Origin of the sequence: Streptomyces chlorus, from assembly GCF_042655885.1 — a bacterium.
GTDB classification, from domain to species: Bacteria; Actinomycetota; Actinomycetes; order Streptomycetales; family Streptomycetaceae; genus Streptomyces; species Streptomyces chlorus.
In genome coordinates this window covers 2,838-58,705 of sequence record NZ_JBHSOA010000039.1, presented here as the reverse complement: position 1 = coordinate 58,705, position 55,868 = coordinate 2,838, and the positions used below count along the sequence as shown (strand labels likewise).

48 protein-coding genes and 6 pseudogenes are annotated in these 55,868 nt (G+C 71.7%); 31 read left to right on the top strand and 23 right to left on the bottom strand.

The features are described 5' to 3' along the window. Positions 1 to 25: 25 nt before the first annotated feature. Positions 26 to 424, top strand: a complete 399-nt coding sequence (locus ACFPZI_RS18845; protein ID WP_381364423.1) for a hypothetical protein — start codon at positions 26 to 28, stop codon at positions 422 to 424. On the opposite strand, the pseudogene ACFPZI_RS18840 reads toward ACFPZI_RS18845, so the two are convergent. Continuing rightward, positions 403 to 1,518: pseudogene (locus ACFPZI_RS18840) on the bottom strand (integrase core domain-containing protein); the annotation flags it as partial. The gene ACFPZI_RS18845 and the pseudogene ACFPZI_RS18840 sit on opposite strands and share 22 nt — an antisense overlap. A gap of 300 nt (positions 1,519 to 1,818) precedes the next feature. Between ACFPZI_RS18840 and ACFPZI_RS18835 the strand changes: the two are divergent. The 5 genes from ACFPZI_RS18835 (at position 1,819) to ACFPZI_RS18815 (ending at position 6,170) form a co-directional block, all read left to right on the top strand. Further along, positions 1,819 to 2,283 (top strand): prevent-host-death protein, encoded by a 465-nt coding sequence (locus tag ACFPZI_RS18835; protein WP_215207970.1) that lies wholly within the window; start codon positions 1,819 to 1,821, stop codon positions 2,281 to 2,283. A gap of 2 nt (positions 2,284 to 2,285) precedes the next feature. Beyond that, the gene (locus ACFPZI_RS18830; protein ID WP_076094230.1) at positions 2,286 to 2,636 is read left to right on the top strand and encodes a hypothetical protein; all 351 of its coding nucleotides are present in this window, start codon (positions 2,286 to 2,288) and stop codon (positions 2,634 to 2,636) included. A 959-nt stretch (positions 2,637 to 3,595) separates the two neighbouring features. Then, complete coding sequence (locus ACFPZI_RS18825; RefSeq protein WP_381364411.1) at positions 3,596 to 4,198, top strand: SLATT domain-containing protein; 603 nt, start codon at positions 3,596 to 3,598, stop codon at positions 4,196 to 4,198. Next, a complete protein-coding gene (locus ACFPZI_RS18820) occupies positions 4,195 to 5,508 on the top strand; it encodes a nucleotide-binding domain-containing protein (protein WP_381364409.1) in 1,314 nt (437 codons plus the stop codon). The genes ACFPZI_RS18825 and ACFPZI_RS18820 overlap by 4 nt, the downstream gene beginning before the upstream one ends. A gap of 326 nt (positions 5,509 to 5,834) precedes the next feature. Continuing rightward, complete coding sequence (locus tag ACFPZI_RS18815) at positions 5,835 to 6,170, top strand: hypothetical protein (RefSeq protein WP_381364407.1); 336 nt, start codon at positions 5,835 to 5,837, stop codon at positions 6,168 to 6,170. Positions 6,171 to 6,827: 657 nt separating this feature from the next. Here ACFPZI_RS18815 and ACFPZI_RS18810 read toward each other — a convergent pair. The 3 genes from ACFPZI_RS18810 to ACFPZI_RS18800 form a co-directional block, all read right to left on the bottom strand. Further along, on the bottom strand, positions 6,828 to 7,160 hold the full coding sequence (locus ACFPZI_RS18810; RefSeq protein WP_381364406.1) for a hypothetical protein: 333 nt from the start codon (positions 7,158 to 7,160) through the stop codon (positions 6,828 to 6,830). A 432-nt stretch (positions 7,161 to 7,592) separates the two neighbouring features. After that, positions 7,593 to 8,468 carry an undecaprenyl-diphosphate phosphatase gene (locus ACFPZI_RS18805; protein WP_381364404.1) on the bottom strand — a complete coding sequence of 292 codons (876 nt, stop codon included), beginning with the start codon at positions 8,466 to 8,468 and terminating at the stop codon, positions 7,593 to 7,595. A gap of 171 nt (positions 8,469 to 8,639) precedes the next feature. Next, positions 8,640 to 9,425, bottom strand: a complete 786-nt coding sequence (locus ACFPZI_RS18800) for a TVP38/TMEM64 family protein (RefSeq protein WP_381364402.1) — start codon at positions 9,423 to 9,425, stop codon at positions 8,640 to 8,642. A 433-nt stretch (positions 9,426 to 9,858) separates the two neighbouring features. Between ACFPZI_RS18800 and tuf the strand changes: the two genes are divergently transcribed. Both tuf and ACFPZI_RS18790 read left to right on the top strand, forming a co-directional pair. Next, positions 9,859 to 11,028, top strand: a complete 1,170-nt coding sequence (gene tuf, locus ACFPZI_RS18795; protein ID WP_381364400.1) for an elongation factor Tu — start codon at positions 9,859 to 9,861, stop codon at positions 11,026 to 11,028. Positions 11,029 to 11,323: 295 nt separating this feature from the next. Beyond that, positions 11,324 to 12,169, top strand: coding sequence for a spermidine synthase (locus ACFPZI_RS18790; protein WP_381364398.1), 846 nt, complete (start codon positions 11,324 to 11,326; stop codon positions 12,167 to 12,169). On the opposite strand, the gene ACFPZI_RS18785 is transcribed toward ACFPZI_RS18790, so the two are convergent. Beyond that, a complete protein-coding gene (locus ACFPZI_RS18785) occupies positions 12,131 to 13,435 on the bottom strand; it encodes an MFS transporter (RefSeq protein ID WP_381364397.1) in 1,305 nt (434 codons plus the stop codon). The two genes, ACFPZI_RS18790 and ACFPZI_RS18785, sit on opposite strands and share 39 nt — an antisense overlap. A gap of 72 nt (positions 13,436 to 13,507) precedes the next feature. Continuing rightward, the gene (locus ACFPZI_RS18780) at positions 13,508 to 14,533 is read right to left on the bottom strand and encodes a DUF8017 domain-containing protein (RefSeq protein ID WP_381364395.1); all 1,026 of its coding nucleotides are present in this window, start codon (positions 14,531 to 14,533) and stop codon (positions 13,508 to 13,510) included. Between the two features lie 272 nt (positions 14,534 to 14,805). Between ACFPZI_RS18780 and ACFPZI_RS18775 the strand changes: the two genes are divergently transcribed. Beyond that, positions 14,806 to 15,243, top strand: coding sequence for a DUF4442 domain-containing protein (locus tag ACFPZI_RS18775; protein WP_381364421.1), 438 nt, complete (start codon positions 14,806 to 14,808; stop codon positions 15,241 to 15,243). A 52-nt stretch (positions 15,244 to 15,295) separates the two neighbouring features. Here ACFPZI_RS18775 and ACFPZI_RS18770 read toward each other — a convergent pair whose 3' ends face one another. Continuing rightward, positions 15,296 to 15,760, bottom strand: a complete 465-nt coding sequence (locus ACFPZI_RS18770; RefSeq protein ID WP_381364393.1) for a Crp/Fnr family transcriptional regulator — start codon at positions 15,758 to 15,760, stop codon at positions 15,296 to 15,298. A 359-nt stretch (positions 15,761 to 16,119) separates the two neighbouring features. Here ACFPZI_RS18770 and ACFPZI_RS18765 point away from each other — a divergent pair, with 359 nt between their 5' ends. Beyond that, on the top strand, positions 16,120 to 17,064 hold the full coding sequence (locus tag ACFPZI_RS18765; protein WP_381364391.1) for a universal stress protein: 945 nt from the start codon (positions 16,120 to 16,122) through the stop codon (positions 17,062 to 17,064). Between the two features lie 277 nt (positions 17,065 to 17,341). After that, positions 17,342 to 19,720 (top strand): phosphoketolase family protein, encoded by a 2,379-nt coding sequence (locus ACFPZI_RS18760; RefSeq protein WP_381364389.1) that lies wholly within the window; start codon positions 17,342 to 17,344, stop codon positions 19,718 to 19,720. Positions 19,721 to 19,760: 40 nt separating this feature from the next. Here the strand turns inward: ACFPZI_RS18760 and ACFPZI_RS18755 are convergent. The 3 genes and pseudogenes from ACFPZI_RS18755 to ACFPZI_RS18745 form a co-directional block, all read right to left on the bottom strand. After that, a pseudogene (locus ACFPZI_RS18755) lies at positions 19,761 to 20,619 on the bottom strand (IS5 family transposase); the annotation flags it as partial. A gap of 529 nt (positions 20,620 to 21,148) precedes the next feature. Next, a complete protein-coding gene (locus ACFPZI_RS18750; protein WP_381364387.1) occupies positions 21,149 to 21,493 on the bottom strand; it encodes a DUF6256 family protein in 345 nt (114 codons plus the stop codon). Positions 21,494 to 21,566: 73 nt separating this feature from the next. Further along, positions 21,567 to 21,803, bottom strand: a complete 237-nt coding sequence (locus tag ACFPZI_RS18745) for a DUF6186 family protein (protein ID WP_141666074.1) — start codon at positions 21,801 to 21,803, stop codon at positions 21,567 to 21,569. 394 nt (positions 21,804 to 22,197) lie between these two features. Here ACFPZI_RS18745 and ACFPZI_RS18740 point away from each other — a divergent pair. Together ACFPZI_RS18740 and ACFPZI_RS18735 are read left to right on the top strand one after the other, a co-directional pair. After that, positions 22,198 to 23,202: pseudogene (locus ACFPZI_RS18740) on the top strand (N,N-dimethylformamidase beta subunit family domain-containing protein); the annotation flags it as partial. Positions 23,203 to 23,248: 46 nt separating this feature from the next. Further along, positions 23,249 to 23,761: a N,N-dimethylformamidase beta subunit family domain-containing protein gene (locus tag ACFPZI_RS18735; RefSeq protein WP_381364385.1), complete on the top strand. Its 513-nt coding sequence runs from the start codon at positions 23,249 to 23,251 to the stop codon at positions 23,759 to 23,761. Positions 23,762 to 23,838: 77 nt separating this feature from the next. Here ACFPZI_RS18735 and ACFPZI_RS18730 read toward each other — a convergent pair whose 3' ends face one another. Further along, positions 23,839 to 24,372: a gamma carbonic anhydrase family protein gene (locus ACFPZI_RS18730; protein WP_381364383.1), complete on the bottom strand. Its 534-nt coding sequence runs from the start codon at positions 24,370 to 24,372 to the stop codon at positions 23,839 to 23,841. A gap of 75 nt (positions 24,373 to 24,447) precedes the next feature. Between ACFPZI_RS18730 and ACFPZI_RS18725 the strand changes: the two genes are divergently transcribed. The 3 genes and pseudogenes from ACFPZI_RS18725 to ACFPZI_RS18715 all read left to right on the top strand — a co-directional run bounded on the left by ACFPZI_RS18725 (position 24,448) and on the right by ACFPZI_RS18715 (position 25,988). Further along, positions 24,448 to 25,302, top strand: a complete 855-nt coding sequence (locus ACFPZI_RS18725; protein WP_381364381.1) for an acyltransferase — start codon at positions 24,448 to 24,450, stop codon at positions 25,300 to 25,302. Then, positions 25,289 to 25,387 (top strand): annotated as a pseudogene (locus ACFPZI_RS18720) (transcriptional regulator); the annotation flags it as partial. The gene ACFPZI_RS18725 and the pseudogene ACFPZI_RS18720, both read left to right, overlap by 14 nt. Positions 25,388 to 25,430: 43 nt before the next feature. Further along, entirely contained in the window at positions 25,431 to 25,988 is a 558-nt protein-coding gene (locus ACFPZI_RS18715; protein ID WP_381364379.1) for a YbaK/EbsC family protein, read from the top strand. Between the two features lie 57 nt (positions 25,989 to 26,045). Here ACFPZI_RS18715 and ACFPZI_RS18710 read toward each other — a convergent pair whose 3' ends face one another. Beyond that, positions 26,046 to 27,155 (bottom strand): cation diffusion facilitator family transporter, encoded by a 1,110-nt coding sequence (locus ACFPZI_RS18710; protein WP_381364378.1) that lies wholly within the window; start codon positions 27,153 to 27,155, stop codon positions 26,046 to 26,048. A gap of 60 nt (positions 27,156 to 27,215) precedes the next feature. Here ACFPZI_RS18710 and ACFPZI_RS18705 point away from each other — a divergent pair, with 60 nt between their 5' ends. The 3 genes from ACFPZI_RS18705 (at position 27,216) to pspAB (ACFPZI_RS18695) (ending at position 29,462) form a co-directional block, all read left to right on the top strand. After that, positions 27,216 to 27,575, top strand: a complete 360-nt coding sequence (locus tag ACFPZI_RS18705; protein ID WP_381364376.1) for an ArsR/SmtB family transcription factor — start codon at positions 27,216 to 27,218, stop codon at positions 27,573 to 27,575. 359 nt (positions 27,576 to 27,934) lie between these two features. Next, entirely contained in the window at positions 27,935 to 28,849 is a 915-nt protein-coding gene (gene htpX, locus ACFPZI_RS18700) for a zinc metalloprotease HtpX (protein WP_381364374.1), read from the top strand. Between the two features lie 22 nt (positions 28,850 to 28,871). Then, positions 28,872 to 29,462 carry a PspA-associated protein PspAB gene (gene pspAB, locus ACFPZI_RS18695; RefSeq protein WP_381364372.1) on the top strand — a complete coding sequence of 197 codons (591 nt, stop codon included), beginning with the start codon at positions 28,872 to 28,874 and terminating at the stop codon, positions 29,460 to 29,462. 34 nt (positions 29,463 to 29,496) lie between these two features. Here the strand turns inward: pspAB (ACFPZI_RS18695) and ACFPZI_RS18690 are convergent, their stop codons facing one another. Continuing rightward, positions 29,497 to 31,110 (bottom strand): IS200/IS605 family accessory protein TnpB-related protein, encoded by a 1,614-nt coding sequence (locus ACFPZI_RS18690; protein ID WP_381364371.1) that lies wholly within the window; start codon positions 31,108 to 31,110, stop codon positions 29,497 to 29,499. 229 nt (positions 31,111 to 31,339) lie between these two features. On the opposite strand from ACFPZI_RS18690, the pseudogene pspAB (ACFPZI_RS18685) reads away from it, so the two are divergent. Further along, positions 31,340 to 31,495: pseudogene (gene pspAB, locus ACFPZI_RS18685) on the top strand (PspA-associated protein PspAB); the annotation flags it as partial. Positions 31,496 to 31,528: 33 nt separating this feature from the next. Here pspAB (ACFPZI_RS18685) and ACFPZI_RS18680 read toward each other — a convergent pair. Next, complete coding sequence (locus tag ACFPZI_RS18680; RefSeq protein WP_381364369.1) at positions 31,529 to 31,936, bottom strand: CoA-binding protein; 408 nt, start codon at positions 31,934 to 31,936, stop codon at positions 31,529 to 31,531. A gap of 125 nt (positions 31,937 to 32,061) precedes the next feature. On the opposite strand from ACFPZI_RS18680, the gene ACFPZI_RS18675 reads away from it, so the two are divergent. From ACFPZI_RS18675 to ACFPZI_RS18650, 6 genes and pseudogenes are all read left to right on the top strand, one after another. Beyond that, positions 32,062 to 32,883, top strand: a complete 822-nt coding sequence (locus ACFPZI_RS18675) for a cysteine--tRNA ligase (protein WP_381364367.1) — start codon at positions 32,062 to 32,064, stop codon at positions 32,881 to 32,883. Beyond that, the gene (locus ACFPZI_RS18670; RefSeq protein ID WP_381364365.1) at positions 32,880 to 33,467 is read left to right on the top strand and encodes a SixA phosphatase family protein; all 588 of its coding nucleotides are present in this window, start codon (positions 32,880 to 32,882) and stop codon (positions 33,465 to 33,467) included. The genes ACFPZI_RS18675 and ACFPZI_RS18670 overlap by 4 nt, the downstream gene beginning before the upstream one ends. A 62-nt stretch (positions 33,468 to 33,529) precedes the next feature. Next, positions 33,530 to 34,156: a YigZ family protein gene (locus ACFPZI_RS18665; RefSeq protein ID WP_381364363.1), complete on the top strand. Its 627-nt coding sequence runs from the start codon at positions 33,530 to 33,532 to the stop codon at positions 34,154 to 34,156. 141 nt (positions 34,157 to 34,297) lie between these two features. Next, on the top strand, positions 34,298 to 35,461 hold the full coding sequence (locus tag ACFPZI_RS18660; protein ID WP_381364361.1) for an exonuclease SbcCD subunit D: 1,164 nt from the start codon (positions 34,298 to 34,300) through the stop codon (positions 35,459 to 35,461). Next, a complete protein-coding gene (locus ACFPZI_RS18655) occupies positions 35,458 to 38,451 on the top strand; it encodes an AAA family ATPase (protein ID WP_381364360.1) in 2,994 nt (997 codons plus the stop codon). Before ACFPZI_RS18660 ends, ACFPZI_RS18655 begins: the two co-directional genes overlap by 4 nt. A gap of 165 nt (positions 38,452 to 38,616) precedes the next feature. After that, positions 38,617 to 38,898: pseudogene (locus ACFPZI_RS18650) on the top strand (SDR family oxidoreductase); the annotation flags it as partial. Between the two features lie 54 nt (positions 38,899 to 38,952). Here the strand turns inward: ACFPZI_RS18650 and ACFPZI_RS18645 are convergent. Further along, positions 38,953 to 40,641, bottom strand: a complete 1,689-nt coding sequence (locus ACFPZI_RS18645) for a DUF885 domain-containing protein (RefSeq protein ID WP_381364358.1) — start codon at positions 40,639 to 40,641, stop codon at positions 38,953 to 38,955. 32 nt (positions 40,642 to 40,673) lie between these two features. Next, positions 40,674 to 41,165, bottom strand: a complete 492-nt coding sequence (locus ACFPZI_RS18640; RefSeq protein WP_381364356.1) for an Lrp/AsnC family transcriptional regulator — start codon at positions 41,163 to 41,165, stop codon at positions 40,674 to 40,676. Positions 41,166 to 41,225: 60 nt separating this feature from the next. On the opposite strand from ACFPZI_RS18640, the gene ACFPZI_RS18635 reads away from it, so the two are divergent. Further along, positions 41,226 to 42,368, top strand: a complete 1,143-nt coding sequence (locus ACFPZI_RS18635; RefSeq protein ID WP_381364354.1) for a trans-sulfuration enzyme family protein — start codon at positions 41,226 to 41,228, stop codon at positions 42,366 to 42,368. A 163-nt stretch (positions 42,369 to 42,531) separates the two neighbouring features. On the opposite strand, the gene ACFPZI_RS18630 is transcribed toward ACFPZI_RS18635, so the two are convergent. The 3 genes from ACFPZI_RS18630 to ACFPZI_RS18620 all read right to left on the bottom strand — a co-directional run bounded on the left by ACFPZI_RS18630 (position 42,532) and on the right by ACFPZI_RS18620 (position 46,703). Continuing rightward, a complete protein-coding gene (locus ACFPZI_RS18630; RefSeq protein ID WP_381364352.1) occupies positions 42,532 to 43,878 on the bottom strand; it encodes a GNAT family N-acetyltransferase in 1,347 nt (448 codons plus the stop codon). A gap of 136 nt (positions 43,879 to 44,014) precedes the next feature. After that, positions 44,015 to 45,601, bottom strand: a complete 1,587-nt coding sequence (locus tag ACFPZI_RS18625; RefSeq protein WP_381364351.1) for an alkaline phosphatase D family protein — start codon at positions 45,599 to 45,601, stop codon at positions 44,015 to 44,017. A 271-nt stretch (positions 45,602 to 45,872) separates the two neighbouring features. Beyond that, on the bottom strand, positions 45,873 to 46,703 hold the full coding sequence (locus tag ACFPZI_RS18620) for an alpha/beta fold hydrolase (protein ID WP_381364349.1): 831 nt from the start codon (positions 46,701 to 46,703) through the stop codon (positions 45,873 to 45,875). A gap of 229 nt (positions 46,704 to 46,932) precedes the next feature. Here ACFPZI_RS18620 and ACFPZI_RS18615 point away from each other — a divergent pair, with 229 nt between their 5' ends. Beyond that, positions 46,933 to 47,820 carry an RNA polymerase sigma-70 factor gene (locus ACFPZI_RS18615; protein ID WP_381364347.1) on the top strand — a complete coding sequence of 296 codons (888 nt, stop codon included), beginning with the start codon at positions 46,933 to 46,935 and terminating at the stop codon, positions 47,818 to 47,820. Between the two features lie 174 nt (positions 47,821 to 47,994). Beyond that, on the top strand, positions 47,995 to 48,756 hold the full coding sequence (locus tag ACFPZI_RS18610; RefSeq protein WP_381364345.1) for a GntR family transcriptional regulator: 762 nt from the start codon (positions 47,995 to 47,997) through the stop codon (positions 48,754 to 48,756). Positions 48,757 to 49,022: 266 nt separating this feature from the next. Here ACFPZI_RS18610 and ACFPZI_RS18605 read toward each other — a convergent pair whose 3' ends face one another. The 3 genes from ACFPZI_RS18605 to ACFPZI_RS18595 all read right to left on the bottom strand — a co-directional run bounded on the left by ACFPZI_RS18605 (position 49,023) and on the right by ACFPZI_RS18595 (position 52,283). Further along, positions 49,023 to 50,180: an ROK family transcriptional regulator gene (locus ACFPZI_RS18605; protein WP_381364344.1), complete on the bottom strand. Its 1,158-nt coding sequence runs from the start codon at positions 50,178 to 50,180 to the stop codon at positions 49,023 to 49,025. A gap of 177 nt (positions 50,181 to 50,357) precedes the next feature. Beyond that, complete coding sequence (locus ACFPZI_RS18600) at positions 50,358 to 51,020, bottom strand: response regulator transcription factor (protein ID WP_381364342.1); 663 nt, start codon at positions 51,018 to 51,020, stop codon at positions 50,358 to 50,360. A gap of 36 nt (positions 51,021 to 51,056) precedes the next feature. Then, positions 51,057 to 52,283, bottom strand: coding sequence for a sensor histidine kinase (locus ACFPZI_RS18595; protein WP_381364341.1), 1,227 nt, complete (start codon positions 52,281 to 52,283; stop codon positions 51,057 to 51,059). A gap of 109 nt (positions 52,284 to 52,392) precedes the next feature. Here ACFPZI_RS18595 and ACFPZI_RS18590 point away from each other — a divergent pair, with 109 nt between their 5' ends. Both ACFPZI_RS18590 and ACFPZI_RS18585 read left to right on the top strand, forming a co-directional pair. Next, positions 52,393 to 53,313: an ABC transporter ATP-binding protein gene (locus ACFPZI_RS18590; protein ID WP_381364339.1), complete on the top strand. Its 921-nt coding sequence runs from the start codon at positions 52,393 to 52,395 to the stop codon at positions 53,311 to 53,313. Between the two features lie 2 nt (positions 53,314 to 53,315). Continuing rightward, positions 53,316 to 54,041, top strand: coding sequence for an ABC transporter permease (locus ACFPZI_RS18585; RefSeq protein WP_381364337.1), 726 nt, complete (start codon positions 53,316 to 53,318; stop codon positions 54,039 to 54,041). Positions 54,042 to 54,297: 256 nt separating this feature from the next. On the opposite strand, the gene purB is transcribed toward ACFPZI_RS18585, so the two are convergent. Continuing rightward, complete coding sequence (gene purB, locus ACFPZI_RS18580; RefSeq protein ID WP_381364336.1) at positions 54,298 to 55,740, bottom strand: adenylosuccinate lyase; 1,443 nt, start codon at positions 55,738 to 55,740, stop codon at positions 54,298 to 54,300. Positions 55,741 to 55,868: the final 128 nt, after the last annotated feature.

Here is a 55,868-nt window from a genome sequence, read left to right as displayed (position 1 = left end):
CAGCGGGCATGCTCGGGTGGTTCCGATGACCGATGCAGATGTCGAGGCCACCGCAGCGATCACACGCATGATCGAAGCGTTCCAAGAACAGCTGGTCACCATCGATGAACTGCGGGCCCGGATGCCCGACCCGCGGGCCCGGGAGAGCAACCTGCGCGGCCAACTCGACGCGCTGGAAGCCCAGCTCGCCGACCGCGACGCCTACCTCAAGCTCGCTGACGACCTCGAAGGCTTCCTCGCCCAGCTCCGCGAGAACGCTGGGACAGCCGAGGTCCCCGAGCGCCAGCGCGTCCTGCGGCTCCTCGTCAAGGACGTCCTCGTGGGCCCGAGAAGATCACCATCCGGCACCGCATACCCGTGCGTGAGCGCTGCCCTTGCCGGAAACCTCATCCGGCCTGGTTGCGCAGCATGCTGGTACTCGTGAAGGAGGCCGCCGAGTCGGTCGGTTCGATGTATGTCGAGGCGGGCGATTTCGTCCGGATCGGTGATCGGTGATCGGTGATCGGTGATCGGTTCGGGGAGCGGGTGCAGCGGGCAGGCGTTCGCGATGCCCTGGTGCGGCCGGTGCGCGTTGTAGAACTGCTCGAACTCCCGCAGTGCGTGGAGGAGATGTCGCTGGTTCCAGATCAGGGTGCGGTCCAGCAGTTCACGGCGGCAGGTCTGCACCCACCTCTCCATGATGGAGTTCATGCGGGGGATCCGGATGCCACTGAGCGCGACCTCGATCCCCGCGTCGGCGAGGATCGTGTCGAACAGTTCGGGGAACTTCCCGTCCCGGTCCCTGATCACGTAGCGGGCCTGGCAGCCGGCGTCCTGGAGATCCATGACGAGGTTCCTGGCGGCCTGCGCCACCCAGGAGGCGGTCGGGTGCGCCGTCGCGCCCAGGACGCGGATGCGCCGGCCGGCGTGCCCGATCACCGCGAACACGTACAGCCGCGTCCCGGACAGAGTGATGGTCTCGAAGAAGTCACACGCCAGCAGGGCATCGGCCTGGGAGCGCAGGAAGTCCGCCCAGGTACTGGACGTCCGCTCGGTGCCGGCGGGATCCCGGCATCCTTCAGGATCTCCCACACGGTGGAGGCGGCCACCTGCACACCCAGGACGAGCAACTCACCGTGGATGCGCCGATATCCCCACCCGGGATTCTCCCTCGCCAGGCGCAGGATGAGAGCGCGGATCGAGCGCACCGTGCGCGGCCGTCCCGAACGTTTCGGACGGGAACGGGCCGCATGGCGGCGCGCGAGAAGATCACGGTGCCGGCGCATCACCGTGTCCGGCCGCACCAGCAGCCGCACCCCGCGCAGCACCTCCGTCGGCAACCGGCGCAGCAATGCTGCCAGGAACGCGCGATCGCCCGGGGCGAACCGCACTCTCCGGCCGTCGGGTTGGCGCTCCAGTACCCCGATTCTGATGGCGAAGAGCGAGGATCTCGGCGTCCTTGCCATGATCGCTCATCGGCAGTAGGCGCAGCAGGGCGAACACGTTCGCCACACCCAGATAGGCCAGTCGCAGCAGCACGACCGGCCATCATGCCGGGGCGACCACCAGGTGCCCAGAGCACCCGCCCAAACGCCCGCGCTCGACACCACCCGTACACCAGCCCCCACCAGGACGGATGAGTTTTTCGGCAGGCGCAAGGTAAGCAGCTCTGTAAGTGCGCGCCCCATCTCGACGATCGACCGGCTGTGAGTTCGGGTCTGACTCAAGCGTCAAGGAAGGCTGAGATCTGGCATCGGACCGCATCCGGAGGTCGAGTCTGGCGCACGCACTCTGCGGCCTCCACTAGACTTCCGAATACGTTCCGAATACTATGGATCCATGACCATAGCAGCAGACCTCCCCGTGGCGACTCGGCGCTCCTCGGACCTGAGCAAGCACTCCGCCGAGGTCTTCGCCGAGGCCGAGGACCACCCCGTGACGGTGACCCGGCGCGACGGCGAGGCTCTGGTCCTGATGTCGCAGCGCGAGGCCGAGGGTCGTGCCCGCTTGCTGAACTTTGCCGCGCAGCTCATCACCGTCACCCTCGACGACCGCGGCTCGCTCGCCGAGCGGATGTCCAAGGCCTTCCCTTGGATGCTCGCGCTGTCGCCGGCCGACCGGGAGTCCTGCGCGCAGGACCTCGTCGATGCGGCGCGCGCGTCGTTCGCCACCGACCAGCCGCACCTCGCGATCGCAGAGCTGACCTCCTGGAAGGAGACGGCCACGGCCGTCGCGGCCGGGCTCAGCAGCGGCAGCGCCGGTCTGGAGTGGTTCGACGACGATGAGACCGTGGAGCGTCCGTAGCCGTGGCGGCCGCCAGGAAGGGCGAGCTGGTTCCTCGCCCTCCGAAGAAGATCGAGTACGAGATCCGCTTCGCCACAGCCGACGCGCAGAAGGGATGGCGCGACCTCGTCGCGACGATCCGCAACCCCATGACGGAGACCTGGGACTTCCTCACGCGGACGCCACTGTCCACGACGCCGACGAACTATCGGCTCAAGGGTGAGCTCGGCGTCATCGAGCGTGGCGGCGCGACCCATGAGCGGTGGCAGCACAAACCGACTGCGAAGGGCACCGCGCGCATCTGGTTCTACGTCCACGAGCGCACGGTCTTCCTGGAGCAGGTGCACACGAGCCACCCGAACGAGACGAAGTAGGCGCGCTTCGCAGCCTCGCACATCGTCGGTGAGCGCGCATCCGATGGGGATGATCGCTGTGTGGCTGCCGCGACCGGGGACTTTGAGCGCGAACGCGAGAGGAGCGTGACCGCACCCCGTGCCGCCGGTGCAGAGTACCGCTCCCACGGCCCCCAGCCGTCCGGTGTGGCGCTCCGCGTCCACGAGGTGCACTGGCCTGAGAGCCTGCCCGGCGCAGGATGGCGACGAGCCGGTCGACTTGCGACTGTGACAGAGGAGGCGCGCCGTCGGCCTTGGCGGCTCCCGCCTTCCGGAGGTCCTCGAGTACGACCGGAGAGGCCGGGTGGAGCGGCCATCGTGTTCGCGAGGCGCTCTGGTTGTCGGCGGGCTCTACGCTCACGGTCGTGCGTGCCGAGTGTCGAACTGACCGTGGTATATCGCTGCTGTTCTCGGATGTGTCGCCTGCTGCAGCTGATGAACCCAACAGTGGCCTCCTTCCTCAAGTACGAGCCGCTCTCGACTCGTCAGCCGAACGCGTCGGTTTCGCTCAGGACGACTGGTCTTCGCCTGCCCGCAGCAGCGCTGCCATGCCCACCCATGACTGACGAAGCCGGTGCCAAGCGCGGAAGCTCGGCCTGCGCGGCGAGGAGGAGGAGCTGAAGGCCGAGGCCTTCGAGCCGGGAGGACGCCATCGCCACAACCTCCTGCGCGAATGGGCAACGAGCCTCGCTCTCGCCCGGGCCTGGAGCCTCGCGGGGCCGCCGCGGAGAGGGAAGGCGAGCGGCTCCGCGGCATCGTGTCCACCGCTCTCCGCTACTCGCGCGAAGCAGGAAAGGACCGCAGGGCGGGCCGGATCGAGCGCGGCCTGAACGGGAGGGAGCTCGAGTCGGTCGGAGTGTCAGTGGTCGCCGCCATACTCAGAAGATGTGCAACTGACTTTCAGGCGCATGTCCTGGAGTCCTCGACCGAGTAGGAACGAATTGACACCCGAGAGCGACGCGGTGCCTGACCGCGACCCGTACCTTCTGGCGCAGATGCGAGAGGCCTTCGGGCGCGTGGTCTACAGCCACAAGACCCATGAGAAGCAGGCGGACATCTGCTTCACCAAGCACCGGTGGCAGCAGGGCGTCCTCATTGCTCTCACCGCGATCGGCTCGGGCACCTTCCTCGCCGCGGTGGTCGGCCTGCTCGGCAACGCAGTGCTGACGAGCCTCGTGACCTCTTCTATCGCGCTCCTGGTCAGCTGGATGAGCCTTGGGACGAAGACCTTCAAGTTCGAGGAGGAGTCCGAGGCCCACCGCGGCATCGCCTCTCGGCTGTGGGACGTCCGGGAGTCCTACATCTCCCTCATCGCCGACCTGATGTCCGGCACCGTCTCCAACGCGGAGGGCCGAGAGCGGCGGGACGAGCTGCAGCAGGCGGCGCGCGACGCGTACGCCGACGCGCCCAGGACGAGCAGCAGGGCGTTCGCGCGAGCCCAGGGCGGGCTGCAGAACAACGAGGAGATGACGTTCACCTCGCGCGAGATCGACCTCTTCCTCCCGGAGGCGCTCCGGCTCGGCGAAGGCGAGGCATCACGATGAAGACCTCAGAGATCTTCGAAACACTGCTCAAGAACCTGAAGGTCGGGGAGACGGCCACGACGGTCGCCTCACGGCGGGACGAGATCACGAAGGCGCTCAACAAGGACTTCCGCGACAAGCACGGCTGCACCGACTACAAGCTGATGGTCGGATCGTTCGGCCGGCACACCGCGATCAAGGGAGTGTCCGACCTCGACATGATCTTCATCCTCCCGCCCGGGATCCGGTCAAGCTACGACGGGGACACCGGCCCGCGGAGGATTCTCGAGAGGGTTCGCGACGACCTCAAGGCGCGGTACAAGAACACGGAGATCCGCGTCGACCAGTGCGTCGTCCGAGTGCGGTTCACGTCCAACGCCTTCAAGTTCGAGGTCCAGCCGGCATTCGAGAACGCCGATGGCAGCTTCGACTACCCGAACACGAAGGCTGAAGGCTGGAAGGTCACCAAGCCACGCGAGGAGATCGCCGCGACCAAGGAGTGCAACGACCGCACCTCGACGAACATGCGCCACCTCGCCCGGATGGCACGGGCGTGGAAGAACGCGAACGGCGTAAACATGGGCGGCCTGCTCATCGACACCCTCGTCTACAACTTCTTCGACCAGACCGACGACTACGACGCAGCGGGCACAGGCTCGTTCGACCTCATGGCCCGCGACTTCTTCGAATTCCTCAAAGATCAACCAGAGCAGGAGTACTACCTGGCGCTGGGCAGCCGGCAGCAGGTCCACGTCAAGGCGCAGTTCCAGCCGAAGGCGAAGAAGGCGTACAACCGATGCCTTGAGGCGATCGCGGACGAAGGCAAGACGTCCGCCAACAAGAAGTGGCGCGAGGTCTTCGGCACGTCGGTGCCGCTGGCGAAGAGCGCGAGCGAGTCGTCCCGGTCGTTCAAGGACACCGAGGAGTTCATCGAGGACGAGTTCCCGGTCGACGTGTCCGAGACCGTGTCCATCGATTGCGAGGTCACGCAGGCCGGATGGCGTCCGACCTGGCTCCGCGTGATGCGTCGCGGCGGGATCCTGCTCAAGGCCGACAAGAGCTTGAGGTTCGTGGTCACCAACTGCTCGGTCGGGGAGCCCTACACACTCAAGTGGAAGGTGCTCAATCGTGGTCCGGAAGCCGAGCGGCGGGACAAGATCCGCGGCCAGATCGTCGACTCGAGCAAGCGGGGAGTCCGCATCGAGCACTCGGACTTCAAGGGCGAGCACGTCGTCGAGTGCTACGTCGTCAAGGACGGGGTCGTCGTCGCTCGGGACCGGATCGACGTGCCGGTCAGCAACACGAGCGTAAAGACGGCGAACGTCTTGTAGGGAACGGATCCTCGGAGCGCGACGAGGCCCTGCCGAATCTGCCGGGGTCTCGTCGCATCAGGCGCATCCGCCCGTAGGGTTGAAGCATGAGCAGTTCTCTCGCAGCCATGCCCGAGTCCCTGCTCAACGCCGAGATGGCCTTCGCGGGCAAGCGGTACGGCGTTCGCTGCGCTGCTGAGCTGCGTTCCGAGGGTCCCCAGCAGGTTCGCAGAGCAGATCGTCGGCCTGCTCCGCGTCGAAGCAGATACCGCGGAAGCGGAGTTCCGGCAGCTTCGAGATCTCGGCTGAGGCTGGTTCTCCGTCGGATGCTTCCGGAGAATGGTGCCGTGGAACGGCAAATCGACTTCTCGCGCGAGCGGCAGATGCTCTGTGGGGGCTGCGATCATCGGTGGCGCGTCGATCTGGACTGGATCGATCGGTGGGAGCAGGCGACGGAGACCTGCCCCGGCTGCGGCATGGCCTGCGGGCACGAGGACTCGCCTCGGGTGACGCTCGACTCCGGCGACCCGGCGCTCGACGACGACAGGGTCGCGCGGTTCTCCTGGTACCACACGAGCGCGCAGGCGGACTGGCCGACGCGGGACTTCGACCCGGCAGCCGTCTTGGCTCCCGAGACCCGCAGTCGCCGCAGCCAACCGCTTGGTTTGAGGACCGTCTCGTAGACGGTCCGGAGTGTCGTTCGGGCGGACGGAACGCCCTTGCGTGGAGGTCGTGATTGGGTCCGTGGTGACCAAGCGCCTGGGCGCTCTGCCTGTCGCTGCCGAGTTTCTGCGTCGGCTGGACGTCGTGGGATCGTCGACGGGCTGCGGCCACCGGATTCGCGGGCGGACCTGACGCACGGCCAGGTGATCGAGGTACTGGTGGCGAACCGGCTGACCGCTCCCGCGCCGCTGTTCCGCGTCGGGGACTGGGCGTACTCGTGTGAGGCCGTCAAGGGTCTTGGTGGAGGCCGATGCGTGTCCCGGCTGGTGCATTGACGGGTCTCATCGGTGTCTTGATGGGGGCTTCGGCGATCAGCGGCGTTGTCGCGTCCGGCCGGTGGCAGCAGAACGTCTCCACGGGACACCACCGGAACTCGAAGATGTCCATGGCGAGACGCCGACGTATCAATCGGGTGGGAGGGCCGGGTGACCGGCCCTCCCACCCGATTGATGCTCCGTCAGAAGAGCAGCTCAGGCTCAACTTCCGAGGAGCATCCTCCGCGGTTACCTACAGCGAGGACCCCGGGGACGACCGTCGGCCACTCCCAGTCGGCGAACAGCACGACGACGCAGACGGCCTGCGCTGACCTGAGTGCAGACGATGTCCTCGTCGTCCAGTCATATCCCGGTGTGCCGGCCCTCGGGCCACCATCGGGTGTGGCTCGGCCCACGGCGTCGTGCGCGGTAGCGCGGGACGGTGCAGATCTCATGGGCCGAACGGCGGGCGAGGAGCGTCCGTGAGTCGGTCTGGTGGAGGGGTCTTTCGGGGATGGGCGGCGTGCGGCGGAGCCGGTGCGCGTGCTCAAGATCAGTCAGGAGCTGGGCGAGGTCGCGGAGGCCCTTCACGGCGCGGCGGTGGTGGAGCACCAGCTCCAGGGCCGCGTGCCGGATGGGATCACCGGCGGCTGGGGAGATCCGGCTCCTCCAGGTCCTCGCGATCAACGGGGACATGGGGGAAGTCGCCATAACGGTGTACGGGGCACGGGTCCGCATGGTGAGGCAGTCGAGGTGACGCACACGTGGGAGGACATGGAAGCGCGCCTCGGCTGGCTTATCCTCACGGGCGCCGCGCTGGACGACCTCACCGGGTGCTGCCTGGGACACGGTGGACGAGCGGCTGCGTTTTTGCGTGGCGAGGGTCGCGGCCTTGGCCGGACATGAACCTCAGCTGACCCGCTCTGCCCTCTGTGCGTAAGGGCCCGCACGGCAAGCCGTGCGGGCCCTTACGTGTCATCCCTTACTTTGCGGACGCACACGTCCTAGTGGGGCGTATCCCGCCTCCCCGGTGGGAGAAGAGTGGGAGACAAGTGGGAGATGATCATGGCGTGGTGCTGCAATCAGGCGCTAGGAAATGCTAGGTAACGCTACCTGCGCGGCCCTGGTTCAGCCGCCGGATTCGCCCGCGTGCGGGCTGAGCACACCCATGCTGACCAGCACAATCACCACCACACCGAGCGCGATGCGGTACCAGACGAACGGCATGAAGCTCTTGGTGGTGATGAACTTCATGAACCACGCAATCACCGCGTAGCCGACCGCGAAGGCAACGACCGTCGCGAAGATCGTCGGGCCCCAGGTGACATGGCCGCCCTCGGTGGCGTCCTTCAGCTCGAAGAGACCGGAGGCGAGGACGGCGGGAACCGCGAGCAGGAAGGAGTAGCGGGCTGCTGCCTCGCGCCTGTACCCCATGAACAGGCCGCCGCTGATGGTCGCGCCGGAGCGGGAGACACCCGGAATGAGCGCCAGGGCCTGGCAGAATCCGTAGATCAGACCGTCCTTGACGGTCAGGTTGTCGAGCGACTTGAGCTGCTTCGGCGAGCGATGCCGGCCGCCCTGCTCGTCCCGCGCCGCCAGCCGGTCGGCGACACCGAGGACGATGCCCATGCCGATCAGCATCACCGCGGTGAGCCGCAGGTCGCGGAACGGCCCCTCGATCTGGTCCTTCAGCGTCAGGCCGAGGATGCCGATCGGGAGCGAGCCGACGATGACGAGCCAGCCCATCCGGGCGTCGGGGTTCCGGCGCATCTCCTTGTTGGTGAGCGAGCGCGTCCAGGCCGACAGGATCCGCGCGATGTCCTTGCGGAAGTAGATCAGCACGGCGGCTTCCGTGCCGATCTGGGTGATCGCGGTGAAGGCCGCGCCCGGGTCCTCCCATCCGGAGAAGGCCGCGGTCAGCCGCAGATGCGCGCTGGAGGAGACGGGAAGGAACTCGGTCAGCCCTTGGACGAGTCCGAGGATGAGAGATTCAAACCAAGACATGAGGCAGTGGTGTCCAAGTGCGGATCGCGGGAGGGGACGGCGCAGGCATGCCGAAACGCCATGTGCGATGAATGGTGATCAGGCGTGCCGAGGGGGAAGCGTAGCGCCCCAAGATGACGACCTTGACGCCAGGGGCCGGGCCGAGCGCCGGACCGGCGCCCCTGCCCGGCCTCATCGTGCCCGCAACCGGTGCCGCTTGCGCCAGGCCACCACCGCGCCCACCAGACCCGGCACGGTGATGCAGGCCAGCGCGATCAGGAAGGCCGGGGATGTCGGCGTGGAGGCGCGGGCACCGGCGACGGTATAGGCGGCGGTGTTCGGGATCGAGCCGAGCCCCGTCGCCAGCAGGAACGGCAGCAGACCCATCCGGGAGACGGCGGCGCAGTAGTTCGACGCGGCGAACGGCACCCCCGGGAACAGCCGCGCCGCCAGCATCGAGCGGAAGCCGTGCCGGCTCAGCTGGTTGTCCGCCGCCTTCAGCCAGCGCCCTCGCAGCAGCGGACGCAGCGCGTCCTGGCCGAGCGCCCGCCCGAGGCAGAACGCGAGCCCGGCACCGAGCACCGTGCCGCCCAGAGCGGCGCCGAGCCCCAGCTGACTGCCGAACAACGCGCCCGCGGCGAGGTTCAGAATCGGGCGTGGTACGAACGCCACCGTGCACACCCCGTAGGCCACCGCGTACGCAACGACCGTCGTGGCACCGCCGAGCTGCGACGGCAGACTGTCAGTCAGCAGCTTCTGCGGCTCCAGGAGCAGCATGACCGAGGCCGCGGAGGCGAGCAGCACGGCCAGCAGGGACAGGCGCGACCAGGGGGACAGCAGGACTCTGGCACAGCGGGCGGTGAGACCCGCCGCGGGTGGCGCCGCGGGGACGACGACCACGGCGGTGGTGAGCTGTGCGGCGGAGGCCCGGGGAGAGGCCGTAGCGGTGCCCCCAGAGCGGTTGGTGGCATCGAGCATTCGGTGACACTAACCGACGAATGTGACCGGCCGCCGTAGTGTGCGTCTCAGACGTGCCACAGCGGCCGGAACACCCAGGGCGCGACACACCGCGTGGGAGGGGCCCGACCGCGTACCGCGGAAAACCATTCGACGCCGGGCGCCGTGCCCGCCAGGATCGACGACATGTTCCGGCACGCAGCCTTCCTCCTCGCAGCATCCGCCACCGCGGATGCCCCGAAGGCTGCCGTCCGTGCCCTCGCGGTTCTCGCAGTCGCAGTCGCAGTCGCAGTCGCTGTCGACGGCGCCCGAAGCTGACCCTCCCCGGATCGTCCGGCGGACCCCCCAGGGGGAGGGTCGGCAGGTTCCTCGGGGTCCCCGTCCCGACCGCGCGTCCATCCGACCGCGCCGGGGCCGATCACGCGTCCTCACCGAGAGACTTCGAGGTACCGCCATGTCCAAGACGGCGTACGTCCGCACCAAACCGCATCTGAACATCGGCACGATGGGCCATGTCGACCACGGCAAGACCACCCTGACCGCCGCCATCACCAAGGTCCTCGCCGAGCGCGGATCCACCGGCTTCGTACCGTTCGACCGCATCGACCGGGCGCCCGAGGAGGCGGCGCGCGGCATCACCATCAACATCGCGCACGTCGAGTACGAGACCGACACCCGGCACTACGCGCACGTCGACATGCCCGGCCACGCCGACTATGTCAAGAACATGGTCACCGGCGCCGCACAGCTCGACGGGGCGATCCTCGTGGTCTCCGCGCTCGACGGGATCATGCCGCAGACCGCCGAACACGTGCTGCTCGCCCGGCAGGTGGGCGTCGACCACATCGTCGTCGCCCTCAACAAGGCCGACGCGGGCGACGAGGAGCTGACCGACCTGGTCGAGCTGGAGATCCGCGAGCTGCTCTCCGCACACGGCTACGGCGGCGACTCCGCGCCCGTCGTACGGGTCTCGGGACTGAGGGCGCTGGAGGGCGACCCGCGCTGGACGGCGTCGATCGACGCGTTGCTCGACGCGGTGGACACCTATGTGCCCCTGCCCGAGCGGTACGTGGACGCGCCGTTCCTGCTGCCGGTGGAGAACGTGCTCACCATCACCGGCCGGGGCACCGTGGTCACCGGCGCGGTGGAGCGCGGCACGGTCCGCGTCGGCGACCGCGTCGAGGTGCTCGGTGCCGGGACGGAGTCGGTGGTGACCGGCCTGGAGACCTTCGGCAAGCCGATGGAGGAGGCGCAGGCCGGGGACAACGTGGCGCTCCTGCTGCGCGGGGTGCCCCGGGACGCGGTGCGACGCGGGCACGTGGTGGCCGCGCCGGGCAGTGTGGTGCCGAGCCGGAGTTTCACGGCGCGGGTGTACGTGCTGTCGGCCCGCGAGGGCGGCCGTACGACTCCGGTGTCGACCGGCTACCGGCCTCAGTTCTATCTCCGCACCGCGGACGTCGTCGGCGACGTCGACCTCGGGGAGACGGCGCTCGCGCGCCCCGGCGACACGGTCACGATGACCGTGCGACTGGGACGTGACGTACCCCTGGAGCCCGGGCTCGGGTTCGCCATCCGTGAGGGCGGGAGGACCGTCGGGGCCGGCACGGTGACGGCGGTCGGCTGAGCGCACGCGGGTGCCCGCCCCGGAAGAGGGCGGGCACCCGCGCGCACAGCCGGACAGTCGCACGACGGCACAATGGGACGTGGAACCCTCCCCCGCTTGAAGCAGGGGGATTCCTGGCTCAAGTCGCTCGTTCGCTCAGCGAACGAACGAGTCCGACGCTTTCGGCACCAGCCGGGACGGAACCTGCCCGGTCGCCCTTCAGGACAAAGGAGTTGCGTGTGCTCGGCTCTCGCAACGCACGACAATCAGCCTACCCGGCCGGGTGGGCGATTCTGCGCTTTTGGGGAGGTTTCCGGTGAACGAGCCCCTCCCCGTGACCCGCGCCGTCGGTCACGGCACCGCGAAGCTGATGCCCGACGTCGACCGGGAGCGGGCCTGGCTGCTGACGGTCGACGGGGCACCGCAGTCGTACGTCGATCTGGACGAGCCGGCCCATCTGGAGTTCGAGTACATCCGGCGGCTCGGGCACGTGCTGGACACCCTGGCCGAGCCGGGGCACCCGCTGGACGCGCTGCACCTCGGCGGCGGGGCGCTCACCCTGCCCCGCTACCTGGCCGCGACCCGTCCCGGCTCCCGGCAGGACGTCGTCGAGTTCGACCGGGAGCTGCTGGACCTGGTCGCCGAGCAGCTGCCGCTGCCGGAGGGAGCGGACGTCACGCTGCACGCGGCGGACGCCCGCGCCTGGCTGGAGGCCGCCCCCGACGCCTCGGCGGACGTCCTGGTCGCCGATGTCTTCGGCGGCTCACGCGTCCCGGCGCACCTGACCTCCGTCGCCTACGCCCGTGAGGCCGCCCGGGTCCTGCGGCCCGGCGGCGTCTACCTCGGCAACCTCGCCGACGGGGCTCCCTTCGCCTTCCTGCGCTCCCAACTAGCCACGCTGGGTGCGGTGTTCGAAGAGCTGGTGCTGATCGCCGAGCCGGGAGTGCTGCGCGGGCGCCGTTTCGGCAACGCCGTCCTCGCCGCCGCACACCGTCCCCTCGACATCGCGGCCCTGGCCCGGCGCACCGCCGCCGACGCCTTCCCCGCCCGCGTCGAGCACGGCGTGGCCCTGCGGGACTTCACCGGCGGGGCGCGGCCGGTGCGGGACGCGGACGCCGTACCGTCACCCGAGCCCCCCGACGGGGCGTTCGGCATCGGCTGATCCCTTGCCACCGGGGTCCGGGGCCGCCCCGGCGACGGGCACCGTCCGGCGCCGCAGATTGCGTACGTCAGGCACGCACAGCACCGCCGCCGTGACCACGACGACCAGTGCGGCGCAGCCCCACAGTGCCTCCGTGCGGCCGAACACCGACTCGACGGGGCCCGCCAGCGCCATCGCGGCCGGCACCAGTGCCACCGAGCCGAACCAGTCGTAGGCCGACACCCGAGAGAGTTTCTCCTCCGGTATCTCCTGGTGCAGGGCCGTCATCCAGGAGACGCCGAACACCTCCACACTCACGCCGGTCACGAACATCACCGCGCACAGCACCGTCACCGGTACCGGCACGGCGAGCGCGGCGGACGGCAGGGCCAGTGGGAACACACAGAGGGTGCCCACGAACAGCAGACGGCGCGGTTTCCAGCGGGTCATCACCAGCGCGCCCACCACCGTGCCCCCGCCGAAGAAGGCCAGGGCCAGGCCCCACGGCGCCGCGCCGCCCAGATGGTCCCGGGCGACGAGCGGACCGTAGACCGCGTCGGCGGCGCCGACCACGGCGTTGGCTATGGAGAACTGGATGACGATGCCCCACAGCCAGGGCCGGCCGGAGAATTCCCGCCAGCCGTCGCGGAGGTCGGAGAGCAGACCACCGCCCGGGGCGCGCGGAGGTATGTGCTTCACGTCGAGGAAGGCCCGCAGCGCCGCCGCGACCGCGAAGGCCGCCGCGTCCGCCGCGAGTACCCAGCCCGGTCCCATCGCGGCGATCATGAGGCCGCCCAGGGCGACGCCGCCGAGCGTCGCGCCCTGCATCGCCATCCGGAACACCGCGAACGCCCGGCCGGCCTGCTCGCCCTCGACCGAGGAGAGCAGCATGCCCTCGGCGGCGGGCCCGAAGAACGCCTGGCCGACTCCGCCGAGCGCGCTGAGCAGCATCATCTGCCACAGCCGGGCCTCGCCCGCCAGGACCAGCGCCGCGAACGCGGCCTGCGAGACACAGTTGAGGACATTGGCCGCGACCATCACATGGTGGCGCGGCAGCCGGTCCGCGACGGCGCCGCCGATCAGCAGGAACAGCACCAGCGGCAGGGTGCGGGCGGCGGCCACCAGGCCCACGTCGCCGCCGTCACCGCCCGCGCCCAGCACCGCGAACGCGGAAGCGATCAGCGCGCCGTGACTGCCCAGGCTCGTCGCCACGGCGGAGGCGGTCAGCAGGGTGTAGTTGCGGCCCGCCCAGGCAGGACGGCGTGGGGAGGAGACGGTGGTCGGCACCTCGTGACTATCGCCGGGGCGGGGCCGACTTGCCAAATGCGTCGTCCCATGCGCCGAGGGCTCCCCTGCCTGCTACGACTCGGTCGGTGCTTCCTCGGTGAGGCGTACCGTGCTGAGGATCTTCTGCACGGTCTCCTCCGGGATCTCGTCCTTGACGCCCTTGGCGCCGTACAGGTTCCAGGTGATGAAGTCCCCGGCACCGTTCTTGAACCCGAAGGTGATCGCCTTGCCCTCGCTGTCGCACTTGCCGTTCTGGGGCGTGTTCTCCGAGCGCGCCGTGGCGACGCTGCCCTTGAGGCCCGAGGTGGTCGTGTACGCCTTCGGCTTCTCGAACTTCACGCTTTTCTTGTCGGGCTGCGTGTAGCCGCCGTAGATCCACCACGGCACACGGGTCTCCGCGGCCTGGTCCGTGGTCTTGGCGCCGTTCTCACCCCGGGTGCCGGCGGTGACGAGGGCGGTGTCGTCCTCGCGGCCGTCCTTGTCGTCGTCGCTCGTGCACCACTTGGACTTCAGATAGGCAGGGGCGGTGACGGTGGTGCGGTCCAGTTCACCGTCCTTCTCCTCCCATTCGAAGCCCACGCTGGTGCCGGGGTCCTCGATCTCCCAGTCGGCGGGGACGTCGAACTTGGTGCCGAAGCGTGTGTTCGTGACGACCTGCCAGCCCGGAACCGTCGCCTTCTCGGCGTCGCCGCCCCGCGGATTGTCGCCGGAGCCGGAGCCGGAGCCGGAGCCGGAGCCGGAGGCGCTCGGCTCCGTGGAGGGCTTCTCGGACGCGCTCACGGACGGCTTCGCGTCCTTCTTGTCGGCGGTGTCGTCCTTGTCACCGCCCAGCACCAGGAAGCCGGTGACACCGGCGGTCACGACCACGGCCGCCGCGGCCACGATGGCCACGATCTTCGTCTGCTTCCCGCCGCCCCCGCCCTGCGGCGGCTGAGGTATGCCCACAGTGTCCGGCGTCCCCCACTGCTGCGCGTAAGGGTTCGGCTGCTGGGAGCCGGGCTGCTGATACGGATTCGGCTGTTGGTACCCCGGCTGCTGGTACGGATTGTTCGACTGCGGGTTCTGCTCGCCTCCGGGCGGCTGGTTTCCTGGCCACATGGTGAGCACCCTAGCCCGGCCAGTGACACGATTCGGTCACTGCCCGTTGACAGGGACGTAGCAACCCGGAGCCGGAGGCAACCCGGAGCGACCGCACCACGTCGGGTCCCCGTGCGGCCGCGCATCCCTTGCCGGTCTCCGCCGGCCCGGTTCGCGTCCGCACGGATCGGAGCGCGGCGCGAGGGTGTGGCGGTGCATGGTCGGCTACCGGCTTCGAGACCTGGCCAGAGATGTCTACCCGTGAGTAACATGCGCTCATGAGCCACAACCGGATGACCATCGGCGAGATGCTCGCCGCCACGGTGCCCATGGCCCGGACCCTCAACCTCGATTTCCTGGAGACCACTGCGGAACGGGCCGTGGTGTCCCTGCCGGACCAGGACGACTATCACAACCACGTGGGCGGCCCGCACGCCGGCGCGATGTTCACCCTGGGGGAGTCGGCGAGCGGTGCCGTCGTGCTCGCCGCGTTCGGGGAGCAACTCGCACGGGCCGTGCCGCTCGCGGTCCGCGCCGAGATCGCCTACCGGAAACTGGCGATGGGCCCCGTCATCGCCACCGCGACCCTGGGCCGTCCGGCCGCCGAGGTCGTGGCCGAGCTGGACGAGGGCCGGCGTCCCGAGTTCCCGGTGTCGATCGCGATCCGGCGCGAGGACGGCGCCGTGACCGGCGAGATGACGGTCGTCTGGACCCTGCGCCCGGGTGGCTGACACCTGCCCGCGGTGGCCTGCCGCACCGGGGCGCGGGTCCCGGGTGGCCGCTTCAGACGCCGCTGCCCGCCCCGTAGGGGCCGTACAGGTCCAGCAGCCGGATCCGGGCGGAGTGCAGCCGATGGGCGACCACATGGCCCACCCACTGGGCGAGGTCCCGCCCGAGGGTCGACTCGTCCTCGCCCAGAGCGCGGATTGCCGCGGCGTCGAACTCGTAGGCCCGTACCGGGGTGGCCGCCTCGGCGCCCAGATGCCAGACGTGCGGGCTGTACAGCCAGGACCAGCCGACGAGTTCGTTGTGCCCGAGACGCTCGATGACGGCGGCCCGGCGGCCGGGGACGTGCATGTCGAGCTCGACGGTGCCGGTACGGATGACCCAGAACCGGTCCGCGTGGCCACCCTCCTCGAACAGTCGGGTCCCTTGCGGGAAGGACACCTCTCGGGCGGTCTCCAGGAGCTTCGCCCGATGCTCGGCGGGCAGGGCGCGCGGCATGCTGGGGGACGGGGGAGCGAACATTGCGGGCCTCCCTTACGGGATGGGTGGACTGCCGGTGCGGTGTGCGGGGTGGTTCCGGCGTGGTTCCAGCCTCCTGCGGAACCCCGGCCGGGGCCATGGGCCGTACGGCCCTGATCGAGGGCGTCCCTCCCCCACGACGCCGGTGCGCCTGGACCGGGACGGGCCCATCGGCACCCGGACGTGACTCCGTACCCTGGGGCGGGACCTTCGGCCCCCGTGGGGACCTGTGGCCCATGTCGGCAGGCCGCCCGGCCCACCGATACTGAAGGTATTCGCAGCGACAGAAGTTCTGACGGCAGTTCTGGCGGCAGCTTTGACGGCAGTTCTGACGGCAGCTCCGACAGCAGGAGGTACACGCCATGCCCCGCACCATCACCATCGGCCTCGACGGTTCCGCCGAGAGCCGGGCCGCGGCCGAGTGGGCGGCCCGCGAGGCGAAGCTGCGCGGCCTGCCGCTCCGGCTGATCGAGGTCCGGGAGCCCCTTCCGGAGCCGGTCGCCCAGGCACCGTTCCTCGGCGCGCAGACCGGTCAGCAGTGGAACGGGGGCGGCGAGGCGGAGGCGTCTTCGGGCGACGGCTGGGGGACGACGCCGGATGAGGCCGCGGCGGGGCTGCGGCTGCGCCACCCCGGGGTCGAGGTCACCGCGGAACAGGTCACCGGCCGGCCCCACGAGGTGCTGATCAAGGCCGCGGAGGACGCCGAACTGCTCGTGCTGGGCTCCCGCGGGATGAGCGGCTTCGCCGGATTCCTGGTCGGCTCCGTCGGTCTCGCCGTCGTGGCCCGTACCGAGCGGCCCGTCGTCCTGGTCCGCGCCGGGGAACAGGCCGCCGACGAACACGAGCCGGACCCCACGGGCATCCCGTCCGCCGCGACCCGTTACCGGCCGGTCCTGCTCGGTGTGGACGCCGACCGGCCCGACGACGCGGTGATCCGCTTCGCGTTCGCCGAGGCCGCCCGGCGGGGCACCGGACTGCGCGTCCTGCACGGCTGGAACCTGCCGCCGTACTACGTTCACGGACTGCCGGCCGACCCGGAGGTGTACCGGGCTGTCGCCGACCAGCAGGCCGCGACGCTCGCGAAGACGCTCCGCCCCTGGCGAGCGGAGTTCGAGGATGTCGACGTCGTGGAGGAGTCCTTCGGCGGCAGCCCGTCCATCCGGCTCATCGACGCGTCACGGGAGGCCTCGCTCGTCGTGGTCGGGCGGCGCGTCCGCCACAACCCGTTCGGCATCCGCATCGGGCCGATCACCCACGCCGTGCTGCACCACTCCGCGGCCCCGGTCGCGGTCGTCGCACACGACTGATCCGGTCATCCGCAGGAAGAGCACGGGACAGGGGAGGAGGACGGGAGGGGGGAGGAGGACAGGAGGGGCCCCGTGCTCCGATTGCGCCATATGCCGTCGTCCGGCCTTCCTGGGGGATGGGGCAGGCGGAAACTGGTACTTCCCGCCCCTGACACCGCCCCTGATCCCGTGCGCGCTCTCCTCTCCCGTCACCCCTCCTTCCCACCGCCACTCGTCCCGCGCACCGGATCGCCTCGACCACCCGGATCACCCCCGTTGATCACCCACGGAGCCAGCCATGCCCGAGGACCAGGACACCCGGACCGCACCGACCGACGAGGAGCTGCGCACGCTGGACGCCCACTGGCGCGCCGCCAACTACCTGGCGGCGGGCCAGATCTACCTGCTGGCGAACCCACTGCTCACCGAGCCCCTCAGGCCCGAGCACATCAAGCCGAGGCTGCTCGGGCACTGGGGCACCTCACCCGGTCTGAACCTGGTGTACACCCACCTGAACCGGGTGATCGGCGCCCGCGGACTGGACGCGCTGTGCGTCTGGGGACCGGGCCACGGCGGCCCCTCCGTGCTGGCCAACTCCTGGCTGGAGGGCAGCTACAGCGAGAAGTACCCGGACGTCGGCCGGGACGCCCCGGGCATGGCACGGCTGTTCCGGCAGTTCTCCTTCCCCGGCGGTGTCCCCAGCCACGTCGCCCCGGAGGTCCCCGGCTCGATCCACGAGGGCGGCGAGCTCGGCTACTCCCTCGCCCACGCCTACGGTGCCGCCCTCGACAACCCCGGCCTACTGGTCGCCTGCGTGATCGGCGACGGCGAGGCCGAGACCGGGCCGCTGGCCGCGTCCTGGCACTCCAACAAGTTCCTCGACCCGGTGCACGACGGTGCCGTCCTGCCGATCCTGCACCTCAACGGCTACAAGATCGCCAACCCGACCGTCCTGTCCCGCATCCCCGAGGCCGAACTCGACGCGCTGCTGCGCGGCTACGGGCACGAGCCGATCCACGTGGCGGGCGACGACCCCGCCACCGTCCACCGGGCGATGGCCCAGGCCATGGACACCGCCCTGGACCGCATCGCGACGGCGCAGCGCGCCGCCCGCGAGGACGGCGCGAGTGAGCGGGTGTCCTGGCCGGTGATCGTGCTGCGCACCCCGAAGGGCTGGACCGGCCCGGCCGAGGTGGACGGCGTACCCGTGGAGAACACCTGGCGCTCCCACCAGGTGCCGCTGCCGGGCGTCCGCGAGAATCCGGAGCATCTGCACCAACTGGAGGCATGGCTGCGGTCGTACCGGCCCGAGGAGCTCTTCGACGCGGAGGGCCGGCCCGTCGCGGACGTCCTCGCCGGTGTTCCCGAAGGCGCCCGCAGGCTCGGTGCCACCCCGTACGCCAACGGCGGGCTGCTCCTGCGCGAACTGCCGATGCCGGACCTCGACGACTTCGCCGTCCCCGTCGACAAGCCCGGCACCACCCTCCACGAACCCACCCGCGTCCTCGGCGACCTCCTGAGGCAGGTCATGAAGGACACCGCCGGCCGACGGGACTTCCGGCTCGTCGGCCCCGACGAGACGGCGTCCAACCGGCTGCAGGCCGTCTACGACGTCAGCGGCAAGGCCTGGCAGGCCGGCACCCTCGACGTCGACGAGCATCTCGACCCGCACGGCAGGGTGATGGAGATCCTCTCCGAACACCTCTGTCAGGGCTGGCTCGAGGGCTATCTGCTCACCGGACGGCACGGCCTGTTCTCCTGCTACGAGGCGTTCGTGCACATCGTCGACTCGATGGTCAACCAGCACATCAAGTGGCTGAGGACCTCCCGCGAACTGCCCTGGCGCGCCCCCATCGCCTCCCTCAACTACCTGCTCACCTCGCACGTGTGGCGCCAGGACCACAACGGCTTCTCCCACCAGGACCCCGGCTTCGTCGACCACGTGCTCAACAAGAGCCCCGAGGTCGTCCGGGTCTACCTGCCGCCGGACGCCAACACCCTGCTGTCGGTCGCGGACCACGCGCTGCGCAGCCGCGACTACATCAACGTCGTCGTGGCCGGCAAGCAGCCCTGCTTCGACTGGCTGTCCATGGACGCGGCCCGCGTCCACTGCGCGCGCGGCGCCGGGGTCTGGGAGTGGGCCGGCACCGAGAACGGCGGCACACCCGACGTGGTGCTGGGCTGCGCGGGGGACGTGCCCACCCAGGAGGTGCTGGCCGCGGCACAGCTGCTGCGCCGCCACCTGCCGGACCTGGCGGTCCGCGTCGTCAACGTCGTCGACCTCACCCGGCTGCTGCCCCGCGAGGAACACCCCCACGGCATGACCGACTTCGAGCACGACGGCCTGTTCACCACCGACAAGCCGGTCATCTTCGCCTACCACGGCTACCCGTGGCTGATCCACCGCCTCGCCTACCGGCGCACCGGGCACGAGAACCTGCACGTCCGCGGCTACAAGGAGTCCGGGACGACCACCACGCCGTTCGACATGGTGGTCCGCAACGACCTGGACCGCTACCGGCTGGTCATGGACGTCATCGACCGCGTCCCGGGCCTCGCGGTCCGAGCCGCCGCCGTACGTCAGCGGATGGCCGACGCCCGCACCCGGCACCACGACTGGATCCGCGCCCACGGCACCGACCTGCCCGAGGTCACCGAATGGAGCTGGAACGCCTGAGCGCCGCGGCCCGCCCACCGCTGTCCCGGACAGGCCCTTAGGAGTGCTTTCGGAATGCTGGGTGTTTGCGGGCGAGGGTCATGCAGTGGGCGAGTTGGGGAAGCCATCGTGCCTGTCGTCTCGGGTCTCCCAGCAAGTCCGTAGGCGGCGGGGCCGTGGAGCCAGGCAATGGCGGATTCGGCGACCCGCCGGGCGCGGCCCGGGCCCGAGCCGTGCGACTGTCCGCGCCGGGCGATCTTCGGGACGATGCCGCGCTCACGCAGGCGGCGGCGGTACAGCTCGTGGTCGTAGCCGCGGTCGGCATACAGTGCGCGCGGCTTGCGCCGGGGTCGGTCCCGTTTGCCCCGCACGGGTGGCACGCCGTCGACCAGCGGTAGGAGCTGGGTGACGGCGTTGCGGTGCCCGCCGGTCAGCGACATCCGCAGCGGGGCGCCGTGTGCGTCGGTCAGCACGTGGTGCTTCGAGCCCGGCCGCCCGCGGTCAACCGGGCTCGGACCGGCTTTTGGGCTGCTCCGCCCCCGCTTGACCGGCACATGGGTGGGGGTGCCCCCGGCGAAGCCGGGGGGAGCGTCGATGGTGGCGCGGGAGAAGTCCAGTCGGTCCGCTTCCCGCAACCGGTCCAGCAGCACCCGCTGGAGGTCGTCCCACACCCCGGCCTGCTGTCATTCGGCCGGCCGCCGCCAGCAGGTGGAACCGGAGCCGAACCCCAACTCCTGCGGCAGGTAATCCCACTGGACAGCGGTGTAGAGGACGAACAACACACCCTGCAGCGTCCTGCGGTCATCGATCCGCTTGCGTCCCGGGTGTCGGAACCGCCGCTCGTGCTTCGGCAGCAGCGGTTCGATCACCGCCCACAGCTCGTCGCTGACCTCCCACGGCTTCCGCCGCGCCGTCGTCACCCCCACACAGCACGAGATCACCTACACCTGTGGCCTGCTCGCGGCGCTGGGCTCCGGCCGCCGGCCAACCGGCGACGCTGCCCGCGGACCCCAAAGACCACAGCACCCCACGAGATGAGACCGCACTCAGCCGACGGCCCCCAGGATGAAGGGAAGAGCATCCGTGGCGCCAGGTCTGATAGTTGCCTGTTCGACGAACGTCCGCCGTGGACAGGCGGGACGGCACCAGCGGACCGTCAAACGCGCAGCGGCAACTCCACCCGCTGTTCCGCGCTGGGCAGGTCCGCAGAAAACCGCAGGTACGAGCCGTGCACCGGGTCTCGACACGGATCGTCCCGCCGTCCGTATCGGTCACGATCGCGATAACAGGGACTGACGAGAAGAGCAATTGCCGCATCAGGGATGACGTCTCTCACCGCGAGGTGCCCCGCCCACCGCGTTGCGAACGAACCCGGATGCCAGGGCACCGGTGCGGGCCCGTAACTGGCCGACCCCTCGCTGGCCATGCACCGGCACCACAACGTCCGTCTCACCCTCTGCTGCCTCGGCGGCTGACGCGCCCGGAAGGCCGCGCGTGCCACCGTTCGGCCAGCCAGGAGGCAGTGAGGAGGATCGCCAGAGTCACCCCGATCAGCAGCGCACAGCCGGTGAACGCGCTCGCCAGGAAATGGCCGCCCACCCGCGCCACGCCTTGGTAGTAGCCGACCACCACGCTCATCAGCAGCACGTAGCCGCCAACAGCGGTGCCGACCACCTGGCGGATAAGACCGGGCCAGCCCTGCTTGCCAGTGGGCACGGGCCGTGCCGTGTCTCGACGCAGGACCCGCAGGCCGAGGGTCAGACACCCCATGACCAGCAGATAGCCGACCAGCATGAGGGTGACGATCAGGTGCAGAGGGAGCAGGGCAGGTCCCTCCCTCCGATGCAGGAGCTGATGCGTACACCCCTCACTGTCCGTCCCGGAGCAGGAAGTGCCACCCGCGGACAAAAGCATGCCAACCGAACCACAGCCACAGCGCGAACAGAGCCCACCGCCCCACCGGATAGCGCATGACCGCGCGCAGGGTGTCACTGAGAGTAGGAAATGCATCATCGGCCCGCAGCAGGCCGATGCCCTCCCAGGCGAACAGGGCGCCGAACAGAACCGCCCAGACCAAATAACCGATCACCGGATGCTCCGCCACCGCGACCTCCCACATATATGCACGCCTGTCCGGCGGCCGCCCCCCATGGTTCCGCCTCAGCAAGCGTTTGTATCGGTTCCAGCAGCGCGTGGCGGGTCGAGCAATGCCGTGATCAGGAGGTCCGCGCCTGTCTCCTCACCCCGGACGCTTGCGCCGCCCACTGCGCGATTCAATTCACACCGCCTTCATCGCCACCGGCCGGAGGCGTCGCGGGCGACATCGACGCCAGCGGGGATTGCGGTGAGGGGCGGACCTCGTCCGGCCGACGGGGCTGTCGGCGTAGTCGGTGCGGGACCGGCCGGGCATCGGGCCCCTCCCTGGTGGCCGGAGGCGTGATGCTCGCTCACTATTGCGGCGAGAGCACGCGAGACCTTTGGCACATGGGGCGGTTGCGATGGATGGTCCGATGGACGCGGAGCGGGAACGCTCTGGGGACGACGGTGACGGCACAGGCCTGGACCGCAGGCGGTTCCTCGGGGCGACCGCGGCGGCCGGCGTCCGGGCCGCGGGCACGGCGCTGGCAGGCTGTGGCATGGCGTCCGGCGGCGCCCCGGACGCGTCGGCCGGCCCGTCCGAGGCTTCCCGTCCGGGCGGCTCCGGCTGGCGCATCCGTTCGGCGGGTCCGCCCGAGGCGGTTCTCGGCTATACCGACAAGGTGAGCGTACTGCCGGGCGAGGACTTCGGGCTGTACGTGTCCACCACCGCGCCGGGGTTCCGTGTTTCGGCATACCGGATGGGCTGGTACAAAGGCGCGCAGGGCCGCCTGGTCTGGCGCTCCGGCAGGGTGGCCGGGCGCGTCCAGAGAGAGCCGGCTCCGGCTCCGAGGACGCGCACGGTGCGGGCGGACTGGAAGCGTACGGTCCTCGTACACACCGACGGCTGGCCGGAGGGCGCCTACCTGCTCCGCCTCGACGCGGAGAACGGTCACCAGCGGTACGTCCCCCTGCTCGTCCGCTCGGCGACCGCCAGGGGGAAGACCCTGCTGATCCATGCACCGGCGACCTGGCAGGCGTACAACCTGTGGGGCGGCTACAGCCTTTACGAGGGCGACGACGGATCGTACGGGATGCGTGCCCTGGCCGTCTCCTTCGCCCGGCCCTACGACAGCAACGGAGCCGAGAAGTTCCTGGTGTACGAGCGGGCCGTGGTCGTCCTCGCGGAGCGGCTGGGCATACCGCTGGCGTACACCACCGGCGTCGACATCCACCGCGACCCGGCGGTGCTGCGGGGTGCCGTGTCCGCGGTCACGCTCGGCCACGACGAATACTGGACACCCCAGCAGCGGCAGTCCATGACCCGGGCCCGCGATGCCGGAACCAACCTGGCCTTCCTCGGCGCCAACACCTGCTTTCGCCGGATCAGGCTCGAGGACGGGGACCGCACCATGGTCTGCTACAAGACCGACTACCGCCACGATCCCCCTGTATCCCCGCCACGGCGTCCTGGTGACCACCGACTTCCGCCAGGCACCCGACCCCGACCCGGAATCGTCCTTGACGGGAGTCCTCTACGAGGGCTGTCCCACAAACGCCCCCTATGTCGTCCGCAACGCCGGTCACTGGCTCTTCGCGGGCACCGGAGTGAAGCGGGGCGACTCCTTCCCCCACCTCGTCGGTGTCGAATACGACCGCGTCACGCCGGGAGCGCTTCCGGACGCGCCGCTCGAGATCATCGCCCGCTCCCCCCTGGTCTGCAACGGCGGGAGAAGCCACTCCGATTCGGCGTACTACACGGTGCCGAGCGGGGCCGGCGTCTTCGCGTCCGGGACGATGCGGTGGGTCGAGGGCCTCATGGCCGGGACGGGGGAGAACGGCCGCAACCACCACATGGACGCGCGCACCGGAACCTTCGTGACCCGCACCACCGAGAACCTGCTCCGGGCCTTCGCGGAGGGACCGGCCGCCAAGACCAGGCCGGCGCCCCGCGACAACGTGCGCGAGGTCTACGGCTCGACGTGAGGTGGACGCGCATGCGCCGGCCGACCGGCCCGAGCCACGCTAAACGATCACTCTGAAGTCAAGCCGGTGGATTCGGGCTAAGGCGCACCATGCACGTCGCGATGCGCCTTCGCCAGCTCCGCGTACATCGTCCCGTTGAGCGTCAGCCCCGCGCGCTCCTCCTCGGTCAGCTCCCGCCGGACCTTCGCCGGGACCCCCGCGACCAGCGAGCCCGGCGGCACCTCCATGCCCTGCGGTACCAGCGCCTGCGCGGCCACCAGGGAACCGGCGCCGATCACCGCGCCGTTGAGCACCGTGGCCCCCATGCCGATCAGACAGTCGTCCCCGACCGTCGCCCCGTGCACCACGGCGTTGTGCCCGACGGAGACCCGCTCGCCGACCGTCACGGGGAAGCCGGGGTCGGCGTGCAGTGTGCAGTTGTCCTGGACGTTGCTGCTCGCGCCGACCGAGATCGCCTCCACGTCACCGCGCAGGACCGCGCCGTACCAGACGCTCGCGCCCGCCCCCAGCGTCACGTCCCCGATCACCGCGGCCGTGGGTGCCACGAAGGCGGTCGGGTCCACCTGCGGTTGCCTGCCGCCGATGCCGGTGATCAGCGCCTTGTGCGTCATCGTCGCCTCCTGGTCGGGTGATGACAGGCACCGTACGCCAGAGTGGTGGGGTGAAGATCACAGGGTGCACGACGCATGGGTGCCACGCCCGGCGACTACGGTGAGCGGGTGCCGAAAAGCAGGAACACGTTCTCGTCCTGGCCGCGCCGCCTCGCGCAGCGCGCGGTCCACACGGGCTGGGCCTGGGTGCAGCGCACGGGCTCGGTGACCGCCGAGCACCCCGGCCGCCTCCGCTTCGGCGCGATGGGTACAGGCACCAGGCTCGCCTTCCCGCTCGGCACCGTCTTCGGCGAACCCTGGATCCACCTCGGTGCCCACTGCATCATCGGCGAACAGGTCACCCTGACCGCCGGCCTGATGCCCGGCCTCGAGCTGGGACCCGACCCGATCCTCCGCCTCGGTGACGGCGTCGTCCTGGGCCGAGGCAGCCATGTCATCGCCGACACCACCGTCAGCATCGGCAGCGACTGCTACTTCGGGCCGTACGTCTACATCACGTCCACCAACCACTCCTACGACGATCCGCACGAGCCCATCGGCAAGCAGTGGCCGCGGATGGACCCGGTGGAGATCGGCCCCGGCTGCTGGATCGGCACCGGGGCGGTGATCCTCCCGGGCGCGCGGATCGGGCGGAACGTGGTGGTGGCCGCGGGCGCGGTGGTGCGGGGCACGGTTCCCGACCACGCCGTGGTCGCGGGCGCCCCGGCCCGGGTCGTACGCCGCTGGACTCCCGACGGGGGGTGGCAGCCGCCGCTGCGCACGCCGGCGCCGGTGCCGATCCCCGAGGGCGTCACACCGGAGCAGCTGCAGGCGCTGTCGGTGTTGGAGGAGGAGGCCGTGGCCCGGCTCGCCGAGCTGGACGATCACGGCCCGTACCGGCCGGCCGGGGGCGGCGCGGACCGGCTGGTCGAGCTGGAGCCCGGCAGCTGAGGCCGGCACCCCGCACACCTACGGCAACCGCGACGGCGAACCGACGGAGATGATCATGGCGGTCTCGATCCCGCCCGTGCGCTGAGACACCCCGCCGACAGCCGCCGCACGGCTGTTACCGTGCCGCCATGCGCGCACCCATCGGCACTTTCGACCACGCCACCCCCGCCCCCGACTGCCTCGACGAACTTACCGCGCCGGTCGCCGCGGCCGTCCGCGCCTGGAGCGGCAGCGTCCCCGCCGAGCAGATCCTCTACGTCGACACGGACCCGCGCTGGGCCGACACCGCTGTCTTCGTCGAGCACTACGGCCAGGACCTCCTCGAGCGCTCGGCGAACTGCGTGGTCGTGGCGGGCAAGCGGGGCGGCGAGAGCACCCTCGCCGCCTGCGTCGTCCTGTCCACCACCCGGGCCGACGTCAACGGACTGGTGCGCCGCCAACTCGGCGCCCGCAAGGCATCGTTCGCCCCGATGGACAAGGCGACGGGGGAGGCCGGCATGGAGTACGGCGGCATCACCCCGATCGGACTCCCCGCCGACTGGCCGGTGCTCGTGGACGCGGCCGTCGTCGACCTGCCGTACGTCCTCGTCGGCAGCGGGCGCCGGCAGGGCAAACTCCTGGTGCCGGGCAAGGCCTTCGCCGAACTGCCCGGCGCGGTCGTGCTGGAAGGGCTGGGAATGGCCTGATCTCCGGTTGCTCACGGAGATCGCGCCGGGCCGGCCGCGTCGCATCGGCCGCACCGGTCATGCCGCCGTGTGGTGGGCCAGGAGCAGGTGCGGGTCGTGCTCACCCGGGGCGGGTTCCGGGTCGGCGTGGACCAGGGCCGCGGTCAGCCGGGGTACGGCGTGCAGCAGGGCGTGCTCGGCGTCGACCGCGATGCGGTGGGCCTCCCGCATGGTCGCCCCGCCGTCCACCACGACCGCCACCTCGGCCCGCAGCCGGTGTCCGATCCAGCGCAGCCGCAGCTCGCCCACCCCGCGCACACCGGGAACCTGCCGCAGCGCCTGCTCGGCCCGGTCCACGAGCGCCGGGTCGACGGCGTCCATCACCCGCCGGAACACCTCCCGCGCCGCGTCCCGCAGCACCAGGACGATCGCCGTCGTGATCGCCAGTCCCACGATCGGGTCGGCGAGCTGCCACCCCAGGGCCGCCCCGCCCGCGCCCAGCAGCACGGCGAGTGAGGTGAACCCGTCCGTCCGGGCGTGCAGCCCGTCGGCGATCAGCGCGGCCGAGCCGATGGCCCGGCCGACTCGGATTCGGTAGCGGGCCACCCACTCGTTGCCCGCGAACCCGACGAGTGCGGCGACGGCGACCACCGGTGCATGGTTCATCGGACGCGGGTCGAGGAGCCGGTCCACCGCCGTCCAGCCCGCGAAGGCCGCGGAGGCGGCGATCGTCAGTACGATCACGATGCCCGCCAAGTCCTCGGCCCGGCCGTAGCCGTAGGTGAAGCGGCGGGTGGCGGCCCGTCGGCCCAGCACGAAAGCGATCCCGAGTGGTACGGCGGTCAGCGCGTCCGCGGTGTTGTGCACCGTGTCGCCGAGCAGCGCGACCGAGCCCGAGACGGCCACCACGACCGCCTGCGCCAGTGCCGTCGCGCCGAGCACCGCCAGCGAGACCCACAGTGCCCGCAGACCGCGGGCCGAGGACTCGAGGGCGGAGTCGAGCTTGTCCGCGGTCTCGTGGGAGTGCGGGGTGAGCAGATGGCGGAGCCGGTGGCCGAGGTGGAGACGGTCGTGGCGGCGTGAGGGCGCGTCGGGGTGCTCGTGGGAGTGCTCGTGGGGGTGCCCCGGCGGCTGCTCATGGCCGTGCCGGTGTCCGGGCTCCTGGCCGTGCTCGTGCCGGTCGCTCACGTGGATCCCCTTCCGGTCGCGAGGTGGACGGGCTGCCGCCCATGGGGCCATTATGTGCGCATGAGCGCACGCATGCACCTATCACCTGCGCACGATGTGCACCCACGCACTCCAGGCGACGAGCAGTTCGCGCTCGCGGCGGAACTCCTCGCCCTGCTCGGCGACCGCACCCGGCTGACCCTGCTGCACGCGCTGACCGGCGGCGAGGCCGACGTCAGCACGCTCACGGAGGTGTGCGGGGCGGCGCGGCCCGCGGTCAGCCAGCATCTGGCGCGGCTGCGCCTCGCGGGGTTGGTGGATAGGCGCAAGGAGGGCCGCAGGGTGATCTACTCACTGCGCGACGGACATCTGCGGCGGCTGGTGGACGAGGCGCTGAACGTCGCCGACCACCGGCTGAGCGACCGGCCCCCGCACGACTGACGGCATCAACGGGGCGGCCCGTGCCGTTCCAGTGCCGCTCAGTGCTCAGTGCTCAGTGCTCAGTGCTCAAGGGGCAGTGCACAGGGTGCGGGGCTGCTCAGACCAGTGACGGGTGTGGGCAAAACCAGTGACGACTGCCCGTCAGCTCCTCATGAGGGAGGCGGTACCGCTCCCCGCCGAAGCGGAACTCGCGCTGTGCAACTCGGCCCGGTCCGGCAGATTCCGCGCCAGGCCCCGCCGTCCCGGCGGGACCCGCACCCGACCTGGGCCAAAGCCCCTCCCGGCCGTGCGGGGAAGGAGCACACTTGCAGGAGAGGGATGTGCAGTGAGGCAGTGCATGTCCGCTGGAGGTGATCCGGATGCCCAAGACCCGGTCGCAGTCGCGGTACGCCCCGGACCGAGGACTCACCACCCGCATGGTGACGACGATGTTCCTGATCGGGCTGCTCTATGTGGTCTTCGTCGGCGTTCTGCTGGCCCTCCTGAAGAACGCGTGGCCCGTCATCCTGCTGATCGCGGGCGTCCTGTTCATCGCGCAGTTCTGGTTCAGTGACCGGATCGCGGCCTTCAGCATGGGCGCGCGCGAGGTCACCCCCGAGCAGGCTCCCGGGCTGCACGGCACCGTGGACCGCGTCTGTGCCCTCGCCGACATTCCCAAGCCGCGGGTGGCGATCGCCGACAGTGACCTGCCGAACGCCTTCGCCACCGGCCGAAACGAGAGAACGGCCCTTGTATGCGTCACCACGGGTCTGCTCCGTCGTCTGGAACCGGAGGAGCTGGAGGGCGTCCTCGCCCATGAGCTGTCGCATGTCGCCCATCGGGACGTCGCCGTGATGACCATCGCGTCGTTCCTGGGTGTGCTGGCCGGTGTCATGACCCGCGTCGCGCTCTACACCGGGCTCGGCCGCACCAGCCGCGACAGCACCACCACCCTCGTGGCACTCCTGATCCCCCTGGTCAGTGCCGTCGTGTACGTGATCAGCTTCCTGCTGACCCGGCTGCTGTCCCGCTACCGCGAACTGTCCGCCGACCGCTCCGCGGCGTTGCTCACCGGCCGTCCGTCCGCACTCGCGTCCGCGCTCACCAAAGTGACCGGTGAGATGGCGAAAATTCCGACCAAGGATCTTCGCCGGGCAGAGCCGTTCAACGCCTTCTGGTTCGCACCGGCCTTCTCCTCCAAGGAGAGCCTGAGCCGGCTGCTCTCCTCCCACCCCACCCTCGAACAGCGCCTCGACCAGCTCGGCCGGATCTCGGCCCAGCTCGGCCGGGCCTGACGCCCCATGGAGGTGCCGTGCCGTGGGACTCCTGGACACCATCCTCGGCCGCAGCAAGCCGGTTCGCCCGGACCTCGACCAGCTCTTCAGCCTGCCCTCGGCCGCGATCACCGTGCAGGCGGGGGCGGGGTTCACTCCGACCGGGACCGGATCGGTCTGCTTCGCGAGCGTGGAGGGCGGCGCATTCGACCGGCTCCAGCAGGAAGTACAAGAACTGCTCGACGCCGACACCGGCCGGGGCGGCACACCCGTCGAGTACACCAAGGACGCGTACGGGTACACGTGGCTCCTCGTCCATCGCACGGCCGACGACACCGCCTCACTGGTCAACGATCTGCACGCCGTCAACACGCTCCTCCAGGACGCGGGCTTCGGCCCGCAACTCCTCTGCTCCCTGGTCGGCTTCCGGGCCACATCGGACCACCGGGCCCTGGCACTGGTCTATCTCTACAAGCGCGGCACCTTCTATCCAGTGTGTATACGCCCCGGTCAGGAGAAACGAGACAACGCCCTTGAACTACAGGTCGCTGCCCTGCTTAAGAACGATCTTCGGATCGAGGAAGATCTGTCGCGCTGGTTCCCCGTGTGGGGTGCGCCGGGCATGGAGGGCTGATGGTTCTCCGCAAGCGCGGCACCTTCTACCGTTCCTAGTCGGTGAGCAGGAGTGAGTCCTGGACCCATTCCCGCTCACTGCGGACGCCCCGAACGGTGTTGGGTGTCCTGGTCGCCCGCGTTCCTTCCGCGTCCGGTGGCACGGATCGTGTCCGTGGTCCGGGAAGGCGGCGGCGGGTTTCCTCGCGCCCGGGGGTGTCCGGTGCGGCCTGGACGGTCCGATGCCCGCGCACATCACTCCGGTGTGCACGGGGCGGTGTCGTCCGACGCCGGATGGGATAGCCCTGGGCGCGTCGTCCGATCGCGATGCTCGCCGCATCGTGTCGGCTGGTTTTACGGGTGGTGCTGGTCAGGGGTTGTTGCCAGTGCTGGGCGCCCCACTTCGAGGTGTAGGCGGGGTCGACGGCGACGATGGTGATGCCCATGGCGTCGGCCATCGAGACGAGGCGGGCGCGGAGCCGGCCGGTGGGCAGGCCGGAGACCAGCTGCCGGAGCCGCCTGTTGCGGCCGTGTTTCTCGCGGGTCTTTTCGGCGGTGAAGTCCAGGTCCTCCACCGCGATCGCCCGCACCCCGCAGGTGCGGGCCCAGTTGAGCAGTCGGGTCAGGGCGTGGCGGACCTGGGCGTCGCGGTGGTCGGCGGGTCCGGTCAGGTCGTAGCAGAAGCGGCGTGGGGTGCCGGTCGGGTTGCCGTGCACGTCCAGGCGCCAGGCGGCGAGGTGGTCGGCGTTGGTGTCCACCCTGATCACCCCGCCGGCCAGCGCCGCCGCCAGGGGGACTGTCTGCGTGACGGGTTTCTGCCAGGAGGCGGTCACATACCAGCGCGCGCGGGTTACGTCGTGGTGGATGCGGTAGGCGACGGCCCGGTTCGCCGCCACCCGGTCGGCCCATTCCGGCCCCCGGTGCGCGAACCCGATCCGGCCGGTGAGGACGTACCGGCCGTGCGGAGCGTTCGCCAGCTGCTTGAGCGGGGCGGGGAGCCTGATGCTGACCTCGCCGTCCGGTGCGATGCGGATCGTCTCGTTCCCGTATTGCTTGCCGCTCTCCCCGTCCGCCTGCAGAAACCAGCGTTGCGCTTCCCAGCGTTCACGCCACTGGGTCTCGGTGAGCCGCGCGGCGGGCAGCTGGTGCCGCGTCCGGGCCAGGCGCCTGCCGCCCCGCACCACGCGCACCCGCCCGGCCGTCCAGTCGGCGCGTTCCCGCGCCAGCCGGTCCTCCAGCACGTGCAGGCGGCGGGCCTTGGCATGCCACTCCCGCCGACTGCGATATCCACCCGGGGCCCTCTTCGAACCCTTCGCGCCGAGCGGCAGTGCCAGCCGGTGGCGCAGGGTGCGCACCCCCGATTCCAGGTTCTGGAGGTGGGTGAGCGCGCAGCGGCGGGCCAGCGCCCACTGGTCATGCGTCGCCTTGGTGATCGCGCCCGCCCAGCGGGCCGACGAGAGCGGGGTCAGCTCCCGCTTGCGCACCGCCCACACCTTCGCGTCGTGCTCGAGGCCGTCGTGGCAGCGCGCCTTCAGGTCACGACAGGCCAGCGTGCCCAGATACGCGCCCACCCGCCGCAGCATTTCTTCATCGGCGGCGGTGAGCTGCTTGAGCCGGGTACGGACGGCCACCCCCGACGGGCCGGGCACCACAAACGGCGCCGCCAGCATCCGCAGTCCTCCATCCACCCCAGACCCCCGCCCCTTCAGCCCAGTCCTGAAAACCCGCTCACCCCACCCAACGAGCACCACCCGCCAAGGTCACGCATTCGGCAGACGAACCCCCATTCCCCCCTTCCCACAGGACAGCACCCGCTCCCGGCCGTGACCGCGCCCGTCCGGGCTCACTCATGCACACCAGAACACACTCGTGCTCAGCCAAACTCCAGCAGCTCCCAACCCCTTCGCGCCGCTCCCCGACGGAACGGAGCGGCGCGACAACGCGTTGGAACTCCAGATCAGGGCGCTCCTCGCGGACGACCTGCGCATCGAGGCCGATCTGGCCCGCTGGTTCCCGGTGTGGGGCGCCCCAGGTCTCGTGGGGCCCCGGCCCTGAGGCATGTGTCGTCGGCGCGGCCCCCGGCCGGCCCTAGCCCAGCCGCGGTATCTCGATCGCAGGGCAGCGGTTCATCACCATCTCCAGGCCCGCAGCGCGGGTCCGTTCGTAGGCGGCCTCGTCGATGACGTCCAACTGGAACCAGACGCCCTTGGCCCCCTTGGCGACCGCCTCGTCCGCGACCGCCCCGGCCAGTTCACTGTTCATGAACACGTCGACGACGTCCACCTCGAAGGGGATGTCCGCGAGCGAGGCGTACCCCTGCTCGCCGTGCACCGTCTCGGCCTTCGGATGCACCGGCACCACGCGCTTGCCGAAGCGCTGCAGCACCTGGGCGACACCGTACGCCGCGCGCTGCCGGTTCGACGACAGGCCCACCACGGCCCAGGTGTCGCCGAGCCCGGTGAGGATCTTGCGGACCGTTGCCTCGTCGCCGTACACCGTGGGCCTCCTGGAGCGTCATGATCGTAAGGGAGCTGTCCTATGCGTAACGAACCGGAGCGCGGGGTGATTCCCGGGATCACGGGCACGTCCCGGAGCAACGGCGTCCCCGAAAAGCGTGCGAGATGACTGCGCGGGCCCGCTTGTGCGCCTACGCTCGCCTCGTGCTGCGCATCACCGACGCCCGGACCGGCGAACTCGTGGACGCGACCCCCGCCCGGCGGGGCCTCACCCGCGTCGAGGCCCACACGCGCGGGTTCGATCCGACGAACCTGCGCGTGCTGCTCGTCGCCGACCTGCTCGTGCGCGCCCTGGAACTCGGCGGCACCCCGGTGTGGGCGCTGCTCGACGGCGAACGGGATCTGCCCGAACTGCGCGCGGCGGGCGCCGCCCTCGGCGTGCGGCCCTTCGAGGACGGCCGGGACGCCGGCACAGGGCTGGGGGAGGCCCAGGTCCTGCACGTGGTGAGCGAGGGCGGCGCGACACCCGACGGAGTCCGTGTCGCCGTCGCACCCGTCCACCAGGAAGGGCTGGGTGACGCACCGGACGGCACGGATGCCACCGATCCCACCGGCCCTGCCGACCTCACCGCCTCGAACAGCCTCACCGAGCCGACCGTCCTGCGGCTCGCCCTGCTCACGCATCCCAGGAGCAGCCCGCTGAGGCTCGACCCGGCCGCCCTGGACGAGGCCGCAGGCACCCTCGGGCGCTGGCGCGGCGCGGTCGCCGCCTGGGCGCACCGGCCCTCGCGGCCCATCCCCGACACGGTGCGCGTGGACCTGCGCACCGCCTGGGAGGACGACCTGGACGCGGTCGGTATGCTCCGCGTGCTCCGCGTGGTGGAGCAGGATCCGGAGGTACCGGACGGCGCCCGCTTCGAGACATACGCCTACGCCGACCGGCTGCTCGGCCTTGACCTCACCCGGGACCTGGGGTCCCTGGTATGACCGGGCTCCCCGGCGAACCCGGGCTCGCGGGACGCACCGGACCCACCGGGCAGGGCGGGGCCGCTCCCTTGCGTCGGCTGGTCGTGCTGCGGCACGCCAAGTCCGCCTGGCCGGAGGACGTGCCCGACCGGGACCGTCCGCTCGCCGCGCGTGGCGAGCGCGACGCGCCCGCCGCCGGACGGGCGATCGCCGGCACCGTCGGCCCACCCGGCCTCGCCCTGTGCTCCACCGCCGTACGCGCCCGCCGGACCTGGGAGCTGGCGGCGGCGGAGTGGGACACGTCCCCGCCGGTCCGGTACGAGCCCCGGCTGTACGCCGCCGGGGCCCCCGGCCTGCTGGCCGTGGTGCGCGAGGCGCCCGCCGACGTCGGCACCCTGCTGCTGATCGGCCACAACCCGGGCCTGGCCGACCTCGTCCTGGCCCTGGCCGGCGACGGCGCGGACGACACCCTCGACCGGGTCCGCGTGAAGTTCCCGACCTCGGCGGTAGCCGTGCTGTCCTGGCGCGGCGCCGCATGGCCGGACCTCGCCCCCGGCACCGCCCTGCTGACCGCGATGACCGTGCCCCGAGGCCCCGCGCGGTAGGCGTTTTTCGCCCGCGCCCGGCCGGGAGGGCCCGCCCGGCCGGCTGCGCATAGGCTGGCCGGATGCAGGACGAGTACCGCACCGTCGCCCGCGCGGGTGTGCACGAGACCGAGATCAACCGCTCCCGCTTCCGGTGCGCGCTCGCCCCGGCGGCCACCGAGCGGGAGGCGCAGGAGTTCGTCACCGCCGTCCGCAAGGAGCACGCCGACGCCACCCACAACTGCTGGGCGTACGTCATCGGCGCGGACGCCTCCGTCCAGAAGGCCAGCGACGACGGCGAACCCGGAGGCACCGCGGGCGTCCCCATGCTGCAGATGCTGCTGCGCCGCGACATGCGGTACGTCGTCGCCGTCGTCACCCGCTACTACGGTGGGATCAAACTCGGTGCGGGCGGGCTCATCCGAGCGTATGGCGGGACCGTCGGCGAGGCGCTGGACGGCGTCGGCACGCTCACCCGGCGTCGGTTCCGGCTGGCCACGGTGACCGTCGACCACCAGCGGGCCGGCAAGGTCCAGAACGACCTGCGCTCCACGGGGCGCGAGGTGCGGGACGTGCGCTACGGCGAGGAGGTCACGATCGAGATCGCCCTCCCGGACACCGACGTGGACCGCTTCCGGTCCTGGCTCGCGGACGCGACCGCCGGGACCGCCCGCTTCGAACCGGGCGGCGAGACGTACGGCGACGTGTGACCGCGACCCCGTGTCCCGTCGACTCATGACGTCATATCGGTTGCTTCGCCCACATAACGGGCGTAAGCGGCTTCAGTCATGACGGGGCGATACGGGAGTTTCCGGCCGTGGTGTCGGAGCAGGCCGATACTCTCGGGGGTCATGAGACTGCTGCACACTTCCGACTGGCACCTCGGCCGGGCGTTCCACCGGGTCGGCATGCTCGGTGCCCAGGCCGAGTTCATCGGCCACCTGGTGGCGACCGTGCGCGAGCACGCCGTCGACGCGGTGGTCGTGTCGGGAGACGTGTACGACCGTGCCGTGCCGCCGCTCGCCGCGGTGGAGCTGTTCGATGACGCCCTGCACCGCCTCGCCGACCTGGGCGTGCCGACGGTGATGATCTCCGGCAACCACGACTCGGCCCGCCGCCTCGGCGTCGGTGCCGGACTCATCGGGCGCGCGGGCATCCATCTGCGGACCGCCCCCTCGGCGAGCGGCACCCCCGTGATGCTGTCCGACCGCCACGGGGACGTCGCTTTCTACGGACTGCCCTATCTGGAACCGGCCCTGGTCAAGGACGAGTTCGGGGTGGAGAAGGCGGGCCACGAGACGGTGCTCGCCGCCGCCATGGACCGGGTCCGTGCCGACCTCGCCGCCCGCCTGCGCGGCACCCGCTCGGTCGTCCTCGCGCACGCCTTCGTCACCGGCGGCACACCGAGCGACAGTGAGCGGGACATCACCGTCGGCGGGGTCGCCGCCGTACCCGCCGGAGTGTTCGACGGCGTCGACTACGTGGCGCTCGGACATCTGCACGGCTGCCAGACCCTCACCGAGCGCGTGCGCTACTCCGGCTCCCCCCTCCCGTACTCCTTCTCCGAGGCGGACCACCGAAAGAGCATGTGGCTCGTCGACCTGGCCGCCGACGGCGGCGTCACCGCCGAGCGGATCGACTGCCCGGTGCCGCGCGCCCTCGCCCGGATCCGCGGTCCCCTGGAGGAGTTGCTCGCCGACCCCGGACTCGAGCCGCACCGCGAGGCGTGGGTCGAGGCCACGCTCACCGACCCGGCCCGTCCGGCCGACCCCATGGCCCGGCTCACCGAACGCTTCCCGCACACCCTCAGCCTCGTCTTCGAACCCGAACGCGCGCCCGGCGACCCCGCGGTGTCCTACGCCCACCGCCTCGCCGGCCGCGACGACCAGCAGATCGCGGAGGACTTCGTGGCCCACGTACGCGGCGCCGGCCCCGACGAGCGGGAGCGGGCCGTCCTGCGGGACGCCATCGACGCCGTCCGCGCCGACGAGGCCGTACGGGAGGTGGCGCGGTGAGGCTGCACCGGCTCGACCTCACCGCCTTCGGGCCTTTCGGCGGCTCGCTCACCGTCGACTTCGACGAGCTGTCCGCCGCGGGCCTCTTCCTGCTGCACGGCCCCACCGGCGCCGGCAAGACCTCGATACTCGACGCCGTCTGCTACGCCCTGTACGGCACCGTCCCCGGCGCCCGGCAGAGCGGGCAGGGCATGACACTGCGCAGCGACCACGCCGCCCCCGCCGTCCGCACCGAGGTCACCCTCGACCTCACCGTCGCCGGGCGCCGGCTCGAGGTCACCCGGCAACCGCCCTGGCAGCGACCGAAGAAGCGCGGCACCGGCACCACCCTCGACAAGGCACAGACCTGGCTGCGCGAGTACGACCCGGCTGCCCGGGCCTGGAAGGACCTCAGCCGCTCCCACCAGGAGATCGCCGAGGAGATCACCCAGCTCCTCGGCATGAGCCGGGAGCAGTTCTGCCAGGTCGTCCTCCTGCCCCAGGGCGACTTCGCGCGGTTCCTGCGCGCCGACGCCGAGGCGCGCGGCAAGCTGCTCGGCCGGCTCTTCGACACCCGCCGCTTCGCCGACGTGGAGAAGCACCTCGCGGAGCGCCGCCGCGCCACCGAGTCCCGGGTGCGGGACGGCGACGCGGACCTGCTCGCCGACGCGCACCGGATGCAGCAGGCCGCGGGCGAGGCGATGCGGCTGGACGACCTCGCGCCGGGCGATCCGGGACTGGCCGAGAGCGTGCTGACCGCGGCCGCCGTCGCCCGCAGCACCGCCCGCGAACAGCTCACCGTCGCCCGCTGCCGCCTCACCGCGGCCGAATCCGCGCAGGCCGCCGCCGACCGGTCACTGGACGACGCACGCGAACGGGACCGGCTGCAACGGCGGTTCGCCAAGGTGCGGGAGCGCGCGGCACGACTGGCGGAGGAGGACGGTGCCCGGCAGGAGGCGCAGACGCTCCTGGACCGTTCCCGCAAGGCCGAGGCGGTCGCCCCCGCGCTGGAACTGCGGGAGTCCGCCGACGCCGAACACCGCGAGGCGGCCGGCGCCGAGGCGCGCACGCGTGCCGTACTCCCCGAGGCGCACCAGGAGGCGGGCGCGGCCGGGCTCACGGCTGCCGCGCGCCGGGCCGCCGAGGAACTGGGCGGCCTCGAGTCGGCCCGCCGCGCCGAGCGCCGGCTTGCCGGACTCCTCGACGAACGGGCCGGCCTGGACCGCCAGGAGCGTGCCGACGACGACGTACTGGACGAGTCGGACGCCTGGCTCACCGGCTGGGAGGAGACCCGGACCGGGCTCCAGGCCCGCATCGAGTCCGCGCAGGAGGCCGCGACCAGGGCCGGTGAACTCGCGGTGCGGCGCGACCCCGCGCATCAGCGGCTGAACGCCGCACGGCTGCGGGACCGGCTGGCCGGGGACACCGACCGCACCGCCGAGCAGGCCCGCCGGGCCCAGGAGCAGGCGCTCACGGCCAAGCAGCACTGGCTCGACCTCAAGGAACAGCGGCTGGCCGGCATCGCCGCCGAACTCGCCGCGAACCTCACCGACGGCGCACCCTGCACGGTCTGCGGGGCCGTCGAACACCCCGCCCCCGCCCGCAAGGACGCCGGCCACGTCGATCGCGAGGCGGAGGAGCGCGCCCTAGCCGCCCACCAGAGTGCCGAGGAACGCCGTGCCGACCACGAACGGCGCCTCGGCGCCGTCCGCGAGGCGCTGGCCGCCGCCGGGGCGGAGGCGGGGGACACGCCGACCGGCCGACTCGCCCACGAGGTGGAGGAGTTGGAGGGGCAGTACGCGCGGGCCCGGGACGCGGCCTCCGTGCTGCACTCCGTGCGGGAGCGGCTGCGGCAGGCGGAGCACGAGCATGAGCGGCGGCTGACCGCGCAGCGCGAGGCGGCGGTCCGGACCGCCGCACGGGCGGGCGTCCGCGAGCGGCTCGGCCAGGAGCAAACCGCGCTGGAGGAGGAGTTGGCCAAGGCGCGGGGCGCCGCGGACAGCGTGGCCGTACGCGCCGCCCAACTGGAGCGCGACGCCGCACGGTTCGCCGACGCCGCCGACGCCGTCCGGCTCGCCGAGGGCACCGCGCAGCGGCTCAAGCACGCCGACGCCAGGCTTGCGGACGCCGCCTTCCGGGCCGGCTTCGACACCCCACGGGCGGCGGCCGAGGCACTGCTCGACGCGGCCACCCATCGCGCACTGCAGCACCGACTGGACGCCTGGCAGCAGGAGGAGGCCGCCGTACGCGCGGTGCTCGCCGAGTCCGACACCGCGGCTGCCGCCCGGCAGCCCCCCGCCGACCTCGCCGCCGCGCAGCGTACCGCCGAGGACGCGGACCGCAGGGTGCGCGAGGCGGCCTCCGCGCGCGACGCCGCCGCCCGCCGTTGTGCCGAACTCGACCGGCTCTCCGCGCGGGCCACCGCCTCGGCGCGCCGGCTGGCACCGCTGCGCGACGAGTACGACCGGGTGGCCCGCATGGCGGGCCTCACCGCCGGCACCTCGGCCGCCAACGAACGCAGGATGCGCCTGGAGTCCTACGTCCTGGCCGCCCGCCTGGAACAGGTTGCCGCCGCGGCGACCGCGCGGCTGCACCGCATGTCGTCCGGCCGCTACACCCTGGTGCACTCCGACGACCGCACCGGGCGCGGCCGCAGCGGCCTCGGGCTGCACGTCGTGGACGCGTGGACCGGCCGGGAGCGGGACACCGCGACCCTTTCGGGCGGTGAGACCTTCTTCGCCTCGCTCGCCCTCGCCCTCGGTCTCGCCGACGTCGTCACCGGCGAGGCCGGCGGGGTCCGGCTGGACACCCTCTTCATCGACGAGGGCTTCGGCAGCCTCGACGACCAGACCCTCGACGAGGTGCTGGACGTCCTGGACTCCCTGCGGGAACGCGACCGCAGCGTGGGCATCGTCAGCCACGTCCCCGACCTGCGGCGGCGCATCCACGCCCAACTCGCGGTGGTGAAGGGCCGCTCGGGCTCGACGGTGCGGATACACGGCGTGGGCTGAGCCGAGCGCAGCCGGGTCGAGCGGGGGCAGGCGGGGCGGCCGTGGAAACGTAAGCGGGGGACGGGGACGGGCGGGGCGGCCGGCCGGGCCGGTCGCCGTCACGGTGGGAGCGGGGTCGCGATATCGGCGTGCGCCGGGACCTCAACCCCGCCATCATGGCTGACCATGCCCCCACTTCCGCCCCCCGCGCCCGAAGCACTCCGCCGTGACCCCCTGCCGCTGTGCGGCCGGACCGCGCTGGTCACCGGGGCCAGTAGACGCGGCGGCATCGGACACGCGGTCGCCCGGCGTCTCGCCGCCCACGGAGCGAGCGTCTACCTGCACCACCACGTGCCGCACGACGCCGCGATGCCCTGGGGCGCCGACTGCCCCGAGGACGTGGCAGCCTCCGTGCGGGAAGCTCTCGGCGGTCCCTCGGCGCGGGTGATGTCCGGGCCGGGCGACCTCCCCCGGCGCTGACGCCGGGGGAGCCGTCCCGGCGCCGGCCGCCGGCGGCTCGGCTCACAGCGCCGACAGTTCGTCCACCAGGTCGTCCAGGCCCAGTGAGCCCTGGGACAGCGCCGCCATGTGCCACGCCTTGAGGTCGAAGGCGTCGCCGTGCCGCTTGCGGGCGTTCTCCCGGCCCAGCAGCCAGGCCCGCTCGCCGAGCTTGTAGCCGATGGCCTGCCCGGGGATCGTCAGATAGCGGGTCATCTCGCTCTCCACGAAGTCCGCGGGACGGCTGCTGTGCGCCCCGAAGAACTCCTCGGCCAGTTCCGGCGTCCAGCGCTCGCCCGGGTGGAACGGCGAGTCCGCCGGAATCTCGAGTTCCAGGTGCATGCCGATGTCGACGACGACCCGGGCGGCCCGCATCATCTGCGCGTCCAGGTAGCCGAGCCGTTCCTCCGCGTCCGCGAGGAAGCCGAGTTCGTCCATCAGCCGCTCCGCGTACAGGGCCCAGCCCTCCGCGTTGGCGCTGACCATGCCGACGGAGGCCTGGTAACGGGACAGGTTTTCGGCGACGTGCGCCCACTGCGCCAGCTGGAGGTGATGGCCGGGGACGCCCTCGTGGTACCAGGTCGACACCAGGTCGTAGACGGGGAAGCGGGTCAGTCCCATGGTCGGCAGCCAGGTACGGCCGGGCCGGGAGAAGTCCTCCGACGGGGGCGTGTAGTACGGCGCCGCCGCGCTGCCCGGCGGGGCGATCCGCGACTCCACCTTCCTTACCCGCTCGGCGAGTTCGAAGTGGGTGCCGTCGAGCGAGTCGATCGCCTGGTCCATCAGGCCCTGGAGCCAGTCACGGACCTCGTCGACGCCCTCGATGTGCCGGCCGTGCTCGTCGAGGTGCGCCAGCGCCACCCACGGCGTGTCGGCACCCGGCAGGACCTTCTCGGCCTCCTTCTTCATCTCGCCGAGCAGCCGGTGGTACTCGGCCCAGCCGTAGGCGTACGCCTCGTCCAGGTCGAGGTCGGTGCCGTTGTAGTAGCGGGACCAGCGGGCGTAGCGTTCCCGGCCCACGGTGTCGGGGGCGCCCTCGATCGCCGGCGCGTACACGTCGCGCATCCAGTCCCGCAGCTCCACCACGGCCGCGGTCGCGGAACGCGCCGCCCGGTCCAGCTCCGCGCGCAGCGCGTCCGGACCCGGCGAGGCGAAGTCCTCGAACCAGCCCCGGCCCTCACCGGTGTCCGCCCACTCGGTGAGCTGCTCGACGAACGTGGCGGTCGGCCGCGGCGCCGCGTACAGCTTGCGCTCCAGGCCGAGCGCGAGGGACTCCCGGTAGCCCGCCAGCGCGGCCGGTACCGCGCGCAGCCGCTCGGCGACCGCGGCCCAGTCCTCCTCGGTCCGCGTCGGCGTCACGGTGAACACCTCACGCACCGAGTGGGCGACGGTGCCCAGGTTGCCGACCGAACGCAGACCCTCGTCGGCCTCGTGCACGGCGAGCTCCGCGGTGAGCCGCTCCCGCAGCAGCCGAGCGCAGCGGCGCTCGATGTCGCTGTCCGCGCCGGGCCCGGCCTCGGCCTCGTCGAGCCGGGCGAGCGTGGCCCGCTGAAGCTCCGCGAGCGCGGCCTGGCCCGCGGGGGAGAGATCGGGCAGGCGGCGGTAACTCTCCTGCACACCGAGATACGTACCGGTGACCGGGTCGAGGGCGATGAGATCGTCGACGTAGGCGTCGGCGACCTCGCGGGGCAGCGGGCTGTTGGTCTCAGACATGGCGACCATCCTGGTACGCGGCCCGCCGGACGTCACCCGGATTGAGCCGAGGGCGAAGACGGCAGCAGCGGACCGCAGTCCCACTGCTGGAAGATCAGCCGCGTCTCCACGCGTGCCACCTCCCGCCGCGACGTGAACTCGTCCAGCACCAGCCGCTGCAGATCCGCCATGTCCGCGACCGCGACATGGATCAGATAATCGTCCGGTCCGGTCAGATGGAAGACGGTCAGCGACTCCGGCAGCGCCCGGATCCGCTCCACGAACGGCCCCACCAGCTCCCGCCGGTGCGGCCTCACCTGCACCGACAGCAGAGCCTGGAGCCCTCGCCCCAGCTTGGCCGGGTCCAGCTTCAGCCGATGCCCGAGGATCACGCCGGAGCGCCGCAGCCGGGTCACCCGGTCCAGACAGGTAGACGGCGCGACCCCCACCTGCGCGGCGAGGTCCCGGTACGTCGTCCGGGCGTCGTTCTGCAACAGCCGCAGCAGATGAAGATCCACCGGATCCAGTACGACAGAATCAGCCACCGGCCGAACGTAACACGGAGATCGGCTCCCGCGGCCCGGCCGGTGTTCACCCTTCGGGGCATGGACGTACGCAGGGGCACGCGCAGCACCACGAGAGCACTCGCCACCGAGGCCGTGCACGCAGGCCGGGACGACCTGGCCCGGCAGGGGCTGCACGCCCCGCCGATCGACCTGTCCACCACCTACCCCGCCTACGACAGCCGCGGTGAGGCCGCCCGGATCGACGCGTTCGCCGCCACCGGCGCTCAGCCGGACGGCCCGCCCGTCTACGGACGGCTCGGCAACCCGACCGTCGCCCGCTTCGAGACCGCCCTGGCCCGCCTGGAGGGCACGGAGGCCGCCGTCGCCTTCGCCAGTGGCATGGCCGCGCTCAGCGCCGTCCTGCTGGTGCGCGGCTCCATGGGCCTGCGCCACGTCGTCGCCGTACGCCCCCTGTACGGATGCAGTGACCACCTGCTGACCGCCGGGCTGCTCGGCTCCGAGGTGACGTGGACCGACCCGGCGGGGGTCGCCGACGCACTGCGCCCCGACACCGGTCTGGTGCTGGTGGAGTCACCGGCCAACCCGACCCTGACCGAGGTCGATCTGCGGGCACTCGCCCGGGACTGCGGCTCCGTGCCGCTGGTCGTCGACAACACCTTCGCCACGCCCGTCCTCCAGCGTCCGGCCGAGCACGGGGCGCGGCTGGTGCTGCACAGCGCCACCAAGTACCTCGGGGGGCACGGGGACGTCCTGGCCGGGGTGGTGGCCTGCGACGAGGAGTTCGCGGGGCGGCTGCGGCAGATACGGTTCGCCACCGGTGGCGTGCTGCATCCGCTGGCCGGCTACCTGCTGCTGCGGGGGCTGTCGACGCTGCCGGTACGGGTCCGGGCAGCCTCGGCGGGCGCCGCCGAACTCGTCCGCAGACTGACCGCCGACCCGCGTGTGGCCCGGGTGCACTACCCGCGCATCGGCGGGGCGATGGTCTCCTTCGAGGTGCACGGGGACCCGCACGAGGTGATCGGCGGCGTACGGCTGATCACCCCGGCGGTGAGCCTCGGCAGCGTGGACTCCCTCATCCAGCACCCGGCGTCCATCAGCCACCGCATCGTCGACGCGGGCGACCGCAGGGCCGCGGGAGTCAGCGACCAACTGCTGCGGCTCTCCGTCGGCCTGGAGGACGTCGACGACCTGTGGGCCGATCTGGACGGGGCGCTGGGCTGATCGGACGGGGCGGCTGGGCCGAGACGTCGCGCACACGGAGCGGCCACGGAACGCCGACGGAGCGGCCCGGCGGAATGCCCCGGCTCGTCTGCGTGTTCGGTCCGCTCGGGGTGCGCATCGGGCCCGTGCGTCCGTCCCGCCCGCGTGTTCCGTGGCGCGATGGCTACGACCGGCGGCCGATCCGGGAGGTGCCGTGTTCCTGCTCGCTGCGCTCCTCCTGCGCGCGGCGGGCCGGCCGCTGGTCCAGGCGGGCGGTGATGACCAGGGTGCCCTCCTCGATCTGGTAGTCGAGGGGGAGTTCCAGGCCGCGCATCGCGGCGACCATGCCGGTGTTGGACGCCTGCGTCACGGCGTAGACATGGGCGCAGCCCGCCTCGCCGGCCATCGCCACCAGCCGGGCGAGAAGCTCGCCGCCGATGCCCCGGCGCTGCCAGGCGTCCTCGATGAGCAGAGCCACCTCGGTCTCGTCGCCGTCCCACAGCAGATGGCCGAGGCCGACGATGCGCCCCGAGGCCGTCCGCACGGCGAGTGTGCGGCCGAAGCGCGGGCTGAGCAGGTGATTCAGGTAGCGGTCCACGTCGTCGACCGGCCCGTGGTAGCGCAGGCGCAGGGTCTCGGGCGAGCACCGTTCGTGCATCGCCCGTGCCGCCTCCAGGTCACTGGTGTCCGCCCGGCGCACGGTGATGTCGCTGCCCTCGGGCAGTGTGAGAACGTCCTGGCCGCGGGGGACCCGGGGGCCGAGCCGGGCGTCCAGCTCCACCAGGGCCCTGGCCCGGGCGAACTCGGTGGGCGTGAACGGCAGATACGGCCGCTCCACGGTGATCACACCGCCCTCGGGGGCGCGCAGTCGCATCACGGTGTCCTCCAGGGTCCCCTCGGCCGGCACACCCTCCAGCGCCTGCCGGCCGGCACCCGGCGCGGCGGGCAGCGAACGGATCGTGCACCGTCCCAGCAACTGCCGTAGTGCCAGCGGGAGTTCCGCGGCGTCCAGTGCCGTACGCGTGGCGAGGCCCAGCATTCGGGTCGGCGCGTCCACCAGGTCGTGGGCATCGGCCCGCTCGATCCAGGTGCCGGTGCCACCGGCGCCCGACACCGCCGCCGTGAGACCGGTGCCGGGCAGGTCGGCGGGGGCCCGCAGCAGGAACTCGTCGACCGTGGCCGTGCCCAGCGGGTGCGTCTGCAGGCTCAGGATGTCGACGCTCTCCCCGGCCAGCGCCGTGCACAGCGCGGCCAGCGCGCCCGGCTCGTCCCGCACCGTCGTCCGCAACCGCCACAGGGCGCTCTTTGCCGGGGCGCTGCGCACGGTCCCGTCGGCGGACGACGCAGCCGGCAGCCCGTGCCACGACTCGGCGGCCGGGGGGCGGCCGCCGCCGGTATCGGATGAGGGGGGCGTGTGACCGTGGCGGCGTGCCCACCAACTGTGGAACGCCGCCGTGAACCGTGCGGTCGTTTCGCCTCTCGACTGCCCCTGCGGGGGACGGTCCTGGCGGTCACGAGTCTCGTCTGACATGCCTCGGCTCATGCAGCCACTGTGAAGGAAGTGTGTTTCGTGATCACTAACGCGCTATGGCTGACGAGTAAAGAGTTCTTAGGGCTCCTATGATCCTTTTGTCGCCGTGTCGGTCAAGGGGATGTTCGTCGACCGGCTACTGGCCGACCAGGCCCGGCTGCAACCGCTTCGTGTACAGCACGGTGCCGTCCTGCTCCCGCAGCCGTACGGTCAGCTCTCCGCTGCCGCCGTCGATGTCGACCTCGCCGAAGAACTGGTAACCGCCGGCGGGCGAGACGTTCGCCGCGGTCGGCGCCTTCACGAACACCCGCTCCGGGCCGAAGGTGCCGTCGAGCGCGCTCGCCGGGAAGGCCCCCGCGTTCAACGGCCCGGAGACGAACTCCCAGAACGGCTCGAAATCGCCGAACGCGGCCCTCGCGGGCTGGTAGTGCTGGGCCGAGGTGTGGTGCACGTCGGCCGTCAGCCACACCGTGCCGGCGATCCGCCGGTGTTTGATGAACCGCAGCAGCTCGGCGATCTGCAACTCGCGCCCCAGCGGAGCGCCCGGATCGCCCTGGGCCACCGCCTCGACGTGCTGGGCGCCCTCACCGGTGTCGGACACGATCAGGCCGAGCGGCATGTCCGCGGCGATCACCTTCCACACCGCCCGCGACCGTGCCAGCTCCCGCTTGAGCCACTCCAACTGCTCGCGCCCGAGGATCCCTTGCGGGTCCACGCTCTGGTCACCGGTGGAGTTGGCGTTGCGGTACGTCCGCATGTCCAGTACGAACACGTCCAGCAGCGGCCCCTGCCGCAGCACCCGGTGGACCCGGCCCTCGCGATCGCCCGGCCGCAGCGTGGACATCGGGAAGTACTCGCTGAACGCACGCCGCGCCCGTGCCGCCAGGACATCGACGCTCTTCTCCGTGTACCGGCTGTCCGTGTCCGCGATCCGCTGGCCCGGGTACCAGTTGTTGCGCACCTCGTGGTCGTCCCACTGCACGATCGACGGCACCCGGGCGTTGAACCGGCGGAAGTGCTCGTCGAGCAGGTTGTACCGGAAGTTGCCGCGGAACTCGGCCAGGGTCTCGGCGACCTTGGACTTCTCCTCCGTGATGATGTTCCGCCAGACACTGCCGTCCGGCAGCGCGGCAGTCGCCGGGATCGGCCCGTCGGCGTAGATGGTGTCGCCGCTGAACAGGAAGAAGTCGGGGTCGGTCCGGGCCATCGCCTCGAAGATCCGGTAGCCGCCGAAGTCGGGGTTGATGCCCCAGCCCTGCCCCGCCAGATCGCCCGACCACACGAACCGCATGCCCTCGCGCCGCCGCGCGGGCACCGTCCGGAACGTACCGGTGACCGGCTCGCCCGAGCGGCGCGGGTCGTCCGGGTCGGCGAGCCGCACCCGGTAGTGGATCTGCTCCCCCGCCGGCAGCCCGTGCAGCCGAGTGGTTCCCGTGAAGTCCGTGCCGGGGCCGAGCAGCGGACCGTGCCAGTGCCGCGGGCGGTGGAACGACTCGGTCGCCGAGGTCTCGACGATCATCCGGGCCGGGCGGTCGGAGCGCACCCATACCAGCCCGGAGTCGCGCGTCACGTCGCCCGTCTGCACACCCCACTTCGCCTCGGGGCGCCCGGACCGGGCGAAGGCGGGCGCCGACCCGACGGCGGCGGGCAGGGCCAGGGCCGCCGAGGCCGCGAGTGAGCCGCGCAGGACGGCGCGGCGACCGGGGAACGAACGGAGTGACATGAATGCGCCTCCAGAGGGCGGGGGATCCGGCCGGTGTGCGCTGCCACAAGTACTCGGGCGGCACGGCTCGCACGCAAACCCCAAGTGAACAACTCAACGCGGTGCCAAGGGAATCGACGCGCCGTCAGTGCCGCGGAAGGCATCGCGGCGCATACCGGCCCGGCCCGTTGCGCCATGCCCCGTCCGGTCGCACAGTGCCTCGTCCGGTCGCACTGTGCCCCCCGGCCCGCCGGCCGTGTTCCGGCCCGTCGCGCCGTCCCTGCGGCCGCGTTCAGCGGCTGCCGTCGAGGAGGACGCGGGCGACCAGCGCCGGGTCGTCGTTCATCGGGACATGACCGCAGCCGGGCAGCCGGATCAGCCGAGCCCTGGGGATCGTCCGCTTCGCGCGAACTCCCTGACGGGGGATGAGCAGCCGGTCGCGCGCGCCCCAGGCGACGGTGACCGGGATGCCGGGCACGTCGTCGGTGAACCGTACGGTGGTGCCGGCCCGGAGCGTCTCGGCGAAGCCGGTGGCCCCGGCGAGCGCGAGCGTCTCGGCGACCACCGCCTCGGGCGAACGGCGGCCGGGACGGGCGTAGATGGTGCTCGTCAGCGCCGCGCGGCCGAGCGCCGAACTGGCGAGCCGCTCGACCAGTGGCAACGGCAGGCGCTCCGCGAGCCGCCGCATTCCGATCAGCACACCGAAGGCGTAGCGCCGCTCCGCGGGGGTCCAGAACCCGGCCGGGGAGAGCGCGGTGACGGACCGTACGAGCTTCTCGCGGCCCAGCCCGAGGGCCAGCAGACCGCCCAGCGAGTTGCCCGCGACATGCGGCCGGTCGAGTTCCAGCTCCTCGCACAGGGCACCGAGGACGGTGCTCATGGTGGGCAGGTCGTGGGCGAGACCGTCCGGCAGCGCGGGGGAGGCGCCGAAGCCGGGCAGATCCACGGCGATCACATCGCGCTCGGTGGCGAGGATGTCCACGACCGGGTCCCAGGCCTGGCGGTGGTGACCGATGCCGTGCAGCAGGAGCAGCGGTTCGCCGCGGCCCACGCGCGCGTACGACAGGGTCACGGTCTGTGGGCTGTGCGAAAGGGTGACCTCGAAGGAGACGGTCGCGGGCATGGAGGTGCTCCTCGTCTGGAAATCGCGGGTCCGGGCGCGTGGTGTCGGCAACCGCGGTCTCCGGAAAGCCTGGTGGGATGCCGACGCCGCCTGATGCCGTGGACAGCTTGTCAGCAATTGCTACCGGCGGGTGGCCCCTCGGGGGCCCGGAACGCGACTCCGGGGCGGCCGACCCGCGGGGCGTCGAATTTACCTGGACACGGCCGCGCCGGTCGGCTGGGATGAAGCGGTGAGCACCGATACCGCGACCGACGCCTTCGAAGAGCACCGCGCCGTCCTCCTGGGGGTCGCCTACCGCATGCTCGGCCGGGTGGCCGATGCCGAGGACGTGGTCCAGGAGGCATGGCTGCGCTGGGCGGGCGGCGACCGGTCCGAGGTGCGCGAGCCGCGCGCCTACCTGGTGCGCGTCACCACCCGCCTCGCCATCGACCGGCTGCGTCAGATCAAGGCGCGGAGCGAGACGTACGTCGGCCCGTGGCTGCCCGAGCCGTACGTCACCGACTTCGGCGACACCACCCCGGACACCGCCGAGCGGGTGGTGCTCGCCGACTCGGTCTCACTCGCCGTCCTGGTCGTCATGGAGTCGCTGTCCCCGCTGGAGCGCGCGGTGTTCGTCCTGCGGGAGGCTTTTGGCTACCCCTACTCCGACATCGCCGCCATGCTCGACCGCGGTGAACCGGCGGTGCGTCAGCTCGCCGCGCGGGCCCGCAAGCACGTCGAGGAGCGCCGCCCGCGCTACGACGTCGACCCCGCCCGGCGCCGCGACCTGACCGAGCGGTTCCTGGCGGCGGCGGCCGGCGGTGACCTGGAAGGGCTCATGAAGCTGCTCGCCCCCGATGTACTGCTCGTCGGCGACAGCGGTGGCAAGTCACGCGCCCCGCTGCGCGTCCTGGAGAGCGCCGACAAGGTGGGCCGCTTCCTCGCCGGTATCACCCGTAAGGGACTCCCCGACTTCTCGGTCCGTCTCCTCGAGCTCAACGGCGGTCCCGCGGCCCTGGTCCTCAGTGCCGGCAGGCCAGACACCGTCTTCCAGCTGGACATCGCCGAAGGGCGCGTCCAGGCGGTCTACCTCATCCGCAACCCCGACAAACTGCGCTCGTTGGCAGCGGCGCAGTAGGGGGTGCTTCCCCCGGCACACGAGGGTCCGCGCCGTCCGGCCCGGACCCCTTTGTCGTGTCCGATTGGTATTGACCAAGGATGAGGGCCGCCCTATGGTCGCAGATAAGTGAAACAACCTTTAATAAACAAGGGCGCTAAAACGCCACCGGACCCAACGAACGCGGAGGACAGGGTGGGGACCACGCAGTTGGAAACGGTGCCGGAACCGAAGTACTGGCATCTCAGGACCGTGCTCAGCGAGGCGCTGGACTCGGAGTTCTCGGTGGGCGAGATCCTGCCCAACGAGCGCGACCTCGCCGCCCGCTTCGGCGTCGCCCGTGCCACGCTCCGCCAGGCACTGGAGCAGCTGGAGCTGGAAGGCAGGCTGCAGCGCCGCCGGGGTGTGGGCACCACCGTCGCCCCGCCGCGCATGGGAGTGTCCGTCGGCACGGCGCAGCACGCCTGGCCGGGCGGGTCCGACGACGCCTGGCAGGCCGTGGACTGCACGCTCGTAGCCCCGCCCGCGGCCATCGCCGAGACCCTGGTGACCGGCCGGGAGGAGCCCGTGCACACCGTGCGGCGGTCCCGGGTCTCGCAGGGCCAGCCCGTTGCCGCCGAGCTGCTGTACATTCCCGCTTCCTCGGTACCCGACCTCTCCGCCATCGACGCCCCGTCGGGGGCGGCCCGCGCGCGTGCGGTACTGCGCGAGCTGCAGCACCTGGAACTGGAGCGGCACGAGAACGCGGTGGAGCTCGGCTCAGCCCGCGCGGACGACGCCAAGGAGCTGGACCGCCTGCCGGGCGCGCCCGTCCTCGTCGTCACCACCCGCTTCATCGCCCTGGGGCGCGTCGCCGCGCTCTCCGTGGCCACCTACCGCGCGGACACCTGCCGGCTGACCTTCGGCGATTCCGGTGGCGTGCAGATCCACCACGGCCCCGAGCGCCGCGCCTCCTGAGCACTGGCGCCTCCTGAGTATCGGCGCTTCCGGGCGCCGCCGTCCGCCCCGGCTGTCGCGGCGGGCGGGGTGAGCAGACTGGTGGCGCGGAGCGCCGACCCCCGCTCGGGAAGGACGGCGGTCGTGCGCGCCGTGTGCCGCCGGGAAGGACGGCGGTCGTGTACACCGTGTGCCGCCGGGGGGACGTACGGCGGTCGTGTACACCGTGTGCCGTTGCCCCGCCCCGCACGGCTGGGCCCGTCCGTGCCGCGCGGGCGGTGTGCCGCCTACCGGCGGGCGGTCACCGTGCCCTCCACCGCGAAGAGTTGCTTCTCCACATGGTCCAGGGCGAGCCGCACGGCGCCCGTGGCCACCGCCGCCTCTCCGAGGAGGGACAGGGCGACCTTCGGCGGGCGCAGGCAGTAGCGGGCCAGTTCGCGCCGCAACGGCTCCAGGACGCCGTCCAGTCCGGCCGCCCAGCCGCCGATCACGACGAGTTCCGGGTCGAGGGCAAGGACGAGTGCCGCCACGTCGTGGACCAGCCGCTGGATGAAGCGGTCCATGGCCGCGACGGCCCTCTTGTCGCCCTCGCGGGCCTGGGCGAAGACCTCGGCCACCGCCTGCTCGTCCAGCGGGTGCAGCGGCTCGTCCGTGGTGGACAGCAGCCTCTCGGGGGTCGCCTCGCGGCCCAGCAGATGCAGGGCGCCGATCTCACCGGCCGCCCCGCTGTACCCCCGGTGCAGCCTCCCGCCGATCAGCGAACCGGCGCCGGGACTCAGCCCGGCCAGCACGAACACCACGTCGTCGGTCCCGGTGGCGACGCCCTTCCAGTGTTCGGCCACGACCGCGGTGTTGGCGTCGTTCTCGACCAGCACGGGGCACGTGAAGGACCGGCTCAGCCGCTCGCCCAGACCCAGCCCCGTCCACCCGGGCAGCGCCGTGCCCAGCCGCACGGTGCCGTCCGCCTCGACGATCCCGGGCGTCCCCACGCCCACGGCCCGCAGCGAGCCGCGCGGCACGCCGGCCCGGCGCAACAGCTCGGCGACGGCGGCGCGCAGCCGTTCCAGGCGCTCGTCGGCAGCGGCCCTCTCCCCGACGTCCTTGGCCTGGGCACCGATCACCCGGCCGTCCAGGTCGGCCAGCAGTGCCGCCACCCGGTGCGGCCCGATCTCGAGGCCCAGCAGATGTCCGGCCTCCGCCCGGAACCGGAACCTCCGGGCCGGCCGTCCCTGACGCCGCGCCGCGCCCTCCTCGGCCGCCTTCTCCACGACGAGGCCCGCCTCGATCAGGCCCTCCACGACGCCCTCGACGGTGGGCCGGGACAGCCCTGTCACCCTGGTGACCTCGGTCAGCGTCGCGCAGTCCGTGGCCCGCAGCGCGTGCAGCACCACCGCGGAGTTGATCCTCCGCAACAGCGAGGGATCCCCGCCGGTCAGCCGACTCACTGTCCGTCCTCCCCGCTCGTGCGCGTGTGGGGCGGATCGTACTCGGCACGATGGACCCCGGCGACCACCGGGCGCGACGACCCCGGGTCCCCCACCGGAACCCGGCCCACGTGACCCCGCGCAGCCCCTGCCGGCCCGGCCTTCGAGGCCCCTGCCTCCCCGCTCACGGGATCCGTCTCACCCGGGCGCCACGAACCCCGACTCGTACGCCACGATCACGGCCTGCGTGCGGTCGCGTGCCCCGAGCTTCGCCAGCACGGCGCTCACATGCGACTTCACCGTCTCCACCCCCACCACCAGCCGGCCCGCGATCTCCGCGTTCGACAGGCCCCGCGCCACCAGCCGCAGCACCTCCGCCTCCCGCTCGGTCAGCCGCGCCCGCTCCAGCGCGGCCCGCGCCGCGCGGTTGCCGCCGCTCTCGCCGTACTGGGCGGCCAACTGCCGGACCGACGTGGGAAACAGCAACGACTCGCCCTCGGCGACCAGCCGTACCGCGTGCACGATCTCGGCGGGCCTCGCCCGCTTCAGCAGAAACCCGTCGGCGCCCGCGCGCAACGCCTCGTACACGTACTCGTCCTGCTCGAACGTCGTCACCACGATGATCTTCGGTGGGTTCTCGACCGTCCGTAGTACGGCCCGCGTGGCCTCGATGCCGTCCATCAGCGGCATGCGCACATCCATGGCGACCACGTCCGGCCGCAGCCGGCGCACCAGCGGAATCACCGCCGCCCCGTCGGTCGCCTCCCCGACGACCTCGATGTCGGGCTGCGCCTCCAACACGGCCCGCAGGCCCGTGCGTACGAGGGGTTCGTCGTCGACGAGCAGAACGGTGACCGGCATCCGGTCAGCCTATGGCCCGGCGCGGCCCACCCCGCCTCAGCCCAGCGGCAGTTCGGCCCGGACCAGCCAGTCGCCCTCGTCCGGACCGGTCCGCGCGCGCCCGCCCAGCAGCGCGGCGCGCTCGCGGATGCCGCGCAGCCCGCTGCCGCGCCCGGGACCCGGTGTCTCTCCGGCCAGCGGATTGCGGATCTCCAGCAGCAGCGTGCCGTCGGCGACCCGTACCCTCGCCCGTGCCGGAACCGGTCCCGCGTGCCGCAGCACATTGGTGAGCGACTCCTGGAGGATGCGGTATCCCTCGCGGGAAACCGGGCCCGGCACGGTCTCCAGGGGGCCGGTCACCTCGGCGTCGACCTTCACCCCCGAGGCACGGGCGGACTCCAGCAGCCGGTCCGCCTCCACCAGCGTCGGCCGGCTGCTCACGGGCCGCTCCGGCTCGCGCAGGATGCCCAGGACCCGGTCCAGGTCCTCCAGGGCGGTCCGGCCGGTCTCCTCGATGGCCTCCAGGGCCCGGTCGGTGAACGCGGGATCGCGCACCGTCCGCGCGGCACCGGCCTGCACCACGGCGACGGTCAGGGCATGTCCGATGGTGTCGTGCAACTCGCGGGCGATGCGGGTCCGTTCCAGAAGCTGTTCGGTACGGCTCTCCAGCGCGGCCAGGCGCTCGGCGGGGGAGGGGCCCAGCAGCCGCAAGGCGAGTACGGTGATGAGCCTGCCCGCCCCGACGACCACCCCGGCGAGCAGGACTATCGGCAGGGGAATCAGCAGCGCGTGCCACCAGTGCTGTCCGGGAACCTGCACGAACGTCGCGGGATCCGGTGTGCCGCCACGGGCCGTCGCCGCCAAGTCAGTGGCGAGCATGGGGAGGTGAATGGTCAGGATGGCGACCGCACTGCCGAGGAACAGACGACACTGGAGCCACAGGACGGTCCGCCCGCGGTCGCCCCAGCTCGCGGCCGGCGTCGAGACGATCTCCGCGTAGCGCGCGCTTCCGGCGCTCTCGGGGATCTCAGGGTTTTTCGCGCTCCCGGGGCTCCGGGGATTCTCCACGCCGGGTCGGCGGCCGAGGAGCAGCGTATCGGCCTGCATTCCCTCGGCCGTCCGCATCGCGGGCACCAGTCCGGCGAGTGCGAGAACGGCTACTGCCACATACATGCGTGAGCTGTCGATGAGAGCCCAGATGGTCGGCCACACGCAGGCGACGAACAGATGCAGCCACCGTGTGTACGTGACCGCCCGTGTGAACGGACGCAGCATGCGGACCATGGGGACATCGTGGCATCGCCCACCGACAACGGACCTCCCCCGCACGGGGGAGACGGCCTCCCCTCCCGGGGGAGGCGCGGACACCCGGCCCGCGGCCACGCTGGCGCACATGACCAGCATCGACGTCCACGACCTGACCAAGGAGTACGGCAGCCGGCGCGCCGTCGACCACCTCACCTTCCACGTCCCGCCCGGCCGCGTCACCGGGTTCCTCGGCCCCAACGGCGCCGGAAAGTCCACCATGATGCGGCTGCTGCTCGGCCTAGACCGCCCGACCACCGGCACCGCCACCGTCGGCGGCCGTGCCTACGCCACACTGCGCGAACCGCTGCGCCGCGTCGGCGCCCTGCTGGACGCGCAGGCCGCGCACGACTCCCGAACCGGCCGTGATCACCTGCGTGTCCTGGCCGCGAGCAACCGCATTCCGGACCGCCGGGTCGACGAGGTGCTGGCGGAGACCGGCCTGACGACGGCGGCGACGCGCAGGGTGCGGACGTACTCCCTGGGCATGCGCCAGCGGCTGGGCATCGCCGCCGCGCTGCTCGGTGACCCGGAGGTGGTCGTGCTCGACGAGCCCTCCAACGGGCTCGATCCGGAAGGGATCGTGTGGGTGCGGCAGTTGCTGCGCCGACTCGCGGACGAGGGGCGCACCGTGCTGGTCTCCAGCCATCTGATGAACGAGACGGCGTCCTTCGCCGACCACCTCGTCGTTCTCGGCCGGGGCCGACTGCTGGCGGATACCCCGATGCGCGCGTTCATCGAGTCGCGCGTGCGGCCCGCCGTCCGTATCCGCACCTCGGACCCCGTCGCGCTGAAGAGCGCGCTCGCCCCGCACGGCCATGAGGCCGTCGAGCAGCAGGACGGGCACTGGACCGTGCCGCACGCACGCGTGGACGACATCGGACGCCTCGCGTCCGCCGCGGGCGTACCGATCCTCGAACTCGCGGCGGAGGAAGGCACGCTGGAACAGGCCTATCTGGACCTGACGGCAGCCGAGACCGAGTTCACCGCTTCGCCCCAGGAGGCCTGACCATGCAGTTCGCGCCCGTACTCCACGCCGAGTGGCTGAAGATCCGCACGCTCCGCTCGCTTCTGGGCGCGCTGGCGGCGCTGTTCGTGACGACCACCGTGTTCTCCGCGCTCGCCGGTGCGTCGAGCACGTCGGAACCGGAGTTCGACCCGCTGTTCACGACCCAGTTCGGGGTTTTCCTGGGACAGATCGCCGCGATCTCCTTCGGCGCCATGGCGATGTCGGCCGAGTTCCGCAACGGTGCGCTGAGGCTGTCGCTGGCGGCCGTCCCGCAGCGCGGGCACTGGTTCGTGGCCAAGATGACCGCCATCGCCCTCCCGGCGCTCGCCGTCGGCCTGCTGACCGCCCTGGCCTCCCTCTTCGCGACGAGGGCGACACTGGGACCGGCGGCGGACGGGCTCACCGCGGGCGAGCAGGCACGTGCGGTGATGGGATGCGGCATCTACCTCGCGCTGATGGCCCTGTTCGCGGCCGGACTCGCGACCCTGCTGCGCAGCGGCGTGACGACGCTGTCCCTGCTGATCCCGTTCATCCTGATCGTGTCGTTCGTGATCGGGGACGCGGCCGGCACCGCCATCGAGTTCATGCCCGACCGCGCCGGACAGGTGATCCTCCAGCAGACGCACGACGGCGCCCTCGGACCCTGGTCCGGGCTCGGAGTGACCGCGCTGTGGGCCGCCGCAGCGCTGTTGGCGGGGGTCTGGAGCCTGCGCCGCCGGGACGCCTGACGGACAGAAGGCCGATGTCTCGTCAAGTGCCAGTGACGACGGGTTCGCTGGATCCATGAGCATCGCACAGCACATCGCCCTCATCGACGGGCCGTGCTTCCGCCCCTTCCCGGTGGAGCACGGCCCGTCGGACGGCGGCCTCGTGGGACCGGGCCACCGTCTCGCCGCACCGGCGTCCGGCCCGGACCGCACAGCGCTGACCCGGTGGCGGCCCCTCAGGGGTCCTTCAGCTGACGGCAGGACCCGGGCGAGCGGGTCAGAGAATCGCCCCGGGGGTGTAAGCGGCGGCCTCCGGGTGCTGCTTGACGATCTCCTCGACACGGCTCACGACGGCGGCGACCTGGGCGCTCGCGGCACCCGTGAACGACAACTTGTCCGCCATCAGCGCGTCCAGCGCGGACCTGTCGAGGGGGATCCGCTCGTCGGCCGCGAGCTTGTCGAGCAGATCGTTGCGCTCGGCGCCCCGCTCACGCATCGCGAGGGCCGCGGCGACGGCGTTCTCCTTGATCGCCTCGTGCGCGACCTCACGGCCGACGCCCGCGCGCACCGCGCCCATCAGCACCTTGGTGGTGGCCAGGAACGGCAGATAGCGGTCCAGCTCCCGGGCGACGACCGCCGGGAACGCGCCGAACTCGTCCAGTACCGTCAGGAACGTCTCCAGCAGACCGTCGAGCGCGAAGAACGCGTCGGGAAGCGCCACCCGGCGCACCACCGAGCAGGACACATCGCCCTCGTTCCACTGGTCGCCCGCCAGCTCCCCGGTCATCGAGGCGTAGCCGCGCAGGATCACCATCAGGCCGTTGACGCGCTCGCAGGAGCGGGTGTTCATCTTGTGCGGCATCGCGGACGAGCCGACCTGGCCCGGCTTGAAGCCCTCGGTGACCAGCTCGTGCCCGGCCATCAGCCGGACCGTCTTCGCCAGCGACGACGGCGCCGCCGCCAGTTGCACCAGCGCGGTCACCACCTCGTAGTCCAGCGACCGCGGGTAGACCTGGCCGACCGAGGTGAACGCCTCGGCGAAACCCAGGTGCCCGGCGATCCGCCGCTCCAGCTCCGCGAGCCGGTCCGCGTCGCCGCCCAGCAGGTCCAGCATGTCCTGCGCCGTACCGACCGGGCCCTTGATGCCCCGCAGCGGATAGCGGCCCAGCAGCTCCTCCAGCCGGCCGTGCGCGACGAGAAGCTCGTCGGCGGCGGTGGCGAAGCGCTTGCCGAGCGTGGTGGCCTGGGCCGCCACATTGTGTGAGCGGCCGGCCATGACCAGCTCGCCGTACTCACCGGCCAGCTTGCCGAGCCGGGCCAGCACTGCCACCGTACGGTCGCGCATCAGTTCCAGCGACAGCCGGACCTGCAGCTGCTCCACGTTCTCGGTGAGGTCCCGGGAGGTCATCCCCTTGTGCACGTGCTCGTGCCCGGCGAGGTCGTTGAACTCCTCGATCCGCGCCTTCACGTCGTGCCGGGTGACCTTCTCGCGCTCCGCGACGGAGGCCAGGTCGACCTGGTCGAGGACCCGCTCGTAGTCGGCGATCGCCGCGTCCGGCACCTCGACACCGAGGTCCTTCTGCGCCCGCAGCACGGCGAGCCAGAGCTGTCGCTCCAGCCTCACCTTCTGCTCGGGCGACCAGAGCGTGGCGAGCTCGGCGGAGGCGTAGCGTCCGGCGAGGACGTTCGGGATACGGGGCTTGGCGGGCGCAGCAGTCACGTGTACGGAGTTTACCCGGCGTCCAAGGAGACTCCGAACCGTCCATGCAATCCGGAAAGACCAGGTCGGACACCTTCCGACCTGGGCTCTCCACCGGTTCCGTGAGCTGTGTGTGAGACGAGGAAGGC

Bases quoted from the DNA above. Each gene is read 5' to 3' on its own strand.
- ACFPZI_RS18750 (WP_381364387.1), bottom strand. From the start codon at position 21,493: ATGCTGGTCGGCTATCTGCTGGTCATGGGGTGTCTGACCCTCGGCCTG.
- ACFPZI_RS18620 (WP_381364349.1), bottom strand. From the start codon at position 46,703: ATGCCCGCGACCGTCTCCTTCGAGGTCACCCTTTCGCACAGCCCACAG.
- ACFPZI_RS18595 (WP_381364341.1), bottom strand. From the start codon at position 52,283: ATGGTCCGCATGCTGCGTCCGTTCACACGGGCGGTCACGTACACACGG.
- ACFPZI_RS18845 (WP_381364423.1), top strand. From the start codon at position 26: ATGACCGATGCAGATGTCGAGGCCACCGCAGCGATCACACGCATGATC.
- ACFPZI_RS18670 (WP_381364365.1), top strand. From the start codon at position 32,880: ATGACCGGGCTCCCCGGCGAACCCGGGCTCGCGGGACGCACCGGACCC.
- ACFPZI_RS18645 (WP_381364358.1), bottom strand. From the start codon at position 40,641: ATGTCTGAGACCAACAGCCCGCTGCCCCGCGAGGTCGCCGACGCCTAC.
- ACFPZI_RS18800 (WP_381364402.1), bottom strand. From the start codon at position 9,425: ATGCTCGATGCCACCAACCGCTCTGGGGGCACCGCTACGGCCTCTCCC.
- ACFPZI_RS18705 (WP_381364376.1), top strand. From the start codon at position 27,216: ATGAGCGCACGCATGCACCTATCACCTGCGCACGATGTGCACCCACGC.
- ACFPZI_RS18760 (WP_381364389.1), top strand. From the start codon at position 17,342: ATGCCCGAGGACCAGGACACCCGGACCGCACCGACCGACGAGGAGCTG.
- ACFPZI_RS18660 (WP_381364361.1), top strand. From the start codon at position 34,298: ATGAGACTGCTGCACACTTCCGACTGGCACCTCGGCCGGGCGTTCCAC.
- ACFPZI_RS18810 (WP_381364406.1), bottom strand. From the start codon at position 7,160: ATGTCCCCGTTGATCGCGAGGACCTGGAGGAGCCGGATCTCCCCAGCC.
- ACFPZI_RS18690 (WP_381364371.1), bottom strand. From the start codon at position 31,110: ATGCTGGCGGCGCCGTTTGTGGTGCCCGGCCCGTCGGGGGTGGCCGTC.
- ACFPZI_RS18675 (WP_381364367.1), top strand. From the start codon at position 32,062: ATGACTGCGCGGGCCCGCTTGTGCGCCTACGCTCGCCTCGTGCTGCGC.
- ACFPZI_RS18600 (WP_381364342.1), bottom strand. From the start codon at position 51,020: ATGCCGGTCACCGTTCTGCTCGTCGACGACGAACCCCTCGTACGCACG.
- ACFPZI_RS18780 (WP_381364395.1), bottom strand. From the start codon at position 14,533: ATGTGGCCAGGAAACCAGCCGCCCGGAGGCGAGCAGAACCCGCAGTCG.
- ACFPZI_RS18590 (WP_381364339.1), top strand. From the start codon at position 52,393: ATGACCAGCATCGACGTCCACGACCTGACCAAGGAGTACGGCAGCCGG.
- ACFPZI_RS18725 (WP_381364381.1), top strand. From the start codon at position 24,448: ATGGGTGCCACGCCCGGCGACTACGGTGAGCGGGTGCCGAAAAGCAGG.
- ACFPZI_RS18820 (WP_381364409.1), top strand. From the start codon at position 4,195: ATGAAGACCTCAGAGATCTTCGAAACACTGCTCAAGAACCTGAAGGTC.
- ACFPZI_RS18730 (WP_381364383.1), bottom strand. From the start codon at position 24,372: ATGACGCACAAGGCGCTGATCACCGGCATCGGCGGCAGGCAACCGCAG.
- ACFPZI_RS18775 (WP_381364421.1), top strand. From the start codon at position 14,806: ATGACCATCGGCGAGATGCTCGCCGCCACGGTGCCCATGGCCCGGACC.
- ACFPZI_RS18585 (WP_381364337.1), top strand. From the start codon at position 53,316: ATGCAGTTCGCGCCCGTACTCCACGCCGAGTGGCTGAAGATCCGCACG.
- ACFPZI_RS18770 (WP_381364393.1), bottom strand. From the start codon at position 15,760: ATGTTCGCTCCCCCGTCCCCCAGCATGCCGCGCGCCCTGCCCGCCGAG.
- ACFPZI_RS18835 (WP_215207970.1), top strand. From the start codon at position 1,819: ATGACCATAGCAGCAGACCTCCCCGTGGCGACTCGGCGCTCCTCGGAC.
- htpX (WP_381364374.1), top strand. From the start codon at position 27,935: ATGCCCAAGACCCGGTCGCAGTCGCGGTACGCCCCGGACCGAGGACTC.
- tuf (WP_381364400.1), top strand. From the start codon at position 9,859: ATGTCCAAGACGGCGTACGTCCGCACCAAACCGCATCTGAACATCGGC.
- ACFPZI_RS18625 (WP_381364351.1), bottom strand. From the start codon at position 45,601: ATGTCACTCCGTTCGTTCCCCGGTCGCCGCGCCGTCCTGCGCGGCTCA.
- ACFPZI_RS18665 (WP_381364363.1), top strand. From the start codon at position 33,530: ATGCAGGACGAGTACCGCACCGTCGCCCGCGCGGGTGTGCACGAGACC.
- ACFPZI_RS18715 (WP_381364379.1), top strand. From the start codon at position 25,431: ATGCGCGCACCCATCGGCACTTTCGACCACGCCACCCCCGCCCCCGAC.
- ACFPZI_RS18805 (WP_381364404.1), bottom strand. From the start codon at position 8,468: ATGTCTTGGTTTGAATCTCTCATCCTCGGACTCGTCCAAGGGCTGACC.
- ACFPZI_RS18630 (WP_381364352.1), bottom strand. From the start codon at position 43,878: ATGTCAGACGAGACTCGTGACCGCCAGGACCGTCCCCCGCAGGGGCAG.
- ACFPZI_RS18765 (WP_381364391.1), top strand. From the start codon at position 16,120: ATGCCCCGCACCATCACCATCGGCCTCGACGGTTCCGCCGAGAGCCGG.
- ACFPZI_RS18635 (WP_381364354.1), top strand. From the start codon at position 41,226: ATGGACGTACGCAGGGGCACGCGCAGCACCACGAGAGCACTCGCCACC.